Origin of the sequence: Salmonella sp. 32070601201500089SM (assembly GCF_017573605.1) — a bacterium.
GTDB lineage: Bacteria > Pseudomonadota > Gammaproteobacteria > Enterobacterales > Enterobacteriaceae > Salmonella > Salmonella enterica.
On the sequence record NZ_JAGETK010000022.1, the window covers coordinates 1 to 43,612 of the forward strand.

General features: G+C 53.3%; 31 protein-coding genes, 1 other RNA gene, 1 pseudogene and 1 other annotated feature. Of the genes and pseudogenes, 19 read left to right on the top strand and 14 right to left on the bottom strand.

The window, feature by feature from the left end:
- Positions 1–503 precede the first annotated feature (503 nt).
- From clpB to rluD, 3 genes are all read right to left on the bottom strand, one after another.
- Positions 504–3,077, bottom strand: a complete 2,574-nt coding sequence (gene clpB / locus J4728_RS22630; protein WP_001235092.1) for an ATP-dependent chaperone ClpB — start codon at positions 3,075–3,077, stop codon at positions 504–506.
- Positions 3,078–3,206: 129 nt separating this feature from the next.
- A complete protein-coding gene (gene yfiH, locus J4728_RS22635) occupies positions 3,207–3,938 on the bottom strand; it encodes a purine nucleoside phosphorylase YfiH (RefSeq protein ID WP_000992639.1) in 732 nt (243 codons plus the stop codon).
- The gene (rluD, locus tag J4728_RS22640) at positions 3,935–4,915 is read right to left on the bottom strand and encodes a 23S rRNA pseudouridine(1911/1915/1917) synthase RluD (RefSeq protein WP_000079130.1); all 981 of its coding nucleotides are present in this window, start codon (positions 4,913–4,915) and stop codon (positions 3,935–3,937) included. The genes yfiH and rluD overlap by 4 nt, the downstream gene beginning before the upstream one ends.
- A 131-nt stretch (positions 4,916–5,046) precedes the next feature.
- Between rluD and bamD the strand changes: the two genes are divergently transcribed.
- The 4 genes from bamD to pheA all read left to right on the top strand — a co-directional run bounded on the left by bamD (position 5,047) and on the right by pheA (position 7,805).
- The gene (gene bamD / locus J4728_RS22645) at positions 5,047–5,784 is read left to right on the top strand and encodes an outer membrane protein assembly factor BamD (protein WP_000197660.1); all 738 of its coding nucleotides are present in this window, start codon (positions 5,047–5,049) and stop codon (positions 5,782–5,784) included.
- Positions 5,785–6,055: 271 nt separating this feature from the next.
- Positions 6,056–6,394, top strand: coding sequence for a ribosome-associated translation inhibitor RaiA (raiA, locus tag J4728_RS22650; RefSeq protein ID WP_000178449.1), 339 nt, complete (start codon positions 6,056–6,058; stop codon positions 6,392–6,394).
- A gap of 102 nt (positions 6,395–6,496) precedes the next feature.
- Positions 6,497–6,622: a sequence feature (Phe leader region), on the top strand.
- The gene (gene pheL / locus J4728_RS22655) at positions 6,498–6,545 is read left to right on the top strand and encodes a pheA operon leader peptide PheL (RefSeq protein WP_010989056.1); all 48 of its coding nucleotides are present in this window, start codon (positions 6,498–6,500) and stop codon (positions 6,543–6,545) included. It overlaps the preceding feature by 48 nt.
- A gap of 22 nt (positions 6,623–6,644) precedes the next feature.
- Entirely contained in the window at positions 6,645–7,805 is a 1,161-nt protein-coding gene (gene pheA / locus J4728_RS22660; RefSeq protein WP_020437765.1) for a bifunctional chorismate mutase/prephenate dehydratase, read from the top strand.
- Here the strand turns inward: pheA and J4728_RS22665 are convergent.
- The 3 genes from J4728_RS22665 to aroF are packed head-to-tail and all read right to left on the bottom strand — an operon-like array spanning position 7,766 to position 10,933.
- On the bottom strand, positions 7,766–8,674 hold the full coding sequence (locus J4728_RS22665) for an SMP-30/gluconolactonase/LRE family protein (protein WP_000210984.1): 909 nt from the start codon (positions 8,672–8,674) through the stop codon (positions 7,766–7,768). The two genes, pheA and J4728_RS22665, sit on opposite strands and share 40 nt — an antisense overlap.
- A gap of 57 nt (positions 8,675–8,731) precedes the next feature.
- Positions 8,732–9,853, bottom strand: coding sequence for a bifunctional chorismate mutase/prephenate dehydrogenase (gene tyrA, locus J4728_RS22670; protein WP_000225188.1), 1,122 nt, complete (start codon positions 9,851–9,853; stop codon positions 8,732–8,734).
- 9 nt (positions 9,854–9,862) lie between these two features.
- Positions 9,863–10,933: a 3-deoxy-7-phosphoheptulonate synthase AroF gene (gene aroF, locus J4728_RS22675; RefSeq protein WP_208212460.1), complete on the bottom strand. Its 1,071-nt coding sequence runs from the start codon at positions 10,931–10,933 to the stop codon at positions 9,863–9,865.
- 439 nt (positions 10,934–11,372) lie between these two features.
- On the opposite strand from aroF, the gene J4728_RS22680 reads away from it, so the two are divergent.
- Together J4728_RS22680 and dgcN are read left to right on the top strand one after the other, a co-directional pair.
- Positions 11,373–11,891, top strand: a complete 519-nt coding sequence (locus J4728_RS22680; protein ID WP_001212379.1) for a YfiR family protein — start codon at positions 11,373–11,375, stop codon at positions 11,889–11,891.
- Positions 11,884–13,106 (top strand): annotated as a pseudogene (gene dgcN / locus J4728_RS22685) (diguanylate cyclase DgcN). Before J4728_RS22680 ends, dgcN begins: the two are co-directional and overlap by 8 nt.
- Before the next feature lie 156 nt (positions 13,107–13,262).
- Here dgcN and rplS read toward each other — a convergent pair.
- From rplS to ffh, 5 genes are all read right to left on the bottom strand, one after another.
- Positions 13,263–13,610: a 50S ribosomal protein L19 gene (rplS, locus tag J4728_RS22690; protein ID WP_000065257.1), complete on the bottom strand. Its 348-nt coding sequence runs from the start codon at positions 13,608–13,610 to the stop codon at positions 13,263–13,265.
- A 40-nt stretch (positions 13,611–13,650) separates the two neighbouring features.
- Positions 13,651–14,418, bottom strand: a complete 768-nt coding sequence (gene trmD, locus J4728_RS22695) for a tRNA (guanosine(37)-N1)-methyltransferase TrmD (RefSeq protein ID WP_000469807.1) — start codon at positions 14,416–14,418, stop codon at positions 13,651–13,653.
- A 44-nt stretch (positions 14,419–14,462) separates the two neighbouring features.
- The gene (gene rimM, locus J4728_RS22700; protein ID WP_000043266.1) at positions 14,463–15,011 is read right to left on the bottom strand and encodes a ribosome maturation factor RimM; all 549 of its coding nucleotides are present in this window, start codon (positions 15,009–15,011) and stop codon (positions 14,463–14,465) included.
- An 18-nt stretch (positions 15,012–15,029) separates the two neighbouring features.
- Positions 15,030–15,278 carry a 30S ribosomal protein S16 gene (gene rpsP, locus J4728_RS22705; protein WP_000256453.1) on the bottom strand — a complete coding sequence of 83 codons (249 nt, stop codon included), beginning with the start codon at positions 15,276–15,278 and terminating at the stop codon, positions 15,030–15,032.
- A gap of 252 nt (positions 15,279–15,530) precedes the next feature.
- Entirely contained in the window at positions 15,531–16,892 is a 1,362-nt protein-coding gene (gene ffh, locus J4728_RS22710; protein ID WP_000460052.1) for a signal recognition particle protein, read from the bottom strand.
- Between the two features lie 165 nt (positions 16,893–17,057).
- On the opposite strand from ffh, the gene J4728_RS22715 reads away from it, so the two are divergent.
- The 3 genes from J4728_RS22715 to J4728_RS22725 all read left to right on the top strand — a co-directional run bounded on the left by J4728_RS22715 (position 17,058) and on the right by J4728_RS22725 (position 19,868).
- Entirely contained in the window at positions 17,058–17,849 is a 792-nt protein-coding gene (locus J4728_RS22715; protein ID WP_001537507.1) for an inner membrane protein YpjD, read from the top strand.
- Positions 17,850–17,868: 19 nt separating this feature from the next.
- Entirely contained in the window at positions 17,869–19,155 is a 1,287-nt protein-coding gene (locus J4728_RS22720; RefSeq protein ID WP_127172650.1) for an HlyC/CorC family transporter, read from the top strand.
- 119 nt (positions 19,156–19,274) lie between these two features.
- Positions 19,275–19,868 carry a cytoplasmic protein gene (locus J4728_RS22725; protein WP_208212462.1) on the top strand — a complete coding sequence of 198 codons (594 nt, stop codon included), beginning with the start codon at positions 19,275–19,277 and terminating at the stop codon, positions 19,866–19,868.
- A 34-nt stretch (positions 19,869–19,902) separates the two neighbouring features.
- Here J4728_RS22725 and grpE read toward each other — a convergent pair whose 3' ends face one another.
- Positions 19,903–20,493, bottom strand: a complete 591-nt coding sequence (gene grpE / locus J4728_RS22730; RefSeq protein WP_001518875.1) for a nucleotide exchange factor GrpE — start codon at positions 20,491–20,493, stop codon at positions 19,903–19,905.
- 123 nt (positions 20,494–20,616) lie between these two features.
- Here grpE and nadK point away from each other — a divergent pair, with 123 nt between their 5' ends.
- The 3 genes from nadK (at position 20,617) to bamE (ending at position 23,729) form a co-directional block, all read left to right on the top strand.
- A complete protein-coding gene (gene nadK, locus J4728_RS22735) occupies positions 20,617–21,495 on the top strand; it encodes an NAD(+) kinase (RefSeq protein ID WP_001525081.1) in 879 nt (292 codons plus the stop codon).
- An 85-nt stretch (positions 21,496–21,580) separates the two neighbouring features.
- Positions 21,581–23,242, top strand: coding sequence for a DNA repair protein RecN (recN, locus tag J4728_RS22740; RefSeq protein WP_000880965.1), 1,662 nt, complete (start codon positions 21,581–21,583; stop codon positions 23,240–23,242).
- 148 nt (positions 23,243–23,390) lie between these two features.
- Positions 23,391–23,729 carry an outer membrane protein assembly factor BamE gene (gene bamE, locus J4728_RS22745; protein WP_001203445.1) on the top strand — a complete coding sequence of 113 codons (339 nt, stop codon included), beginning with the start codon at positions 23,391–23,393 and terminating at the stop codon, positions 23,727–23,729.
- A gap of 165 nt (positions 23,730–23,894) precedes the next feature.
- Here bamE and J4728_RS22750 read toward each other — a convergent pair whose 3' ends face one another.
- Together J4728_RS22750 and J4728_RS22755 are read right to left on the bottom strand one after the other, a co-directional pair.
- Positions 23,895–24,185, bottom strand: a complete 291-nt coding sequence (locus J4728_RS22750; RefSeq protein ID WP_001112990.1) for an RnfH family protein — start codon at positions 24,183–24,185, stop codon at positions 23,895–23,897.
- Entirely contained in the window at positions 24,175–24,612 is a 438-nt protein-coding gene (locus tag J4728_RS22755; protein ID WP_001537508.1) for a type II toxin-antitoxin system RatA family toxin, read from the bottom strand. Before J4728_RS22755 ends, J4728_RS22750 begins: the two co-directional genes overlap by 11 nt.
- A 188-nt stretch (positions 24,613–24,800) precedes the next feature.
- Between J4728_RS22755 and smpB the strand changes: the two genes are divergently transcribed.
- The 7 genes from smpB to J4728_RS22790 all read left to right on the top strand — a co-directional run bounded on the left by smpB (position 24,801) and on the right by J4728_RS22790 (position 43,489).
- Positions 24,801–25,283: an SsrA-binding protein SmpB gene (smpB, locus tag J4728_RS22760; protein ID WP_001518569.1), complete on the top strand. Its 483-nt coding sequence runs from the start codon at positions 24,801–24,803 to the stop codon at positions 25,281–25,283.
- Between the two features lie 617 nt (positions 25,284–25,900).
- Entirely contained in the window at positions 25,901–37,375 is an 11,475-nt protein-coding gene (gene bapA, locus J4728_RS22765; protein WP_208212464.1) for a biofilm-associated protein BapA, read from the top strand.
- A gap of 64 nt (positions 37,376–37,439) precedes the next feature.
- Positions 37,440–38,849 carry a TolC family outer membrane protein gene (locus tag J4728_RS22770; protein WP_208212466.1) on the top strand — a complete coding sequence of 470 codons (1,410 nt, stop codon included), beginning with the start codon at positions 37,440–37,442 and terminating at the stop codon, positions 38,847–38,849.
- Positions 38,846–41,026, top strand: a complete 2,181-nt coding sequence (locus tag J4728_RS22775) for a type I secretion system permease/ATPase (RefSeq protein ID WP_208212468.1) — start codon at positions 38,846–38,848, stop codon at positions 41,024–41,026. The genes J4728_RS22770 and J4728_RS22775 overlap by 4 nt, the downstream gene beginning before the upstream one ends.
- A 7-nt stretch (positions 41,027–41,033) precedes the next feature.
- Positions 41,034–42,197 (top strand): HlyD family type I secretion periplasmic adaptor subunit, encoded by a 1,164-nt coding sequence (locus tag J4728_RS22780; protein WP_072095627.1) that lies wholly within the window; start codon positions 41,034–41,036, stop codon positions 42,195–42,197.
- Positions 42,198–42,268: 71 nt separating this feature from the next.
- Positions 42,269–42,631, top strand: a transfer-messenger RNA (tmRNA) gene (ssrA, locus tag J4728_RS22785).
- Positions 42,632–42,799: 168 nt separating this feature from the next.
- Positions 42,800–43,489, top strand: a complete 690-nt coding sequence (locus tag J4728_RS22790; protein WP_208212470.1) for a phage integrase central domain-containing protein — start codon at positions 42,800–42,802, stop codon at positions 43,487–43,489.
- Positions 43,490–43,612 lie beyond the last annotated feature (123 nt).

A 43,612-nucleotide genomic window follows, 5' to 3' on the forward strand; every position in this document is an offset into this window, starting at 1 on the left:
AGGCCTGCCGCCAGCGTTCAATCTGAGCCATGATCAAACTCTTCAATTTAAAAGTTTGATGCTCAATGAATTAAACTTCGTAATGAATTACGTGTTCACTCTTGAGACTTGGTATTCATTTTTCGTCCGAGGACGTTAAGAATCCGTATCTTCGAGTGCCCACACAGATTGTCTGATAAATTGTTAAAGAGCAGGTGCGACGCGGCTTACAGCTCACCGTCGCGAGGTGGCGTATATTACGCTTTCCTCTTTTTGAGTCAAGCCTTTATTTTCGCTTTCCTCACAGGCTTCTTAACGAAGCCTTTCTGACCCGGCGGCCTGTATGCCGTTGTTCCGTGTCAGTGGTGGCGCATTATAGGGAGTTATTAGAGCCTGACAAGACCTAAATGCAAAAAAAAGCTCAACCGTTCACTTTTCAAACAACATTTGAACCAAAAGCCTATTTTCGCCTGGTTTTTAAACAAAAACGAGCCCGTCAGGGCCCGTTTATTCAAATTTGTGACTTACTGCACTGCCACAATACGATCATCATTGGCTTCAAGGCGAATCACTTTGCCAGGAACCAGTTCACCAGACAGGATTTGCTGCGCCAGTGGGTTTTCGATCTGCTGTTGAATAGCACGTTTTAACGGACGCGCCCCGTAGACCGGATCGTAACCGTTGGCGCTCAACAGTTTCAGCGCCTCGTCGGAGATATGGATTTCATAACCACGTTCTTCCAGACGTTTGTACAGACGCTGCAGCTGGATCTGAGCAATAGAAGCGATGTGTTGCTCACCTAACGGATGGAATACCACAACTTCATCAATACGGTTGATAAATTCCGGACGGAAGTTTTGGCTAACCACACCCAGCACCATCTCTTTCATTCGACCGTAATCCAGTTCGCCAAAGCGCTCCTGAATGAGATCGGAACCGAGGTTAGAAGTCATAATGACCACCGTATTACGGAAGTCGACCGTTCTCCCCTGCCCGTCAGTCAGCCGACCGTCGTCCAGCACCTGCAACAGAATGTTGAATACATCCGGATGCGCTTTTTCTACTTCATCCAACAAGATGACGGAATAAGGACGACGGCGTACCGCTTCCGTCAAATAACCGCCTTCTTCATAGCCGACATATCCCGGAGGCGCCCCGACCAAACGAGACACGGAGTGTTTCTCCATAAACTCGGACATATCGATACGCACCATCGCGTCGTCGCTGTCGAACATAAAGTTAGCCAGCGCTTTACACAGTTCGGTTTTACCGACCCCCGTCGGCCCAAGGAACAGGAAGGAACCAATCGGACGGTTCGGATCGGACAGCCCCGCGCGGCTACGACGTATGGCGTTCGATACTGCTTCAACGGCTTCATTCTGCCCGATCACACGGCTGTGTAACTCTTGTTCCATACGCAACAGTTTTTCACGTTCGCCTTCCAGCATTCTGGCAACCGGAATACCGGTCCAGCGCGCCAGCACTTCGGCAATTTCCGCATCCGTTACTTTGTTACGTAACAGACGCATGGTTTTACCTTCCGACTGGGTCGCGGCTTCCAACTGTTTTTCCAGCTCCGGAATTTTGCCGTACTGCAATTCAGACATTCGCGCCAGGTCGCCAACGCGGCGCGCCTGCTCGATGGCAATCTTCGCCTGCTCCAGCTCCGCTTTAATAGTTTGCGTACCAGAGAGCGACGCTTTTTCCGCTTTCCACTCTTCTTCCAGCTCAGAATACTGGCGCTCTTTGTCGTCCAGTTCTTCGTTGAGCATATCGAGACGTTTTTTACTCGCCTCGTCAGACTCTTTCATCAACGCCTGCTGTTCCAGTTTGAGCTGAATAATACGGCGGTCGAGCCTGTCCAGCTCCTCCGGCTTAGAGTCAATCTGCATACGAATGCTGGATGCCGCTTCATCGATCAGGTCGATAGCTTTATCCGGCAACTGACGGTCGGCGATATAGCGGTGAGATAATGTTGCCGCCGCCACAATCGCCGGGTCAGTGATCTGCACATGGTGGTGCAGCTCGTAACGTTCTTTCAGGCCACGCAGAATAGCAATGGTGTCTTCCACTGAAGGTTCTGCGACAAACACTTTTTGAAAACGACGTTCCAGCGCCGCGTCTTTTTCAATGTACTGACGGTATTCATCCAGCGTGGTGGCGCCCACACAGTGCAGTTCACCACGCGCCAGCGCCGGTTTCAGCATATTCCCGGCGTCCATGGCGCCATCGGCCTTACCTGCGCCAACCATCGTGTGCAGCTCGTCAATAAACAGGATGACGTTGCCTTCCTGTTTCGCCAGATCGTTCAGCACGCCTTTCAGACGCTCTTCAAATTCGCCGCGATATTTCGCCCCGGCCACCAGCGCGCCCATATCCAGCGCCAGTACGCGGCGACCTTTTAAGCCTTCAGGGACTTCACCGTTAATAATGCGCTGCGCCAGTCCTTCAACAATTGCCGTTTTACCGACCCCTGGCTCACCGATTAACACCGGGTTATTTTTAGTACGACGTTGCAGTACCTGAATGGTACGGCGAATTTCTTCATCACGACCAATTACCGGGTCAAGCTTACCTTGTTCAGCCCGCTCGGTCAGATCGACGGTATATTTTTTCAAGGCCTGACGTTGGTCTTCAGCCCCTTGATCGTTCACGCTTTCACCTCCGCGCATCTGTTCAATTGCCTGAGTGATATTGGCCGTGGTCGCACCGGCTGATTTCAGCAGATCGGTTAACGTGCCGCGAGACTCAAGCGCCGCCAGAACAAACAGCTCTGACGAAATAAAATTGTCTCCCCGTTTTTGCGCCAGCTTGTCGCAAAGGTTCAGTACGCGTACCAGTTCCGAAGAAGGCTGTACGTCGCCGCCGGTGCCTTCCACCTGCGGTAAACGGCTCAGCGCCTGATCGATAGCGGTGCGCAACTGGCCAGCATTAATGCCGGCGGAGGTTAATAAAGGACGTATCGATCCCCCTTCCTGGTTCAGCAAGGCGCTCATTAAATGAAGAGGTTCGATGAATTGGTTGTCGTGCCCCAGCGCGAGCGACTGGGCATCGGCAAGAGCAAGCTGGAATTTGTTAGTAAGACGATCCAGACGCATAACTCCTCCCATAACAGGTCAAAATTGCTACTGGAGATTAAATGAGGTCATCCCTCAATTATTCAAGGTGAATGACCTGAATTATGTGAAAAGAAAGTTACCCGTACCGGATCGTCTTGATTCTTTAGGTTATATCAGCCAAATAAAACTTGCCATACGACCTGTCGTCTTGTCGCGACGATAAGAGAAGAAAGTCTCACTTTCGCTAAAGGTGCAGCGATCCCCGCCATAGACATGTTCAACGCCGGTATTCGCCAGACGTTGGCGTGCAAGCTGATAAATATCCGCCAGAAATTTTTCCCCGTGCGGCAAAAATGCGCTATCGGCTTGCGCATCTTTTGCTAAAAATGCGTCACGCACTTCCGGCCCCACTTCAAACGCGGTCGGGCCGATCGCCGGACCTAACCAGGCGATGATATTTTCTGGTTTGTCAGCAAAGCAGGTGACAGTTTCCTCCAGTACGCCTTCACATAATCCGCGCCAGCCCGCATGAGCCGCCGCCACTTCTGTTCCCTCACGGTTACAGAATAGCACAGGCAGGCAGTCTGCCGTCATTACCGCGCAGACGGTTCCTGGCGTATTGCTGTAAGACGCATCCGCACGTTTGGAGGCATAAGGTTCTCCGGTAAGCCTCAACACATTTTTACCGTGAACCTGTTCAAGCCAGACAGGTTTCGAAGGCAGATTGCCCGCCGCAAACAGACGCTTGCGGTTCTCTTCAACATGCTCCGGGTTATCGCCGCAATGCGCGCCCAGATTCAGCGAGTCGTAAGGCGGTAAACTCACCCCGCCAATACGGGTAGAACTACAGGCTGCGACGCCTTTCGGCAGCGGCCACTGCGGGACAATCAGTGCATTCATAACCAGTCCACATCATCTTTATGATCTTCGAAATCGGCGCGCATCGCATCGATAAGGTCCACCATATCTTGTGGAATCGGCGCGTGCCACTCCATTTCGATACCCGATACAGGATGGTAGAGACGCAGCATCGTTGCATGCAGCGCCTGGCGGTCAAACTTACGCAGCGTGGAAATAAATTCTTCCGATGCGCCTTTCGGTGGACGTGGACGCCCGCCATATACCTGATCGCCCACTAACGGATGCGTAATATGCGCCATATGCACGCGGATCTGGTGCGTACGCCCAGTCTCCAGACGCAACCTAAGACGCGTATGCACACGGAAATGTTCCATAATGCGGTAGTGGGTCACCGCCGGTTTGCCCATGGGATGCACCGACATATGGGTACGTTTGGTCGGGTGACGACTGATGGGTTCATTCACCGTTCCTCCCGCCGTCATATGTCCGATCGCGACCGCTTCATATTCGCGGGTGATCTCGCGCAGCTGCAAAGACTCCACCAGGCGCGTTTGCGCCGGAACGGTTTTGGCCACCACCATCAGCCCCGTCGTGTCCTTATCCAGACGATGCACAATGCCCGCGCGCGGAACATCCGCAATCGGCGGATAATAATGTAGCAACGCGTTCAGTACCGTACCGTCCGGGTTACCCGCGCCAGGATGTACCACCAGATCGCGTGGTTTGTTGATAACCAGAATATCGTCATCTTCATAAACAATATCTAACGGGATATCCTGCGCTTCAAAACGAATCTCTTCGTCGATCTCCGCATCAATAGCCACCCGCTCGCCGCCTAACACTTTTTCTTTTGGCTTATCGCAAAGTTGACCATTGACCAACACGCGTTGATTCAAAATCCATTCTTTTATACGCGAACGTGAATAATCCGGGAACATTTCGGCCAAAGCCTGATCTAAGCGTTGACCGAGTTGGTTTTCGGAGACCGTTGCGGTGAGTTGTACTCGTTGTGCCATATACAGCTTCTTCGTTTAACGTTGGGTTTTACGGCTTTGCCGTTTAATATAGTGTGCTATTGTAGCTGGTCTTAACCGGGAGCAGGAACAGAGAATCTCCCGTAAAACATTTTGAGGAAAGTCAAAACGTCATGACGCGCATGAAATATCTGGTGGCAGCAGCCACGTTGAGCCTGTTTCTGGCGGGTTGCTCGGGTTCAAAGGAAGAGGTGCCCGATAATCCGCCGAATGAAATCTACGCGACTGCTCAGCAAAAGCTGCAGGACGGTAACTGGAAACAGGCAATAACGCAATTGGAAGCGTTAGATAATCGTTATCCATTCGGACCGTATTCTCAGCAGGTGCAGTTGGATCTTATCTACGCCTATTACAAAAACGCCGATTTGCCGCTAGCGCAGGCCGCTATCGATCGTTTTATGCGTCTTAATCCAACGCACCCTAATATTGACTATGTCATGTACATGCGCGGCCTGACGAACATGGCGCTGGATGATAGCGCGCTGCAGGGTTTCTTTGGCGTCGATCGCAGCGATCGCGATCCGCAACATGCGCGGGCGGCGTTCAATGACTTTTCGAAACTGGTACGCAGCTATCCTAATAGCCAGTACACCACCGACGCCACTAAGCGTCTGGTATTCCTGAAAGACCGTCTGGCGAAATATGAATATTCCGTCGCAGAGTACTATACCGCGCGCGGCGCATGGGTTGCGGTCGTAAACCGGGTAGAAGGTATGCTACGCAATTATCCTGATACGCAGGCCACGCGCGATGCGTTGCCACTGATGGAAAACGCCTATCGTCAGATGCAGCTGAATGCGCAGGCTGACAAAGTCGCGAAAATTATTGCCGCTAACAGCAAAAACACCTGAAGCAATACAGACAAGCAAAACGGCAGCCTTCCGGCTGCCGTTTTTTTATTCGATATCTGATGCAACAGAAATGATTTCACTGCAACGCATCCAGTCAAATATGGCCTGCTTTCAGCCATTCCTCAAGTAAAAGATCGCTTCTTCCTGCGATGCCTCACAAAAAGTTCGCCTTGACAAAAAGTGACAAAATAATGTGATTTACATCACACATTTTGACATTAAGAACGGTATGCTGGAATCACCAAGACGGGAAAGACAAGAGGTAAAATTTATGACAATGAACATTACCAGTAAACAAATGGAAATTACTCCGGCAATCCGCCAACATGTCGCAGACCGTCTCGCCAAACTGGAAAAATGGCAAACTCACCTGATTAATCCTCATATCATTCTGTCTAAAGAGCCACAGGGCTTTATTGCTGACGCCACCATTAATACACCGAACGGACATCTGGTCGCCAGCGCAAAACACGAAGATATGTACACCGCTATTAATGAATTGATCAACAAGCTGGAACGGCAGCTCAATAAAGTGCAGCACAAAGGCGAAGCCCGTCGTGCCACCGCATCGGTGAAAGATGCCAGCTTCGTCGAAGCAGAAGAAGAGTAGTCCCTTACATTGAGTGTATCGCCAACGCGCCTTCGGGCGCGTTTTTTGTTGACAGGATTAAAACAGTACGAGTACTGTACTTACGTACACAAAGGAAACAGTTATGAAGCTAACCCGGTTTTTCTTCGCATTCTTTTTTATCTTCCCCTGACCGGGAGGCGTTTCGTCATGTGATAAAGAATGCGAAGACGAACAAGAAGGCCTCCCCCACCGGGAGGCCTTTTTTATTGATAACAAAAAAGGCAACACTATGACATCGGAAAACCCATTACTGGCGCTGCGAGATAAAATCAGCGCTTTAGACGAAGAGTTACTGACCTTACTGGCAAAACGACGCGCGCTGGCGATTGAAGTGGGACAAGCAAAACTACTGTCGCATCGTCCGGTTCGGGATATCGATCGTGAACGCGCGCTGCTGGACAGACTCATCCATCTCGGTAAAGCCCACCATCTCGACGCACACTACATTACCCGTCTGTTCCAGCTTATCATTGAAGACTCCGTGCTTACTCAGCAGGCGCTGCTGCAACAACATCTGAATAATACTCACCCTCATTCGGCACGTATTGCGTTTCTTGGGCCGAAAGGCTCCTATTCTCATCTCGCGGCGCGCCAGTATGCTGCACGCCATTTTGAGCAATTTATTGAGAGCGGTTGCGCAAAATTCACCGATATTTTTCATCAGGTCGAAACCGGCCAGGCCGATTACGCCGTGGTTCCGATAGAGAACACCAGCTCCGGCGCTATCAACGATGTGTACGACTTATTGCAACACACCAGTCTGTCGATTGTCGGTGAGATGACTGTCACTATCGATCACTGCGTGCTGGTTTCCGGCGCTACAGATCTGAATACCATCGAAACGGTGTACAGCCATCCGCAGCCGTTTCAGCAGTGCAGTAAATTTTTGAGCCGCTATCCGCACTGGAAAATCGACTATACCGAGAGTACGTCGGCAGCGATGGAAAAAGTCGCGCAGGCAAACTCTCCGCGCGTCGCGGCGCTCGGCAGCGAGGCAGGCGGCATGTTGCACGGTTTACAGGTGCTGGAACGCATCGCCGCAAACCAGACGCAGAATATCACCCGCTTTCTGGTACTGGCGCGCAAAGCCATCAACGTTTCCGATCAGGTTCCGGCAAAAACCACTCTGTTAATCGCCACCGGGCAGCAAGCTGGCGCGCTGGTCGAAGCGCTGCTGGTGCTGCGTAACCACAATCTCATCATGACGAAACTGGAGTCGCGCCCCATTCACGGCAATCCGTGGGAAGAGATGTTTTATCTCGATATTCAGGCGAACCTGGAGTCGCAGGTAATGCAAAGCGCGCTAAAAGAGCTGGGCGAGATCACGCGCTCAATGAAAGTGCTTGGCTGCTATCCCAGCGAAAACGTCGTGCCGGTAGAACCTGCCTGACGTTCAATAAAACGGCTTTTCTTCATCCCTGCGACGGCTACCTGCAGGGTGAAGATGGCGCCGGAGAGCGGATAATCCGCCACTTCCTGAGCAGACATATTTTCTCTGGTAGTTGTAATAAACAGCGTTTTCATATCTGCGCCGCCAAAGCAAACCATCGTCGGACAACGTACCGGCAACCGGTACTCTTCCAGCTGCTCTCCTTGCGGTGAGAAACGCGCCACGCGCCAGCCGTCAAACATCGCGCTCCAGTAGCACCCTTCGCTATCCATCGCCGCGCCGTCGGGAAGTCCTTCTCCTTCGCCAAAATGGCGAAAAAGTTCACGCTTGCCCGGATCGCCATGCTTATCAAGTAACGTGCGGTATATCACGCCATTCGGCGTATCGGAAGTATACATCCACTGGTTATCCGGGCTGAACGCCAGGCCGTTGTGTCCCTGGATATCGCACTGGATCACTTTTGCCGTCAGGTCATGATCGATCCGCATCAGCAACGCGCCATTATAGTCACCCGGCGCCCAGAACGTTCCGGCATAAAAACGGCCATCGCCATCAGTGCCGCCATCGTTGAAACGCGCCAGTTTCGTATTAGAGGGATTGTCGCAAACCTTACGCTGCAATAATCCATTTTTATCGGCCAGCCAGATAGCATGACGCATGGCCACAATAAATCCGCCCTGCTCACGCAAGGCAAAACAGCCCACCTCTTCCGGAAACGCCAGCACGCTATGCGTCCCGCTCGCCGGATGGTAACGATGGATCTCCTGTTCCAGGATATCGGTCCAATACAGCGCGCTTTCATCCTCGCTCCATGTGGGGCATTCTGGTAAATGTCCGGCATAATCAAATAAAACGTGCGGCGTAGTCATAACGGTTCCTTAAACGAAAAAAGCCAGCAAAGCTGGCTTTTAGTATAGATGTCATCATTATGGTCGGCTGTCATTCGCCTGACGCAATAACACACGGCTTTCATTCTGGAAGCGTCTGGCATAATCGCCAAACCAGTGTTCAACTTTGCGAAAACTGTCGATAAAAGCCTGCTTATCACCCTGTTCCAGTAACCCGATCGCATCGCCAAAACGTTTATAGTAACGCTTGATAAGCGCCAGATTGCGCTCCGACGACATAATAATGTCCGCATACAGCTGCGGGTCCTGGGCGAATAGACGCCCGACCATCGCCAGCTCCAGTCGATAAATCGGCGATGATAGCGCCAGAAGCTGCTCAAGCTGGACGTTCTCTTCCGCCAGATGCAGCCCATAAGCGAAGGTAGCAAAATGGCGCAACGCCTGGATAAAAGCCATGTTCTGATCGTGCTCGACAGCGCTAATTCGGTGCAACCGCGCGCCCCACACCTGGATTTGCTCAAGGAACCACTGATACGCTTCCGGTTGACGCCCGTCACACCAGACCACCACCTGCTTCGCCAGGCTCCCGCTGTCCGGGCCAAACATCGGATGCAAGCCCAACACGGGGCCATCATGGGCCGCCAACATTGCCTGTAACGGATCGCTTTTCACCGATGCCAGATCGACCAGAATACAGTCGGACGGCAGGGGCGGCAGTTGCGCTATGACCTGTTCAGTAACATGAATCGGCACGCTGACGATCACCATTCCGGCATCGGCGACAATGTCCCTGGCGCGCGGCCAGTCCTGCTGTTCCAGAATACGGACCTGATAGCCCGACAGCGTGAGCATTTTTTCAAACAGACGCCCCATCTGTCCGCCGCCGCCCACAATGACGACCGGACGCAGAGAAGGACAAAGCGTTTTGAACCCCTTATCATTTTCGCTGGAGTAAGATTCACGCATTACCCGGCGCAGGACATCTTCAATGAGATCGGGCGGGACACCGATCGCTTCTGCTTCCGCCCGTCGTGAAGCCAGCATAGAGGCCTCACGCTCCGGCACGTAAATAGGCAGGCCAAAACGGCTTTTCACCTCGCCGACTTTGGCAACCAGTTCCAGGCGCTTAGCCAGTAAATTCAACAACGCTTTATCGACATCATCTATTTGATCGCGTAACGCGGTCAATTCAGCAACCATAACAACCTCTTATGCGACGCGCACCGCCAGCTGGCCGCTCAAATCTTTATGAATTTCACGTAACAGGGCATCGGTCATCTCCCAGCTAATACAAGCATCGGTGACGGAAACGCCATACTTCATTTCGCTGCGCGGCTGCTCGGAAGACTGATCACCCTCATGAATATTACTTTCAATCATTAAGCCAATGATTGAACGATTGCCATCTTTAATCTGCGCAACCACAGATTCGGCAACGGCTGGCTGGCGGCGATAATCTTTATTGGAGTTACCATGACTGCAATCTACCATCAGCGAAGGACGTAGTCCCGCCTGTTCCATCTCTTTTTCACACTGAGCGACATCTGCCGGGCTATAGTTTGGCGCTTTGCCGCCACGCAGAATTACATGGCCATGCGGATTTCCCTGGGTTTGCAATAACGCAACCTGACCGGCCTGGTTAATGCCAACAAAACGATGAGGTTGCGCAGCGGCGCGCATGGCGTTAATCGCTGTCGCCAGGCTGCCATCCGTGCCGTTTTTAAAGCCGACCGGCATAGAAAGACCAGACGCCATTTCGCGGTGGGTTTGCGATTCGGTTGTGCGCGCCCCTATCGCCGACCAGCTAAACAGATCGCCCAGGTATTGCGGGCTGTTCGGATCCAACGCTTCGGTCGCCAATGGCAACCCCATATTCACCAGTTCCACCAGTAGCTGACGCGCTATTTTCAACCCGGCTTCCACATCAAATGAGCCATCCATGTGAGGATCGTTAATCAGCCCTTTCCAGCCGACGGTAGTCCGCGGCTTTTCAAAATAGACGCGCATTACCAGATAGAGGCTATCGCTGACCTCTGCGGCAAGGGCTTTAAATCGACGGGCATATTCCAGAGCGGTTTCAGGATCGTGAATAGAACAAGGACCGCATACCACCAACAGACGCGGATCGCGCCCGGCAATAATGTCAGAAATGATTCCCCGGGACTGCGCTATCTGCGCTTCCTGCGCCAGACTCAAAGGAAAGGCCGCTTTAAGCTGCTCCGGCGTCATTAATACCTGTTCATCGGTGATACGTACGTTATTCAGCGCGTCTTTTTGCATGATGGCGATCCTGTCTTTTCTTGTTTGCGATAGTTGATCCTCCACGAGGATGTTTAAACCATACCACAAAAAGTAAAGATTTCAATCCATATTACGTAAAATAAACTTTACACCATGCGCAATCGTCGATTAAACCCCTCCATTTCGTATCAAAAACTTTACACAACAAGTGAATTATTTTATTCCCAGCCTCAGAAAAACGGTAAAATGAGCGATGCTCGCCATTTTTTGATTATTTTTTCTCCGCACGCATAATTTTACTTTCTGATATAGGGTGATTAATACCATTATCACAAGAATTTAATATCAGGGATGCCACTTAAATTATTCATATTATCAATAAGACATAATGACGATATGGCAAAATAATGTTATTTTGCTACAAACAATCACGGATGTATTTTAATGTTTTACGACTGAAGATGGTGGGGACTTGTTAATGCGTTTTTCTCACCGATTTATCCTTCTGTTATCGCTATTATTAGCAAGCTTGCCTCTGTATGCTCAACGCGTCACGGAAGAAGAGAAATCCGTACGCGCCATCGTCTCCGGTATCGTCAGTTATACACACTGGCCGGCGTTATCCGGGCCGCCAAGGCTATGCATATTTTCATCTGCGCGTTTTGTCAGGGTACTTAGCGAAGAGGCTGACTGGGCTTTCCCTTATCAACCGCTTGTCATCCGTACCACACAAGAAGCCCTGAGCGCCCGCTGTGATGGTTTTTACTTTGGCAATGAATCGCCAGCTTATCAGGTGGAGTTAACGCGTCATTATCCAGTTAATGCCTTGTTATTAATTGCCGAGCAAAATACCGAATGTATTATTGGCAGCGCATTTTGTCTGATCATTAACAATGATGAAGTCAAATTTTCCGTCAACCTGGACTCCCTCTCGCATAGCGGCGTGAGAGTAAATCCAGAAGTATTAATGCTTGCACGGAATCAAAAGCATGAATAAGGAATTTTCTCTGTCCAGACCAACATTTAAACGCACACTACGGCGGATTAGTATAATCAGCGTGCTGCTTACAATGACATTGATCTGGCTATTAATTTGCGTTGCGTCTGTCCTTACGCTCAAACAGTATGCGCAAAAGAATCTCGATTTGACCGCCGCCACAATGGCCCATAGCCTTGAAGCGGCACTGGTATTTTCCGATAACGCGGCCGCAGCGGAAACGCTCGCCACACTGGGACGCCAGGGACAATTTTCAGCGGCGGAGGTCCGCGATAAAAATGGCCGTACTATCGCCTCATGGCGCTATGATGCGCGAGCCGCAGACGATAAGCTCATCGGCTTAATTAGCCACTGGCTTTTTCCATTGCCGGTATCGCAACCCGTCTGGCACAACGGCAGGGCCATCGGCGAAGTACGGCTTGTCGCCCGCGACAGCCTTATTGGTCATTTTATCTGGCTATCGCTGGCAGTGCTGACAGGATGTATTCTGCTAGCATCCGGCATTGCCCTGCTGCTCACGCGTTATTTGCACAATGGCGTTGTGGATGCGCTGCAAAATATTACTGAAGTTGTACACGACGTTCGCACTAACCGAAATTTTTCACGCCGGGTACCTGATGAGCGTATTGCGGAATTTCACCTGTTTGCGCAGGATTTCAATAGCCTTCTGGATGAGATGGAAGAATGGCAGCTACGGCTTCAGGCTAAAAATGCCCAGTTACTACGTACCGCGTTGCACGATCCGCTGACGGGGCTTGCCAATCGCGCGGCATTTCGCAGCTGTATTAACGCGCTGATGAAGGACAATTCCGCTCGTAGCAGTTCGGCATTGTTATTTCTGGATGGCGATAACTTTAAATATATTAATGATACCTGGGGACATGCGGCAGGCGACCGCGTACTTATAGAGGTTGCCACAAAAGATTAGCGGAATTCGGTGGTAGCCGTTATCAAACTTACCGACTCGGCGGCGATGAATTTGCGATGGTGCTTTACGATGTACATTCGGAATATGAAGTACAACGTATTTGCGCAGCGCTATCCCAGGCGTTTAATCGACCTTTTGAACTGCATAACGGCCAGCGGATAACGATGACCCTGAGTATTGGCTTTGCGCTGACATGGGAACATGCCACTGCCGAAAAACTACAAGAACTGGCCGATCGAAATATGTATCAGGCTAAACACCGGCGTGCGGAACGCTCGCTAAACTAAGGAACGGGCCTGGCCGTTTCTGACTCAACGTTGAGACCACAGACCCAACCTAATCATGCAACCGTCTATGGCGTGGAGCAAACCCATAAAAAAGGGGCCAGCGTAATGCCAGCCCCTTCTTTTCTACAAGCTTTCGGATGTTGCGAAAGCGCGTTCTTAGTTAAGACGCTCTTTGATACGAGCCGCTTTACCAGTACGCTCACGCAGGTAGTACAGTTTAGCTTTACGAACAGCACCACGACGTTTAACAGCAATGCTGTCAACTACCGGAGAGTGAGTCTGGAAGACACGCTCAACGCCTTCGCCGTTGGAAATTTTACGAACAGTGAATGCAGAGTGCAGACCGCGGTTACGAATAGCGATAACCACGCCCTCGAATGCCTGCAGACGTTTCTTGGTACCTTCAACAACCCATACTTTCACTTCCACGGTATCGCCCGGACGGAAGGACGGTACGTTCTGCTTCATCTGCTCTTGTTCAAGTTGCTTAATAATGTTGCTCATAATTTAATCTCTTATCCTGGGTAAACTGATATTCGGGGGCCTATGCCATCCCATCATGTTTATGCTGCTGTTGTGCGTGTTCTGTTTTGAACTCCGCCAGCAACCTTGCTTGCTCTTCAGTCAGAGCCAGGTTTTCCAGAAGTTCAGGTCTTCTAAGCCAGGTTCGGCCCAGCGACTGTTTCAAACGCCAGCGACGTATCTCAGCATGGTTTCCCGACAGCAATACTGGCGGTACTTCCATCCCCTCTAACACTTCAGGGCGCGTATAGTGCGGACAATCCAGCAACCCATCAGCAAACGAATCTTCGATTGCTGATGCCTCATGCCCCAGAACCCCCGGTATAAACCGGGCGACGGAGTCAATCAGCGTCATTGCCGGTAGTTCGCCACCGCTGAGAACGTAATCGCCAATTGACCATTCTTCGTCAATTTCGGTCTGAATTACGCGCTCATCTACGCCTTCGTAGCGACCACACACCAGAATAAGTTTCTGATTCGTGGCCAGCTCGCTAACGCCCGCTTGATCAAGCTTGCGTCCCTGAGGCGACAGATAAATCACTTTAGCGCCTTCACCTGCCGCGGCTTTTGCTGCGTGAATGGCGTCCCGCAAGGGTTGCACCATCATTAACATCCCCGGTCCGCCGCCGTAAGGACGATCGTCCACGGTACGGTGCCGGTCATGCGTGAAGTCGCGAGGACTCCAGCTTTGGATGTTCAGCAGGCCTTTTTTTACTGCCCGGCCAGTTACCCCGTAATCGGTAATTGCGCGGAACATTTCAGGAAACAGGCTAACGATGCCAATAAACACAAGCCAATCCCCATAACGCCATTTATTACCGTTTATTCGGTGGTTTAAAAACCAGGATCCCAGTCTACTTCGATAGTACGAGTAGCGAGATCGACTTTCTTGATAACCTGCCCATCGAGGAACGGTACTAGTCGTTCCTTGATACCAAATGCATCTTTCAGGTTCGCCTTAATGACGAGAACGTCATTCGACCCGGTTTCCATCATGTCGATAACTTTACCGAGATCGTAGCCTTCAGCGGTGACTACCTGGCAGCCCATCAGGTCTTTCCAGTAGTAGTCTCCCTCCTCAAGCGCAGGAAGTTGCGAGGAATCCACGACAATTTCGCAATTCGTCAGAAGATTCGCGGCATCTCGATCGTCAACGCCTTTCAGCTTGATGATCAGATCCTGATTGTGGTGCTTCCAGCTTTCCAGCTGTACCTGCTGCCACTGACCCGCCTTCTGGATAAACCAGGGCTGATAGTCAAAAATGCTTTCGGCGTCTTCAGTGGAGGAAAACACTCTGAGCCAACCACGGATACCGTATGAAGAACCCATTTTCCCCAGTACAACCGGTTCAGCGGGTACTTGTGCGGCGAGTTGCTTGCTCATCATGACCACCGTGACAGATTAAGCTGCTTTTTTTACTTCTTTGATCAGCGCCGCAACGCGATCGGAAATGGTTGCGCCCTGGCCAACCCAGTGAGCGATGCGATCCAGATCCAGGCGGGTGCCTTCTTCTTTTTCGCTAGCGATTGGGTTGAAGAAACCAACGCGCTCAATGAAGCGACCGTTGCGTGCATTACGGCTGTCGGTGACAACAACCTGGTAGAACGGACGCTTTTTAGCGCCGTGACGAGCTAAACGAATAGTTACCATAACATCCTCTTGTGTGAATAAAACAACCGGGCCCCATCGAGGAACGGAGCCCGGCGTCATATTAAAAGCCCGAAAATTTTACTGATTTCTGGGAGAATTGCAATCAACAGTTAATAACTCTGCTGTAGAAGGCCGTCGGCGGCGCAGCGAGTTCGGTACCGGCGTGCGCGCAGCCACCGCAGAGTACACGCAGTACGTGAGGATGGCGAGCACACCCCGGTGCCGAAATAGCAAGTGAGCCAGGCCGGGAAATTAGCGACCCGGGAAGCCTGGCGGCATCATCCCCTTCATACTCCGCATCATCTTCGCCATCCCGCCCTTCTTCATCTTCTTCATCATGCGCTGCATGTCGTCGAACTGTTTCAGAAGGCGGTTAACGTCCTGCACCTGCATCCCACAGCCCTGCGCGATACGACGCTTGCGGGAACCTTTGATGATTTCCGGCTTCGCGCGCTCTTTCAGCGTCATCGAATTGATGATCGCTTCCATACGCACCAGCACCTTGTCATCCATCTGCGATTTAACGTTGTCCGGAATCTGCCCCATGCCCGGTAATTTGCCCATCAGACTGGCCATACCGCCCATGTTTTTCATCTGTTTGAGCTGTTCCAGGAAGTCGTTCAGGTCGAAACCGTCGCCTTTCTTCAGTTTGGTCGCCAGCTTCTCAGCCTGTGCGCGGTCAACTTTGCTTTCGATATCTTCGATAAGAGACAGTACGTCGCCCATGCCGAGAATACGCGAGGCGATACGATCCGGATGGAACGGCTCCAGCGCGTCGGTTTTCTCGCCGACACCGAGGAATTTAATCGGCTTGCCGGTGATATGACGAATAGAGAGCGCCGCACCGCCACGCGCATCACCATCAACTTTGGTCAGCACCACGCCGGTCAGCGGCAACGCTTCGTTAAAGGCTTTTGCGGTATTCGCCGCATCCTGACCGGTCATCGCATCGACGACAAACAGCGTTTCTACTGGCTTGATAGAAGCGTGGACCTGTTTGATTTCGTCCATCATCGCTTCGTCAACGTGCAGACGACCGGCGGTATCCACCAGCAGCACGTCGTAGAATTTGAGCTTCGCTTCTTTCAGCGCGGCGTTGACGATATCAACCGGTTTCTGGCCGACATCAGACGGGAAGAAATCCACGCCAACCTGCTCAGCCAGCGTTTCGAGCTGTTTGATCGCCGCCGGGCGATAGACGTCGGCAGAGACGACCAGCACTTTCTTCTTGTGCTTCTCGCGCAAGAATTTCCCCAGCTTACCGACGCTGGTGGTTTTACCCGCCCCCTGCAGACCCGCCATCAATACTACGGCTGGCGGCTGCGCAGCTAAATTCAGCGTCTGGTTCTCTTCGCCCATCGCCGCAACCAGTTCGCTACGGACAATCTTGACGAACTCCTGCCCTGGGGTCAGGCTCTTGTTAACTTCATGACCAACCGCTTTCTCTTTTACGCGATTGATGAACTCACGCACTACCGGCAGCGCAACGTCAGCCTCCAGCAGCGCCATGCGCACTTCGCGCAGCGTCTCTTTAACGTTGTCTTCAGTAAGGCGCCCACGGCCACTGATATTGCGCAGCGTGCGCGACAAACGATCGGTTAAATTATCAAACATTGTCTCTCGCCTGGGGTGGAAACGGTTGGTCGCCGCAGCGACACAGTTACAGAATTTCGCCACAGTATACCATGAAGCCGTCTTTGTTGTTATGCAACGGTTGGAGCTGCGGTCACGTAACGCTATACTGCTTCTCTTTCTCACTGGTCAACTGTCGACACAACTATGCCCGTTTTTGCTTTACTTGCCCTTGTCGCCTACTCCTTCAGCCTCGCGCTGATCGTTCCCGGACTGTTGCAAAAAAACAGCGGCTGGCGGCGTATGGCTATTCTTTCTGCGGTCATCGCGCTGGTGTGCCATGCTGTCGCGCTGGAATCGCGTATTCTGCCCGGCGGCGACAGTGGACAAAACCTGAGCCTGCTGAATGTCGGTTCGCTGGTCAGCCTGATGATCTGCACGGTGATGACCATTGTCGCGTCGCGTAATCGCGGCTGGCTACTTCTGCCCATTGTCTATGCTTTTGCGCTGATTAACCTGGCCTTCGCCACGTTTATGCCTAATGAATATATTACGCATCTGGAAGCGACCCCAGGCATGATGGTGCACATCGGTCTGTCGCTTTTCTCTTACGCGACGCTGATAATCGCCGCGCTGTATGCGCTACAGCTGGCGTGGATCGACTATCAGTTGAAGAACAAAAAGCTGGCGTTTAGTAATGAAATGCCGCCATTGATGAGCATTGAGCGCAAAATGTTTCATATTACGCAGATTGGCGTCGTACTGCTGACCCTTACTCTGTGTACCGGCCTGTTTTACATGCATAACCTGTTCAGTACTGAAAATATTGATAAAGCCGTGCTCTCTATTGTGGCATGGTTTGTCTATATCGTTCTGCTGTGGGGGCATTACCATGAGGGCTGGCGGGGTCGGCGGGTCGTGTGGTTTAACGTCGCAGGCGCGGGTATTCTGACGCTGGCCTATTTTGGTAGCCGCATATTACAGCAATTTGTAAGCTAAGCTTTTAAAGGAGTTTCCCCTGGAACACATCTCCACCACCACGCTGATTATCATATTAATCATCATGGTGGTCATCTCGGCCTATTTTTCCGGTTCCGAAACTGGAATGATGACGCTAAACCGTTACCGTTTACGCCATATGGCGAAGCAAGGTAATCGCTCGGCAAAACGGGTAGAAAAATTACTGCGTAAACCCGACCGACTGATAAGCCTGGTGCTGATCGGCAATAACCTGGTCAACATTCTTGCCTCGGCGCTCGGCACGATTGTGGGTATGCGGCTTTACGGCGACGCTGGCGTGGCTATCGCCACCGGGGTACTGACGTTTGTCGTGTTAGTTTTTGCCGAAGTCCTGCCCAAGACTATCGCCGCGCTCTATCCGGAAAAAGTGGCCTATCCCAGCAGCTTCCTGCTGGCACCGTTACAGATACTGATGATGCCGCTGGTGTGGTTACTTAACACCATCACCCGCCTGCTGATGCGTCTGATGGGAATTAAAACGGACATCGTGGTCAGCGGGTCGTTAAGCAAAGAGGAATTACGCACTATCGTGCATGAATCCCGTTCGCAAATCTCTCGCCGCAATCAGGATATGCTGCTGTCGGTTCTCGATCTGGAAAAGGTCAGCGTGGATGACATCATGGTGCCGCGTAATGAAATTATCGGAATCGATATCAATGACGACTGGAAGTCTATCGAGCGGCAGCTTACCCACTCGCCGCACGGACGCATTGTGCTCTATCGCGATTCGCTGGATGACGCCATCAGTATGCTGCGCGTGCGTGAAGCCTGGCGGTTAATGGCCGAGAAAAAAGAGTTCACCAAAGAGATGATGCTGCGCGCCGCCGATGAAATCTATTACGTCCCGGAAGGTACGCCGCTCAGTACGCAACTGATTAAATTTCAGCGCAATAAAAAGAAAGTCGGACTGGTCGTCAACGAATATGGCGATATCCAGGGGCTGGTCACCGTGGAAGATATTCTCGAAGAGATCGTTGGCGACTTCACCACATCGATGTCGCCCACACTGGCGGAAGAGGTCACGCCGCAAAACGACGGTTCGGTCATTATTGACGGTACCGCCAACGTCCGGGAAATCAATAAAGCGTTTAACTGGCACCTGCCGGAAGATGACGCGCGCACCGTCAACGGGGTGATTCTGGAGGCGCTGGAGGAAATTCCGGTTGCTGGCACGCGCGTGCGCATTGAGCAGTACGATATCGATATTCTCGATGTACAGGAAAATATGATTAAGCAGGTAAAGGTTGTACCGGTAAAGCCGCTGCGCGAGAGTGTGGCGGAGTAACACAATGGCGAACTCCGGTTCGCCTTTTTATCGCCGTCTTTTAAGATTCCATCAATTCCTGCCATTTACTTAACAATGCAATAATGTCTTTTCAGGCATTCAGAAAGGATATTGATGTTATGTCAGAAGATTATGTAATTGAATGGGATAAGAATTTTGCAGACGACCTCAACGTCGTCGCTAACGTTTTTTTATCGCACAACCCAACCTTATGGCCCACTATTTTCTCTCAACTTTCGACGCAACCTGAAATCTTTGAAGACGAATATGGGTTGCAGGACGTCCTGGATTGTAGCGGTGGCGATCTCGGAAATAACGAGCTGGCACAGGCATTTTTACAAGTTCTACGCGGCGAAGGATTTATTCACCTCGTTGACTGGAAAGGTGAAGATGAAGAAGGCGAACTGGCTAATTTTGCTGCAGATCGCTTTTATGAACTCACAAAAAACCTGACGGCCTCTGAGGAATTAAGGAGTCTTCTTGTCGAAATAACCCAAGAGGATGAAATCTCCGATGTCTGTGAAGCCGGAGACCGTTACCTTGACGAGATCTTTGAACGCATCCAGACCGAACTCAATAAGAGGGGCTTCCAGATTTTTGATCTGAATGAAGGATCTGACACCTATAATGTGGTCGTTCTGCCAATGAGCGAATATAAAAAAATAGAGGATTTCAACACGCCGTGGCTGGAAGTGCAGGATTTTTTAAGCTAAAAAAATGGCCGACTTTACATCGGCCATCAGACTTTTACTTCGCCTTCGCTACAGTCACCATCGCCGCGCGAATGGTACGACCGTTCAGCGTATAGCCTTTCTGCATAATACCCAGCACATTGCCTGCCGGAACCTCTTCCGACTCCACCATCGCAATCGCCTGATGCACGTTCGGGTCCAGCGGCACGTTGGTCTCAGCAATCACTTCCACGCCGAACTTACGCACCACATCCAGCATAGACTTCAGCGTCAGCTCAATCCCTTCGACCATTGCCGCCATATCCGGATTGGCTTTGTCTGCGACTTCCAGCGCGCGATCCAGGCTATCGATGACCGGCAGCAATTCGTTGACGAACTTCTCGAGAGCGAATTTATGCGCTTTTTCGATATCCTGTTCAGTACGACGGCGCAGGTTTTCCATTTCCGCTTTGATGCGCAACACGGTGTCGCGTTCGCGAGTCTGGGCTTCTGCAAGCTGAACTTCCAGATTCGCAATTTTTTCATCGCGCGGATCCACCTGCTCAGCAGAATCGTTTGGTTCAACTGCCTCAACCTCTTCGTGCTGATCCATGATAATTTCTTCCGGGGCTTGCCCCTCAGGCGTTTTCTGTTCTTTACTACTCATGAATTTCTCCGCGTTTTTTTTCGCATTCATCTCGCTAACTTCGCTTATTATGGGGATCAGATTCAGGGTTTCAAGGGAAGTACTCACATTGTCATCAATCTTCGCTACAAGGACCTCAGAAAAATGAATAATCATTTCAAGTGTATCGGCATTGTGGGGCATCCGCGTCATCCCACCGCACTCACGACACATGAAATGCTCTACCGTTGGCTATGCGCTCAGGGTTATGAGGTCATTGTGGAGCAACAAATCGCCCACGAATTACAGCTAAAAAATGTGCCAACCGGCACGCTGGCGGAAATTGGTCAACAGGCGGATCTGGCGGTAGTTGTGGGCGGCGACGGCAATATGCTTGGCGCAGCGCGTACGCTGGCGCGTTATGACATCAATGTGATTGGCATTAACCGCGGTAATCTTGGCTTCCTGACCGATCTCGATCCGGACAACGCCCTGCAACAATTATCTGATGTGCTGGAAGGGCGCTATATCTCCGAAAAACGTTTTCTGCTGGAAGCGCAGGTCTGCCAACAGGACCGCCAGAAGCGTATCAGCACAGCCATTAATGAAGTAGTGCTGCATCCGGGAAAAGTGGCGCATATGATCGAATTCGAGGTTTATATTGATGAAACCTTCGCTTTTTCACAGCGCTCTGATGGTCTGATCATTTCTACGCCGACCGGCTCCACCGCCTATTCGCTCTCCGCAGGCGGCCCTATTCTGACCCCTTCACTGGATGCCATCACCCTGGTGCCGATGTTCCCGCATACCTTGTCGGCGCGCCCGTTAGTCATTAACAGCAGTAGCACGATTCGTCTGCGTTTTTCGCATCGCCGTAGCGATCTGGAAATTAGCTGCGACAGCCAGATAGCGCTGCCTATTCAGGAAGGAGAAGATGTGCTGATTCGCCGCTGCGACTACCATCTCAACCTGATACATCCCAAAGACTATAGCTATTTCAATACATTAAGCACAAAACTCGGTTGGTCAAAAAAATTATTCTAATTTTACGTTAGCCTCTTTACTGTATAAAAAACCAGTTTATACTGTATTTAATTACAGTCATGGTTTTTCATACAGGAAAACAGCTATGTTGGCGCAACTGACCATCAGCAATTTTGCTATCGTTCGTGAGCTTGAGATCGATTTTCAGAGCGGAATGACCGTCATTACTGGTGAAACCGGCGCGGGTAAATCTATTGCGATTGATGCCCTGGGTCTGTGTCTGGGCGGTCGCGCTGAGGCCGATATGGTCCGTACCGGAGCGACCCGTGCCGATTTGTGTGCCCGCTTTGCGCTGAAAGACACGCCTGCGGCATTGCGCTGGCTGGAAGAAAACCAGCTTGAAGAAGGTCGCGAATGCTTACTTCGCCGCGTTATCAGCAGCGATGGCCGCTCACGGGGCTTTATTAACGGCACCGCTGTGCCCCTGTCTCAATTGCGCGAGCTCGGTCAGTTGCTGATTCAAATTCACGGCCAACATGCGCACCAGCAGCTTACCAAACCCGAACAGCAAAAATCGCTGCTGGATAGCTATGCCAACGAAGCCGCTTTAGCGCAGCAGATGGCTGCTCGCTACCAATTATGGCATCAAAGCTGCCGCGATCTCGCCCATCACCAGCAACAAAGCCAGGAACGCGCCGCGCGCGCGGAACTGCTGCAATATCAGTTAAAAGAGTTGAACGACTTTAATCCGCAGGCCGGCGAATTCGAGCAAATTGACGAAGAGTACAAACGGCTGGCCAACAGCGGGCAGTTGCTTACGACCAGCCAGAACGCTCTGGCGCTACTCGCGGACGGCGAAGACGTTAACCTGCAAAGCCAGTTATATAGCGCAAAACAACTGGTTAGCGAGCTGGTAGGTATGGACAGCAAGCTTTCCGGCATCCTAGATATGCTGGAAGAAGCCACTATCCAACTCACCGAAGCCAGCGATGAATTACGCCACTATTGCGAGCGTCTGGATTTAGACCCCAATCGCCTGTTTGAGCTTGAACAGCGCATCGCTAAACAAATTTCGCTGGCGCGAAAACATCACGTCAGCCCGGAAGCGCTGCCGCAGCTTTATCAGTCACTGCTCGAAGAACAGCAGCAGCTCGACGATCAGGCCGATTCGCTGGAAACGCTAACGCTGGCGGTTAATAAGCATCACCAACAAGCGCTGGAAACGGCGCAAGCGCTGCATCAACAGCGTCAGTTTTACGCCCAAGAGCTGGGGCAGTTGATCACTGAAAGTATGCATTTACTTTCGATGCCGCACGGTCTGTTTACTATCGACGTGAAATTTGATGAGCATCATCTGAGCAACGACGGCGCCGATCGCGTGGAGTTTAAAGTGACGACAAACCCGGGTCAGCCGCTGCAGCCTATCGCTAAAGTCGCGTCTGGCGGTGAACTGTCGCGCATTGCGCTGGCTATTCAGGTGATTACCGCGCGCAAAATGGAAACGCCGGCGCTAATTTTTGACGAGGTCGATGTTGGCATCAGCGGCCCAACCGCCGCCGTGGTCGGTAAACTCCTGCGTCAGCTTGGCGAATCCACTCAGGTGATGTGCGTCACTCACCTGCCACAGGTAGCCGGGTGCGGTCACCAGCACTTCTTTGTCAGTAAAGAAACAGACGGGGCAATGACCGAAACCCATATGCAACCTTTGGATAAACGTGCGCGTTTACAGGAACTGGCCCGCCTGTTGGGAGGAAGTGAAGTTACGCGTAATACGCTGGCAAACGCAAAAGAACTGCTGGCGGCGTAAACTTTTTTATCTCCCGAAGGTCTGAGTTCACAACAAAAACGCCGTAAGACCCGACAGCAAAAGGTTTTAAAGTGATGAAAGGTCTATTATCATCGGCATATTAATATGAGCCACGTACTGCTCAGGCCCGAAAAGGAACCCAATCACTATGCGCTGTAAAACGCTGACTGCTGCCGCAGCAGTACTCCTGATGTTGACCGCAGGCTGTTCCACTCTGGAGCGAGTGGTTTACCGACCTGACATCAATCAGGGGAACTATCTTACACCTACGGATGTCGCCAAAGTGCGTGTTGGTATGACGCAACAACAGGTTGCGTATGCTTTAGGCACGCCGATGATGACCGATCCTTTTGGTACGAACACCTGGTTTTATGTCTTCCGCCAGCAGCCAGGACATGAGAACGTGACGCAGCAGACTCTGACGCTCACCTTTAACAGCAGCGGCGTGTTAACCAATATTGATAACAAACCGGCGTTGACGAAGTAATTTTGTGATACCGCCTGATGAGGTTACGTTCATCAGGCCTGCAAACCTCTCCCCCGCCATTTGGTACGAATTTGCCTGATGGCGCTACGTTTATCTGGCTTACAGGCACGCCTGTGCTTCAGGTGTGGTACGGCTTTCACACCGTTATCCGGCAAAAGAGGCTAATTATCTGCCAGCCGATTTTTCGGCACGCTGGCGGCGTAATGCTTTTGGATCGGCGATTAAGGGACGGTAAATTTCAACCCGATCGCCATCCTGCACCGTATCGGTGAGTTTTACCGGACGACTGTAGATACCTACTTTATTTTTCGCCAGATCGATATCCGTGCGCAATTCCAGCAAGCCGGAAGCGCGAATCGCCTCTTCGACCGTCGCGCCCTCCTCCAGCGTTACGCGCTGCAAATACTGCTTTTCCGGCAGCGCATAAGCCACTTCAACCACAAGTTTATCCGGCACGGTAAACCTCTTTGGCGCGAACCGTAAACGCCTGCACCATGTTGGACGCTAACTCTTTGAATATACGACCAAACGCCAGCTCAATGAGTTTATTGGTAAACTCAAAATCAAGCTGAAACTCAATGCGGCACGCCTCGGGGCTGAGCGGGGTAAATTTCCAGCCGCCGATCAGCTTTTTAAAGGGGCCATCCACCAGATGCATCAGAATGCTCTGGTTACGCGTTAGCTGATTACGCGTCGTAAACGTCTTGCTGATACCCGCCTTCGACACGTCAACAGCCGCCGTCATCTGTGCTGGCGATGACTCCAGGACGCGACTACCAACACACCCAGGCAAAAACTGGGGATACGATTGCACGTCATTCACTAACTGATACATCTGTTCCGCACTGTAGGGGACTAAAGCAGTCCGACTAATCTGAGGCATAGCAATTCCCATCAACATAAATCGTGTAAATAATACCACTTATCAGCGAGTAAAAAAAATGCTGTCCCCAACCGTCATGCCTTAATTGTGCGTGCATAGCCCAACTCATGCTAAGATAGATTTTTGCACCTCATCAGGACGTAATGGGGTGTTTTCGATATCAGATTACCTATGAATTCACGACACTTATGACGAAGAAAAAAGCACATAAACCGGGCTCAGCCACCATCGCGCTGAATAAGCGCGCCCGGCACGAATACTTTATCGAAGAAGAGTTCGAGGCTGGTCTCGCCCTGCAAGGCTGGGAAGTAAAATCTCTGCGCGCAGGAAAAGCCAATATCGGCGACAGTTACGTTATCCTCAAAGATGGCGAGGCCTGGCTGTTTGGCGCAAACTTTACGCCGATGGCGGTCGCCTCGACACATGTCGTATGCGACCCAACCCGAACCCGCAAACTGTTGTTAAATCAGCGTGAGCTTGATTCACTGTATGGCCGTATTAATCGTGAAGGTTATACTGTCGTCGCGCTTTCTCTGTACTGGAAAAATGCCTGGTGCAAAGTGAAGATCGGCGTGGCGAAAGGTAAAAAACAACATGATAAACGTTCCGATCTTAAAGAACGTGAGTGGCAACTGGATAAAGCACGCATTATGAAAAATGCAGGCCGATAATAGACATTTTTGTGACCAGCTTCTCAGTATGAAGCTGGTCAATATTCATATCTCATGCATGCCTCGAAAATATATTCTCTGTGTCTGACGCTTATCAATAGCAATAAATACCACACCACAACAAGAATATATTCTTTGTTTAAAAATTTTTATAGTCTAATAACACAATACTTCAAATGATTTTTATAAAATTTAATATTGCTGAATACCTTCACAAAAAGTATTGTTTTTATGTTAAAAGAGAAAAAGAAGAAAAAATTAAAATTCATTATAAAACATAAAGATAAATAAAAAATTATCATGTATTGTTAGCCCACCCTACATCTCCTTAACACAAACTCCGTTATATTTCAGACGCACTAACACCTTTATCAATAGATCTTAATTTGCAGAAAGATTTTTTTCTGACTATATCATCTAATACGAAAGCACTAGTCAGGCACAAAAAACAAAGGGTTATTCGGCGAGAAAACCAGACCTCCACCTACGCTCATAAAAAAGAATATGGCTACGGAAATTCATCTCTCACGATGAACGGGAAGGCTCGTCTACGCATTTTGCCCTGAACGTTGTGCCCGTTAATTAATACACAGAGCAAATCCATCAGGAGCTGATTTATGCGTCTACTCGCCGTGGTTTCGAAATTGACTGGCGTCTCCACCACTGTGGAATCCTCAGCGGTCACTCTTAACGCCCCGTCAATTGTTAAATTATCAGTGGCCCGGGAGGAAATTAGTCAACTTACGCGCATTAATCAGGATCTGGTGGTGAGGCTCCATTCCGGCGAAACGATCACGATTAAAAACTTTTACGTTACCAACGATCTGGGCGCAAGCCAGTTAGTACTGGCGGAAAACGATGGCACGTTATGGTGGGTAGAAAATCCGCAAGCCGGGCTACATTTTGAACAAATCGCTGATATTAATGAGCTGCTGGTCACTTCTGGCGCTTCCCATGAAGCAGGCGGCGCCGTTTGGCCGTGGGTACTGGCTGGCGCGGTGGCGGCTGGCGGCATTGCCGCTATCGCGTCTTCCGGCGGCGGCGATTCCCACCATCATTCGGATGGCGATAATCCGCCCCCCGATAACACCAATCCTGACGGTAATCCCCCTGATAACAGCAATCCCGGCGGCAGTACCCCCAACGGCAATACTCCAGGTAGCAGTAATCCTGTAGATACTACCCCGCCTCTCGCTCCCGGCGAATTATTGATTTCAGCGGACGGAAAAACGGTAAGCGGGCAAGCCGAAGCGGGCAGTACCATTACCATCAAAGATCCCTCAGGCAACGTCGTTGGCGAGGGCAAAGCGGATAGCGACGGTAAATTTAGTATTGATCTGACAGCGCCACAGATTAGCGGCGAACAACTTACCGTGACCGCGACTGACGATGCCGGCAATACCGGCCCATCCGCAACCATTGATGCGCCCAACATTCCTCTCCCCGATACACCGGTTATCACCGCCGCTATCGATGATGCCGCTCCCCTCACCGGCACGCTGAGCAATAATCAGTTTACGAACGACAGTACCCCCACTCTGGAGGGCACCGGCAGCGCAGGCACAGTCATCCATATTTACGCCAATGGTCAGGAAATAGGCTCCACAACGGTTGATACCAGCGGAAACTGGCGTTTTGCCATTACCAGCGCGCTAGCGGATGGGGAAAATCATTTCACCGCCATTGCGACTAACGTTAAAGGCGAAAGTAGCGAATCAGCCCGCTTTACGCTGACTATCGACACACTCAGCCCCGATGCCCCACGCGTTGAACTGATTGCCGATAACACCGGTTTGCTCACCGGGCCTCTACAGAATAATGACCGGACTGACGAGGCAAAACCGCTATTTTCCGGGCAGGGAGAGGCAGGCAATACCATCACGATTAAAGAAGGTTCAACCGTTATCGGCAGCGCTACCGTAGACGAAAATGGACGCTGGACCTTTACGCCGACTACGCCGTTAAGCGATGGCGAACATACCTTTACCGTCGAACAAAGCGACAAAGCCGGAAACACGAGCCGCGTGACGACAACGCCTACTATCATTGTGGACACCACACCGCCTGACGCCGCTATCATTGATAATGTTGCGAAAGACGGCACAACCGTTAGCGGCACCGCTGAAGCTGGCAGTACTGTGTCGATCTATGACCCGGCGGGAAATTACCTGGGCTCCACGATTACCGGAGAAAATAACCACTTCAGCATCACGCTGAATCCGGCTCAGACCCACGGCGAGCGTCTGGAAGCGCGTATTCAGGACGCCGTCGGTAACATCGGCCCCGCCACGGAGTTTACCGCTTCTGACTCACAGTATCCTGCCCAGCCGACTATCCTTACCGTGACGGATGACGCTGGCGCCGTTACCGGGCTGCTGAAAAATGGCGATGCCACAGATGATAACCGCCCAACCCTCAGCGGTACTGCTGAACCAGGCAGTACGATATCGATTAACGATAATGGCTTTCCTGTAGCGACCTTTCCGCCCATTGTCGCTGACGCTGACGGCAAATGGAGCTTTACCCCCTCGCTGGCGCTTGCCGATGGCGACCATGTCTTTACCGCTACCGCGACCAACGATCGCGGCACCAGCGGGCAGTCCGTCTCCTTTACCATTGATATCGACACGCAGCCGCCGGTGCTGGAAGGCCTGGCGGTTAGCGACGTCGGCGACAGACTCACCGGCACTACGGAAGCTGGCAGTACTGTGGTTATCAAAGACAGCCTGGGAAATACGCTCGGTAGTGGAACGGCAGGCGACGACGGTACCTTCTCAATAGGTATTAGCCCGGCGAAAATTAACGGCGAAACATTAAGCATTAGCGTTACCGATAAAGCCACGAATAGCGGTCCGGTAGAAACGCTGAACGCGCCGGATAAAACTGCGCCTGCGGCACCGGACGGTCTTACCGTGGCGACCGACGGTCTGTCCGTAAGCGGTCAGGCGGAAGCCGGGGCAACGGTCACTATCCGCGACAGTAGCAACACCGTACTTGGCAGCGCCGTCGCTAATGGCAACGGACAATTTATCGTTCCGCTGAATACGGCGCAGACTAACGGCCAGGCGCTTATCGCTACCGCCACCGATGTCGCGAAAAACGAAAGCGCCGCCGCGACGGTTATCGCGCCGGACAGTACCGCGCCGGAAATGCCGAAAAACGTGGTAATTAGTGAGGATGGCACCAGTATCAGCGGCACCGCCGAACCGGGTAGCGCCATCACGATCGCCACGCCGGACGGCAAGCCGCTTGGCAGCGGCAAAGCAGATGGCGAAGGTCATTTTACCCTTCCCCTCGTCCCCGCACAGACCAACGGCGAACAGGTTACCGTCACCGCCACCGACAGCGCCAACAATGTCAGCCCGCCAACCACAGCGCAAGCGCCCGATATCACCGCCCCGGATAAGCCCATTATCACTCAGGTGTTGGACGATGTTGAAAGCTTCACCGGGCCGCTGGTGAACGGACAAACCACCAACGACAACCGTCCCACCCTTAGCGGTACGGCGGAGGCTGGCGCGCGTGTCGAAGTCTTTGATAACGGCGTTTCGCTGGGACTCGCCACGCTACAGCCCAACGGCGGCTGGACGTTTACGCCGTCGCAAAATTTAGGTGAAGGCGCGCATCGACTGACCGTAATCGCAACCGACGCTAAAGGCAATGCCAGTCAGGCCGCGTCATTCGACCTGGTGGTCGATACGCAATCGCCGCAGCAACCGGTAATCACCTTCATTACAGATGATGCGCCAGGTATTCTCGGTAGCGTCGCGCATCTGGGGCTCACTAACGACAGCACGCCAACGATTAACGGTACAGGTGAACCGGGTTCCACAGTACACCTGTATCAGAATGGCGCCCGGATAGCAGATATTATCGTCGGTAATTCCGGCGTCTGGAGCTACGCCTACACCACGGCCTCGCCACTGGCGGACGACACCTACACCTTTACCGTGACGGCCAGCGACAGTAACGGCAACACCACGCCTTTTTCGACCGATTTTACGATTACCATTGATACCCAGGCCCCTGCCGCCCCCGGCGTTATCGGCGTAGCTGACGGCGACGGAAATACGATTGATACCAATCAGATTACCCAGGAATCCCAGCCCCGGTTGAGCGGTAGCGGCACCGCAGGCGACACAATCATCCTTTACGATAACGGCAATGCCATAGGTCAGGCGCTGGTCGGCACGGACGGGCGCTGGCAGTTTACGCCGCCTGCCGCGCTGGGCGACGGCGACCACCTTCTGACCGCTCGCGCCAACGATCCGGCGGGGAACGAAAGTCCCGAATCCCTCAGCTTTACCCTGCGCGTCGATACCCAGGCGCCGGATGCGCCGCAGATCGTGTCAGCCGCCATCACCGGCGGAGAAGGCGAGGTGCTACTGGCAAACGGCAGTATTACCAATCAGCGTATGCCGACCCTCAGCGGCACCGGCGAACCCGGCGCCATCATCACCCTGTACAATAACGGCGTAGAACTGGCTACCGTCCAGGTCAATCCACAGGGTAGCTGGACCTATCCGCTAACCCGTAATCTGAGCGAAGGATTAAACATCCTGACGGCCACCGCCACGGATGCCGCAGGCAATAGTAGCCCCACCTCCAGCGTTTTCTCCGTTACCCTTGATACCCAGCCTCCAGCGCAGCCTGACGCGCCGCTGATCAGCGATAACGTCGCGCCGGTTATCGGCAACATCGGCAATAATGGCGCAACGAACGATACCACGCCGACCTTCAGCGGCACGGGAGAGATCGGCAGCACGATAATTCTCTACAATAATGGCAGTGAAATTGGTCGCACAACGGTAGGCGATAACGGTAGCTGGAACTTTACGCCTGCGGCACTGACGCCAGAAACCTATACCATTACCGTCACGGAAACCGATAGAGCGGGCAATATCAGTCCACCTTCCGCCTCAGTCACTTTTACGCTAGACACCACTGCGCCCGCCAATCCGGTTATCACTTTTGCCGAAGATAACGTCGGCGAAGTCCAGGATACTATTGTCAGCGGCGCAACCACTGACGACAATACACCGGTCATTCACGGCACTGGCGACATCGGCAGCGTGATCACGCTCTATAACGGCAGTAGTGTCGTGGGCGTAGTCACCGTCGATGAGACCGGTACCTGGACGCTGCCGGTGACCAGCGCGTTGCCGGATGGCGTCTACACCCTGACCGCCATTGCCGCCGATGCCGCCGGAAACAGCAGCGGCGTATCGAACAGCTTTACCTTCACCGTCGACACCGTTCCGTTGCAGCCGCCCGTCGTCAATGAGATCCTCGACGATGTTGCACCAGTGACCGGGCCATTAACCGATGGCGCCTTTACTAACGATCGGACGCTGACTATTAACGGCAGCGGCGAAAACGGCAGCACCGTCACGATTTACGACAATGGCGTGGCAATAGGGACGGCGCTCGTCACCGACGGGGTCTGGACATTCAATACGCCCGAATTATCAGAAGCCAGCCATGCGCTAACCTTCAGCGCGACTGACGATGCTGGAAATACCACGGCGCAAACCCAGCCGATCACTATTACCGTGGATATCACTGCCCCGCCCGCGCCAACGATCCAGACGGTGGATGACGATGGCACGCGCGTCGCCGGACTTGCCGACCCTTACGCTACCGTTGAAATTCATCATATCGATGGCACCCTGGTCGGCAGCGCTGTCGCTAATGGCACCGGTGAATTCGTCGTTACGCTCAGTCCGGCGCAAACCGATGGCGGTACGCTGACGGCAATTGCTATCGATCGCGCGGGGAATAACGGCCCAGCTACGAATTTTCCCGCTTCCGACAGCGGTCTGCCCGCCGTCCCGGCCATCACGGCGATTGAAGATAATATCGGGAGCGTACAGGGGAATATTGCGGCGGGCGGCGCCACGGACGACACCACGCCGACGCTGCGCGGCACTACGGATATCGGCTCTACCGTTGAAGTTTTCATTGATGGCGATTCGGCAGGCTTTGCCACCGTTGACGCCAGCGGGAACTGGATCTTTGAGATCGCGACGCCATTAAGCGAAAGCACACATTACTTCACCGTCCAGGCAACCAATGCGAATGGCCCGGGCGGCCTGTCCGCACCGGTCGGGATCACTGTCGATCTTAGCGCGCCGGCGCAACCGGTTATTACCAGCGCAACGGATGATGTCCCCGGCATGACCGGTACGCTGGATAACGGCGCGCTCACCAATGATTCACGCCCGACGCTCAACGGAACGGGAGAAGCAGGCGCCACGATCCGCATTCTGGATAACGGCGTAGAAATCGGTTCCGCCACGGTAGATCAAAGCGGCAACTGGCGCTTCACCCCGAACGCGCCGCTGGAGAGCATCGCACACATCTTTACCGCCGTGGCGACCGATCCCGCTGGCAATAGCGGCCAGCCTTCGGACGGCTTTACGCTGAACATTGACGCGCAGGCGCCAGATGTGCCGGTTATCACCTCCGTGATTGACGATAACAATCAACCGACCGTCCCGGTGTTACCGGGGCAATCCACCGACGATCGACAGCCAATAATGAACGGAACTGGCGAACCTGGCGCGACAATCACCATTTTTGATAACGGTACGCCGCTTGGCACGGCTCAGGTAGGCGAAAACGGTAGCTGGACCTTCCCGGTGCCCCGCAATTTGTCAGAGGGAAGCCATAATCTGACGGTTAGCGCTACCGATCCGGCGGACAATACCAGCGCGGTCTCCGCGCCGTGGACGATCGTGGTCGATATTACGCCTCCGGCGATCCCGGTTCTCACCTCCGTTGTGGATGACCAGCCCGGTATTACCGGCAACCTGGTTAGCGGGCAGCTAACGAACGATGCGACGCCCACCCTGAACGGGCGCGGAGAGGCAGGCGCGACGATTAATGTCTATCTTGACGGTAATCCCGCGTCCATCGGTACCACGACGGTGAATAGCGACGGCACGTGGAGTTTCACGCCACAGACGCCGCTTGCAAACGGTAGCCACACTTTCACCCTTAGCGCCACCGATCCGGCGGGTAATAGCAGCGCGGTGTCCAGCGGATTTGTGCTGACGATTGACGCCACACCGCCCGCCGCGCCGGTTATCGCCAGCGTGGCAGACAATACGGCGCCGGTGACGGGCATCGTCCCCAACGGCGGCTCGACGAACGAAACCCGACCAACACTCTCGGGTACCGGTGAGGCGGGTACAACCATCTCGATTTATAATGGCAGCGCGCTGGTCGGCACGGCGCAAGTTCAGGCCAACGGTAGCTGGAGCTTTACGCCGTCTACCTCGCTGGGCGCGGGCGTCTGGAACCTGACGGCGACAGCAACCGATGCGGCAGGCAATACCAGCGCCGCGTCCGAAATACGCTCGTTTACTATTGATACCACGGCTCCCGCCGCGCCTGTTATTGATACGGTCTACGACGGTACGGGCCCCATTACCGGCAATCTGAGTTCAGGACAGATCACAGACGAGGCGCGCCCTGTCATTAGCGGCACCCGTGAAGCCAACACAGCTATTCGTCTCTACGATAACGGCACGCTGCTGGCTGAAATTCCCGCCGACAATAGCAGTAGCTGGCGCTACACGCCCGATGCCTCTCTGGCGACGGGCAACCATGTAATTACCGTCATTGCCGTTGATGCCGCAGGCAACGCCAGTCCCGTTTCAGACAGCGTTAATTTCGTCGTCGATACCACGCCGCCGCTGACGCCGGTAATCACATCAGTCAGTGACGATCAGGCGCCAGGCCTCGGCACGATCGCGAACGGCCAAAATACCAACGATCCTACGCCAACCTTCAGCGGCACCGCAGAAGCCGGCGCCACGATTACGCTCTATGAAAATGGTACGGTCATTGGCACGACAACGGCTCAGCCTGACGGCGCGTGGAGCGTCGCCACCTCAACGCTGGCAAGCGGAACGCACGTCATCACCGCCGTCGCCACCGATGCCGCAGGAAACAGCAGCCCGAACAGTACGGCTTTCACCCTGACGGTCGATACCACCGCGCCGCAAACGCCGATCCTGACGTCCGTAGTGGATGACGTCGCGGGCGGGGTCACAGGAAATCTCGCTAATGGTCAGATAACCAATGATAACCGCCCCACGCTGAACGGCACTGCCGAAGCGGGCAGCGTGATCAGTATCTATGATGGCAACACCCTGCTTGGCGTCACCTCGGCTAACGCGGGCGGCGCGTGGAGCTTCACGCCGACGACAGGGTTAAACGACGGCACGCGCATATTAACAGTGACCGCCACCGACCCGGCAGGCAACGTTAGCCCGGCCACCAGCGGTTTTACTATCGTGGTCGATACCCTTGCGCCAACGGTTCCGCTTATAACCAGCATCGTTGATGATGTCCCGAACAATACCGGCGCCATTGGCAATGGACAATCGACCAACGACACACAGCCGACGCTCAACGGTACTGCGGAAGCCAACAGCGCGGTAAGCATCTTCGATAATGGCGCGCTGGTCGCGACCGTGAACGCCAATGCCAGCGGCAACTGGAGCTGGACGCCAACCGCCGCGCTCGGCCAGGGAAGTCACGCCTATAGCGTTAGCGCCGCCGATGCGGCTGGCAACGTTAGCGCCGCTTCGCCATCGATAACGATTATCGTGGATACCATTGCGCCCGGCGCGCCCGGCAACCTGGTCATCAATGCTACCGGTAATCGGGTGACGGGCACCGCGGAAGCAGGCAGTACAGTGACGATTACCTCTGATACTGGTGTGGTACTGGGAACCGCCACCACCGACGGTACAGGCAGCTTCACCGCCACACTCACGCCCGCGCAGACCAATGGTCAGCCGCTACTGGCATTTGCCCAGGATAAAGCAGGCAACACAGGCATTGCCGCCGGATTTACCGCGCCCGATACGCGTGTGCCGGAAGCACCGATCATCACCAACGTAGTAGATGATGTGGGTATTTATACCGGCGCTATCGCCAACGGCCAGGTCACTAATGACGCACAACCCACATTGAATGGTACCGCTCAGGCGGGCGCCACGGTGAGCATTTATAACAACGGGGCGCTGCTCGGCACCACCACGGCGAACGCCAGCGGAAACTGGAGCTTTACCCCGACAGGCAATTTGACCGAAGGCAGCCACGCCTTCACCGCCACCGCGACTAACGCCAACGGTACAGGCAGCGTCTCCACCGCCGCGACGGTGATTGTCGATACGCTGGCGCCCGGTACGCCGTCAGGTACGCTCAGCGCCGATGGCGGCTCACTTTCCGGACAGGCAGAGGCAAACAGCACCGTAACCGTCACGCTGGCGGGCGGCGTGACGCTCACCACCACCGCCGGCAGCAACGGCGCATGGTCTCTCACCTTGCCGACAAAACAAATTGAAGGCCAACTCATTAACGTGACGGCCACTGACGCTGCGGGTAACGCCTCCGGCACGTTAGGCATTACCGCACCGGTTCTGCCGCTGGCGGCAAGGGATAACATCACCAGTCTTGATCTGACCTCGACCGCCGTCACCAGCACGCAAAACTATTCGGATTACGGCCTGCTGCTGGTTGGCGCGCTTGGCAATGTCGCCTCGGTTTTGGGTAACGATACCGCTCAGGTTGAGTTCACCATTGCTGAAGGTGGTACGGGCGACGTCACCATCGATGCCGCCGCAACGGGAATCGTGCTTTCACTGCTCAGTACTCAGGAGATTGTGGTACAGCGCTACGACACCAGCCTCGGCGCCTGGACGACGATCGTCAACACCGCCGTTGGCGACTTCGCGAATTTGCTTACCCTGACCGGGAGCGGCGTTACCCTGAACCTGAGCGGACTGGGCGAAGGCCAGTACCGGGTACTCACTTATAATACCAGTCTGCTCGCCACCGGGTCATATACCAGCCTGGATGTCGATGTACACCAGACCAGCGCAGGTATTATTAGCGGGCCAACCATCAGTACCGGCAACGTCATGGCTGATGATACCGCGCCGACGGGCACCACGGTCACCGCCATCACCAACGCCAACGGCGTCAGTACGCCGGTCGGCGCGGGTGGCGTGGATATCCAGGGACAATACGGCACGCTGCACATTAATCAGGATGGCAGTTACACCTACACGCTGACTAAGCCCACGGCGGGATACGGACATAAAGAGAGCTTCACCTACACCATCACCCAGAATGGCGTCGGTAGCAGCGCCGCGCAACTGGTTATTAATTTGGGTCCCGCGCCTGTACCGGGCAGCGTGATAGCGACAGACAATAACGCCTCTCTGGTCTTTGATACTCACGTTAGCTACGTCAACAACGGTCCCTCGACACAAAGCGGCGTCACGGTATTAAGCGTCGGACTTGGTAATGTACTGAACGCGAATCTGCTTGATGATATGACTAATCCGATCATCTTTAACGTTGAAGAAGGCGCTACGCGAACCATGACGTTACAGGGAACCGTCGGCGGCGTCTCACTGGTTTCCACGTTCGATCTGTACGTTTATCGCTTCAACGATGCCATTCAGCAATATGAGCAGTTCCGGGTGGAAAAGGGCTGGATTAACACCCTGCTGTTAGCCGGACAGTCCCAGCCGCTGACCCTGACGTTGCCTGGCGGCGAATACTTGTTCGTGCTGAATACCGCCAGCGGCATTAGCGTCCTCACTGGCTATACGTTGGCGATTTCCCAGGACCACACCTATGCCGTTGACAGTATCACCGCCAACACCACCGGCAACGTACTGACCAATGATGTCGCCCCTACGGGCGCCCTCCTCACTGAAGTAAACGGCGTGGCGATTGCGGCGACCGGCACGACGGAGGTAAACGGGCTGTATGGCTCGCTCATCATTGACGCAAGAGGCAACTATACCTACACGCTGAAGAACGGCGTCGGCGCCGACAGCATTAAAACGCCGGACAGCTTTATCTATACGGTCAAAGCGCCAAACGGCGATACCGATACGGCCTCGCTCAATATCACGCCAACCGCCAGGGCGCTGGATGCGATTAATGATGTCAGCGATACCCTTAGCGTCGCCACGCTTCAGGATACCGCTGCCTGGCTGGACTCCAGCGTCGGCAGCGCCAGTTGGGGGCTACTCGGCAAATCGGGCAGCGGGAGCGGCACCTTTGACGTTGCAACGGGCACCATACTTAAAGGCGCGTCACTGGTCTTTGATGTCTCCACGCTCATTACGCTGGGTAATCTGAATATTAGCTGGGCCATTCAGGAGAACGGGACCGTCATACGCAACGGAACCGTTCCGGTGGCGAATATCACGCTGGGCAGCGCGACGGTGACCGTCAACCTGAGCGGCCTGGAGCTGGATGCCGGAACGTACACGCTTAACTTTACCGGTACCAATACCCTGGCCGGGGCGGCGACGATCACGCCACGCGTCATCGGCACAACCGTCGATCTGGATAATTTTGAAACGTCCGGAACGCATACCGTTCTCGGCAATATTTTTGACGGCAGCGACGCGGCGGGGGCGATGGATCAGCTTAATACGGTGAATACCCGCCTGAGCATTAGCGGGTATAACGGCAGCGCCGCCACGCTGGACGCCGCGGCGAATACCACCAGCGCCACGATTCAGGGACATTACGGCACATTGCAAATTAACCTTGATGGCGCTTACACCTACACCCTGAATAATGGCGTCGCGATGTCGTCCATCACCAGTAAAGAGGTCTTTACCTATCAACTGGATGACAAGATGGGTCATACGGATAGCGCCACATTGACCATTGATATGGCGCCGCAAATCGTCAGTACCAACCAAAACGATGTTCTCATCGGCTCCGCCTATGGCGATACGCTGATTTACCACCTGTTAAACGGCGCGGACGCGACCGGCGGCAACGGCGTCGATCGCTGGCAAAACTTCTCTACCGCGCAGGGCGACAAGATCGATATCCACGAACTGCTGACGGGATGGGATCACCAGGCGGCGACGCTGGGTAACTTTGTTCAGGTTCATACCAGCGGCGCCAATACGGTGATATCCGTCGATCGCGACGGCGCCGGCAGCGCGTTTAAATCAACCGACCTTGTCACTCTGGAGAATGTGCAGCTCACGCTAAATGATCTGTTGCAGAACAACCACCTGATAACCGGCGGTTGATAAAAAAGCCCCGAACGCCACGACGTTCGGGGCAACAAGCGGTGATATTTAAAAGGGATAAACTATGGGAAGAGTCGCGCCTGTCGCCATCGTACTGGCATTTGCTTTGTTTCATCACCAGCCCCGGGGCGCAGAAGCGCCGCCAATGATTACATCCGAAGGATTAGCAACGGACCAGATGCTTCCTTCGCTGGATGGCTCCGCCGCTGAGTTGCCGCTCAGCGCCGCCGCGCCGGGCAACCTGACGCTCAATGACGCGGTCAATCGCGCCGTTAACTGGCATCCTTCTATTCGCGAAGCCATCGGCAAACTGCTCGCACAGAATGAACAAATAGAGGTCGCCAAATCGAAATATTATCCGCAAGTCAGCGCTGGCGTGAACAATGGGTACAGCAATACCTACACCGATCACGGGTATAGCCCCTCGCTGGTGCTGTCGGTATCGCAAATGCTTTATGACTTCGGCAAAGTGGCAAGCCAGGTTCGCGCCGAAACCGCAGGCGCAGCGCAGCAACAGGCCAATGTGTTGCTCAGTATTGATACCGTCGCGCACGAAACCGCCAACGCCATTGTACAAACGCAGAGCTGGCAGCAAATGGTAGAAGCGGCGGAAGAACAGCTCGTCGCGCTGGACGGCATCGGTAAACTTATCCAGCAGCGCAGCGATGAAGGCGCTACGTCGCTATCTGACGTGGTGCAAACCGAAGCCAGAATCGAATCCGCCCGCTCGCAACTGGCGCAGTATCAGGCCAATCTCGATAGTGCGAAAGCCTCACTGATGAGCTGGCTGGGCTGGAATTCGCTTAACGGCATCAATAATGACTTCCCGGCGAAACTCGCTCGCAGCTGTGAGACGGCGACTCCCGACGATCGACTGGTGCCCGCGGTACTGGCCGCCTGGGCGCAGGCCAACGTTGCGCGGGCGAATCTGGACTATGCCAGCGCGCAAATGACGCCGACGATTTCGCTCGAACCTTCTGTACAACATTATCTTAATGATAAATATCCCAGTCATGAAGTGCTGGATAAAACCCAGTATTCCACCTGGGTAAAAGTTGAGATGCCGCTTTATCAGGGCGGAGGGCTGACTGCCCGACGCAACGCCGCCAGCCATGCGGTAGACGCGGCTCAGTCGACCATTCAGCGCACCCGGCTTGATGTCCGCCAGAAACTGATAGAGGCGCGCAGCCAGGCAATGAGTCTTGCCAGCGCGTTACAAATCCTTCGTCGGCAACAGCAGCTTAGCGAACGCACGCGCGAACTGTATCAGCAACAATACCTTGACCTCGGTTCCCGCCCGCTGCTCGACGTGCTTAATGCGGAGCAGGAAGTTTACCAGGCGCGTTTTGCCGAACTGCAAACGGAAAGCCAGTTGCATCAGTTGCAACTGAACTGTCTGTATAACACCGGCGCGCTTCGTCAGGCGTTCGCGTTAAATCATCGCAGCATTCAATCCGTGGAGATCCAGCCATGACCCGCGCCGCCCCCGATGTAGAAGAGGTACTCAGTGAGCGCGCGCTGAGCCAATGGGCGCAGGCCATCAGCCATGTCGCCGGTCATTATCGCGTTGCCTGTTCTCCCGGTTCAATTCAGGCCAACGCCCCGTGGTTTAGGGGTAAAAGCAGAACGACCGCCTTAACGCAGCTCGCGCGGCAGGCGGGTTTATCCTTTCATGCGCCGGACATAGACAAAACGGCATTTAGTCAGTGGCGATTGCCGTTGGTTGTCGAGCTCCGGGACGGGCAGTTATTGGTCATCGAACATGTTAATGGCGAAGAGGCGGTAGACGTTTTTGTGATTGAAGAAGAGGGTCAGCGTAACCGCCTGACGCTCAGCGAGTTATTGCCGGAGATCCTCTATGTTGCCGCGCTACGCCCGCTATCGGCGCTCAAGGATAGCCGCGTCGACCGCTATATCTCCCGCTTTAAACCCGACTGGATGCGCGAGCTGGTTCTGCAGGATATTCGCCCTTATTTACCGGTAATGGTCGCCGCCTTTCTGATTAACGTGCTGTCGCTGGCCGGGATTGTGTTCTCTATGCAGGTTTACGATCGGGTGATCCCCGCTCAGTCATATCCTACCCTGTACGTTCTCTCCTTCGGCGTGCTGGTAGCGGTGCTGTTCGGTTTTCTGCTGCGTGAAGCGCGTACGCACATTATGGACGTGCTCGGTAAACGCGCCGATATGCGCATTTCCGATCGGGTATTCGGTCATGCGTTAAGGCTGCGCAACAGCGCTATTCCCCGTTCCACAGGCAGTTTTATCTCGCAGTTACGCGAACTGGAGCAGATCCGCGAGATGATTACCTCTTCAACGCTGGCGACCATTGTCGATCTGCCTTTCTTTTTCCTGTTTATGATAGTCTTGGCGATTATTGCCCCACCGCTGGCATGGATAGCGCCCGTGGCGGCTCTGCTGATGATCCTGCCGGGCGTCGCACTGCAAAAAAAACTGGCTGTCCTCGCCAACCAGGCCGCCCACGAAGCGACGCTACGCAATGCAGTCTTGGTCGAAAGCGTTCAGGGGCTGGAAGATATTAAACTGATGCAGGCGGAGAACCGCTTTCTTCAGCAATGGAATAGCTATATCCGTATTACCGGCGAGTCGGGTCTACGCACCCGCAAACTCACGCAAGGGCTTATCAGTTGGGGGATGTCGGTACAAAGTCTGGTGTATGCCGCAGTGATTATGTTCGGCGCGCCGATGGTCATTGAAGGCAGTATGACTACCGGCGCCGTGGTCGCCGCGTCGATGCTCGGCTCGCGGATGATCGCGCCAATGGCTAACCTGTGCGGCGTGCTGGCGCGCTGGCAGCAGGTGAAAGCGGCGAAGATGGGTCTCGACAACATTATGCAACTGCCCACCGAGACACAGCATGACGATAGCCTGATACACCGCGACATCCTCCACGGGCATTACCTCTTTGAAAACGCTCAGTTTCGTTACCATAACGACGATCAACGCATACCGCTGCGCCTCGTGCGTCTGGAGATCATGCCAGGCGAGCGGATTGCGATACTGGGGCGTAACGGCGCGGGTAAATCCACACTTTTACAGGCGATGGCGGGCGGCCTGGAGATGATTCAGGGAGATGCCCGGCTTGATAATCTCAGCTTGTCGCACATCGATATGGCGGATTTACGCCGCAACATCGGCTTTCTTAGCCAGAACGCGCGGCTTTTCTTCGGCACCCTACGAGAGAACCTGACGCTCGGCGCGCCGCACGCCAACGATGAACAGATTTTTGACGCGCTCGAAGTCAGCGGCGGCGCCGTCTTCGTCAGGCGGCTGGCAAAAGGGTTGGATCATCCCATTATGGAGGGTGGTAACGGCCTGTCCGGCGGGCAGCGTCAGTCCCTGTTGCTGGCGAGAATGCTGCTGCGCTCCCCCAATATTGTGCTACTTGACGAACCCAGCGCCTCGCTGGACGAGCATACGGAACGAGAGTTTATTCAGCGGTTACATCAGTGGCTTGGCAATCGAACCCTGGTCGTCGCGACGCACCGGGTACCAATACTGGAGCTGGTTGAGCGTGTCGTTGTCCTGAAAGAAGGACAACTGGTGATGGATGCGCCAAAAGCGCAGGCGCTTAACGCGGATCGGATGCAAAGTCACCGTCGGGAGTGGAAAAATGAAAATCAATCAGCATGATGCCGCGATGGACGATCCCGATATTCAGCGTGAACGGGCGTTTTCCGGCGCGGGTCGTATTGTTCTGATCTGCTCACTGTTATTTCTCATTTTCGGCATCTGGGCGTGGTTTGGCCGACTGGATGAGGTTTCCACCGGCAACGGGAAAGTGATCCCCAGTTCACGCGAACAGGTTCTGCAGTCGCTGGATGGCGGCATTCTGGCGCAGTTGACGGTGCGGGAAGGCGACAGAGTTCAGGCTAACCAGATTGTCGCCCGGCTTGATCCGACGCGTCTGGCGTCCAATGTGGGTGAAAGTGCGGCAAAATATCGCGCTTCACTCGCCTCCAGCGCACGGTTAACCGCGGAAGTCAACGACTTACCTCTCGCCTTCCCCGCTGAGCTGAACGGCTGGCCGGACCTGATTGCCGCAGAGACGCGTCTCTATAAAAGCCGCCGCGCGCAACTGGCCGATACCGAAGCCGAGCTACGGGATGCGCTGGCGTCGGTTAATAAAGAGCTGACCATTACCCAGCGGCTGGAGAAAAGCGGCGCGGCCAGTCATGTTGAAGTGCTGCGCCTGCAACGACAAAAAAGCGATTTAGGCTTAAAAATTACCGATCTGCGCTCACAATATTATGTGCAGGCACGCGAAGCGTTATCAAAAGCGAACGCTGAGGTCGATATGCTCTCCGCCATTTTAAAAGGACGCGAGGATTCCGTCACCCGCCTCACCGTGCGTTCGCCGGTACGCGGCATTGTTAAAAATATCCAGGTCACGACGATTGGCGGCGTGATCCCGCCTAACGGCGAGATGATGGAGATAGTGCCGGTAGACGATCGTCTGCTGATTGAAACCCGCCTTTCGCCGCGTGATATCGCCTTTATTCATCCCGGCCAACGCGCATTGGTTAAAATTACTGCTTACGATTACGCCATTTACGGCGGGCTTGACGGCGTGGTGGAGACCATTTCACCGGACACCATTCAGGATAAAGTGAAACCGGAAATTTTCTACTATCGCGTGTTTATCCGCACCCACCAGGACTATCTACAAAATAAATCAGGACGCCGTTTTTCGATTGTTCCAGGCATGATCGCCACGGTGGATATCAAAACCGGTGAAAAAACCATTGTCGACTATTTAATCAAACCGTTTAATCGCGCGAAAGAAGCGCTGCGCGAGCGGTAAATCGTTGAAGATAAGAAGATACGGGGGCTGGTCACGCGTGTCACAAGTCTGTTATACTTACCTTACACATTGGGGCTGATTCTGGATTCGACGGGATTTGCGAAACCCAAGGTGCATGCCGAGGGGCGGTTGGCCTCGTAAAAAGCCGCAAAAAAATAGTCGCAAACGACGAAACCTACGCTTTAGCAGCTTAATAACCTGCTTAGAGCCCTCTCTCCCTAGCCTCCGCTCTTAGGACGGGGATCAAGAGAGGTCAAACCCAAAAGAGATCGCGCGGATGCCCTGCCTGGGGTTGAAGCGTTAAAACGAATCAGGCTAGTCTGGTAGTGGCGTGTCCGTCCGCAGGTGCCAGGCGAATGTAAAGACTGACTAAGCATGTAGTACCGAGGATGTAGGAATTTCGGACGCGGGTTCAACTCCCGCCAGCTCCACCACTTTTTAGTAAAGTAAAGTCTACTAAAGACTATCAAGGCCGCACCTCACAAGGGTTGCGGCCTTTTTCATGTCCAGTGAAGTCTACTGAGAATTGCTAGAAACTACTTGTTATGACACCCTATTTAGTACCCCGACCATTCAGGCTACTAAAAATGGGATACTAAAAAATGGCAAGAATCGTTACTAAGCTCAACGACACTCAGATCAAGAAGGCCAAGGCAACAGACGATAACAAAGAGATAACACTGTATGATGGCGATGGCTTGATGTTGAGAGTTAAGCCCAGTGGTAAGAAAGTGTGGTATTTCAACTATCAAGTGCCAGCGACCAAAAAACGAACAAAAACAAAATTAGGAAACTACCCTCATCTTACCCTTGCTCGTGCTAGAGCAATGCGTGATGAATACCTGTCACTGCTCGCAAACGGCATCGACCCACAAGTTCATAATGAAAAAGTGGCTAATGACCTGAAAGATGCTACTGAAAATACATTGCAAGCAGTTGCTGAACGCTGGTTAGAAGAGAAGAAGAAGACAGCAGGACTCTCGCAAGACCACGCTAACGATATCTGGCGTAGTCTTGAAAGAAACATCTTTCCAACGCTGGGTAATGTTCCTATCAAAGAGATTCGCCCCAAAATGCTCAAGCAGCATCTAGACCCAATTGAGCAACGAGGTGTACTTGAAACTCTACGCCGCATCATTTCTCGCCTGAATGAAATTTTTCGCTATGCTGCCACGGAAGAGCTTATAGAGTTCAATCCTGCCGACAATCTCGCTCAGCGTTTCAGTAAGCCTAAGAAGCAAAACATGCCAGCCCTTCCACCCGATGAGCTACCACGCTTCATGGTTGCTTGAGTTGCCACGGATAATCTAGACACTTTCGAGTCGTCGGTAATATCGGTTTTCATATTCTGTCGGTGGCATCTTATCGCTCGAACCATGCCGACGCTTACTGTTATAAAACATTTCGATGTAATC

Excerpts from the sequence above, each read along its gene's own strand:
- rplS (WP_000065257.1), bottom strand. The coding sequence starts at position 13,610 with ATGAGCAACATTATTAAGCAACTTGAACAAGAGCAGATGAAGCAGAAC.
- clpB (WP_001235092.1), bottom strand. The coding sequence starts at position 3,077 with ATGCGTCTGGATCGTCTTACTAACAAATTCCAGCTTGCTCTTGCCGAT.
- J4728_RS22680 (WP_001212379.1), top strand. The coding sequence starts at position 11,373 with ATGCGTTTTTCTCACCGATTTATCCTTCTGTTATCGCTATTATTAGCA.
- raiA (WP_000178449.1), top strand. The coding sequence starts at position 6,056 with ATGACAATGAACATTACCAGTAAACAAATGGAAATTACTCCGGCAATC.
- bamE (WP_001203445.1), top strand. The coding sequence starts at position 23,391 with ATGCGCTGTAAAACGCTGACTGCTGCCGCAGCAGTACTCCTGATGTTG.
- J4728_RS22770 (WP_208212466.1), top strand. The coding sequence starts at position 37,440 with ATGGGAAGAGTCGCGCCTGTCGCCATCGTACTGGCATTTGCTTTGTTT.
- nadK (WP_001525081.1), top strand. The coding sequence starts at position 20,617 with ATGAATAATCATTTCAAGTGTATCGGCATTGTGGGGCATCCGCGTCAT.
- rimM (WP_000043266.1), bottom strand. The coding sequence starts at position 15,011 with ATGAGCAAGCAACTCGCCGCACAAGTACCCGCTGAACCGGTTGTACTG.
- ffh (WP_000460052.1), bottom strand. The coding sequence starts at position 16,892 with ATGTTTGATAATTTAACCGATCGTTTGTCGCGCACGCTGCGCAATATC.
- grpE (WP_001518875.1), bottom strand. The coding sequence starts at position 20,493 with ATGAGTAGTAAAGAACAGAAAACGCCTGAGGGGCAAGCCCCGGAAGAA.
- aroF (WP_208212460.1), bottom strand. The coding sequence starts at position 10,933 with ATGCAAAAAGACGCGCTGAATAACGTACGTATCACCGATGAACAGGTA.
- J4728_RS22755 (WP_001537508.1), bottom strand. The coding sequence starts at position 24,612 with ATGCCTCAGATTAGTCGGACTGCTTTAGTCCCCTACAGTGCGGAACAG.
- bamD (WP_000197660.1), top strand. The coding sequence starts at position 5,047 with ATGACGCGCATGAAATATCTGGTGGCAGCAGCCACGTTGAGCCTGTTT.
- pheA (WP_020437765.1), top strand. The coding sequence starts at position 6,645 with ATGACATCGGAAAACCCATTACTGGCGCTGCGAGATAAAATCAGCGCT.
- J4728_RS22665 (WP_000210984.1), bottom strand. The coding sequence starts at position 8,674 with ATGACTACGCCGCACGTTTTATTTGATTATGCCGGACATTTACCAGAA.
- J4728_RS22775 (WP_208212468.1), top strand. The coding sequence starts at position 38,846 with ATGACCCGCGCCGCCCCCGATGTAGAAGAGGTACTCAGTGAGCGCGCG.
- J4728_RS22725 (WP_208212462.1), top strand. The coding sequence starts at position 19,275 with ATGTCAGAAGATTATGTAATTGAATGGGATAAGAATTTTGCAGACGAC.
- rluD (WP_000079130.1), bottom strand. The coding sequence starts at position 4,915 with ATGGCACAACGAGTACAACTCACCGCAACGGTCTCCGAAAACCAACTC.
- J4728_RS22790 (WP_208212470.1), top strand. The coding sequence starts at position 42,800 with ATGGCAAGAATCGTTACTAAGCTCAACGACACTCAGATCAAGAAGGCC.
- J4728_RS22715 (WP_001537507.1), top strand. The coding sequence starts at position 17,058 with ATGCCCGTTTTTGCTTTACTTGCCCTTGTCGCCTACTCCTTCAGCCTC.
- rpsP (WP_000256453.1), bottom strand. The coding sequence starts at position 15,278 with ATGGTAACTATTCGTTTAGCTCGTCACGGCGCTAAAAAGCGTCCGTTC.
- bapA (WP_208212464.1), top strand. The coding sequence starts at position 25,901 with ATGCGTCTACTCGCCGTGGTTTCGAAATTGACTGGCGTCTCCACCACT.
- tyrA (WP_000225188.1), bottom strand. The coding sequence starts at position 9,853 with ATGGTTGCTGAATTGACCGCGTTACGCGATCAAATAGATGATGTCGAT.
- smpB (WP_001518569.1), top strand. The coding sequence starts at position 24,801 with ATGACGAAGAAAAAAGCACATAAACCGGGCTCAGCCACCATCGCGCTG.
- recN (WP_000880965.1), top strand. The coding sequence starts at position 21,581 with ATGTTGGCGCAACTGACCATCAGCAATTTTGCTATCGTTCGTGAGCTT.
- J4728_RS22780 (WP_072095627.1), top strand. The coding sequence starts at position 41,034 with ATGGACGATCCCGATATTCAGCGTGAACGGGCGTTTTCCGGCGCGGGT.
- yfiH (WP_000992639.1), bottom strand. The coding sequence starts at position 3,938 with ATGAATGCACTGATTGTCCCGCAGTGGCCGCTGCCGAAAGGCGTCGCA.